Origin of the sequence: Paractinoplanes maris (genome assembly GCF_023544465.1) — a bacterium.
GTDB classification, from domain to species: domain Bacteria; phylum Actinomycetota; class Actinomycetes; order Mycobacteriales; family Micromonosporaceae; genus Actinoplanes; species Actinoplanes maris.
Window position 1 is genome coordinate 113,387 of record NZ_JALPVL010000018.1, and the last position, 57,074, is coordinate 170,460.

Below are 57,074 nucleotides of genomic sequence, written 5' to 3' on the forward strand. Positions count from 1 at the left end.
CCCAGCCACCCAAGGTGACTGAGGCGTTTGTGTATGTAACGTACGGTCAGGCGATCCGAGCCTCGGCGTCCACTCGGGACAACGCGCCGGTGAGAATGGACAGTCCCTCCCGGGCTTCCGCCTCAGTCAGGGTCAGCGGCGGGCCCATCCGCAGCACGTTGCCGTAGAGGCCGCCCTTGCCGACCAGCAGGCCACCGGCCCGGCACTCGTCGAAGACGCGCACCGTGGCCGCCGGGTCGGGCTCGGTCGTGCCGGGCCGCACCATCTCGACGCCGATCATCAGGCCCTTGCCGCGCACCTCCCCCACGCTGGGCAGGTCGAGCCCGCGCAGCCCGTCCAGCAGGATCGCGCCGACGCGGGCCGCGTTGCCCTGCAGGTCGTGATCGAGCACGTAGTCGAGCACGGCGGAGCCGGCCGCCATCGAGAGCGGGTTGCCGCCGAACGTCGAGAAGCTGATCGCCGGGACCGCGTTCATCACCTCGGCCCGGCCCACCACGCCGCCGAGCGCGAAGCCGTTGCCGATGCCCTTGGCGAAGGTGATCAGATCGGGCGTGACGCCGTGCGCCTGATAACCCCAGAAGTGCTCGCCGGTGCGTCCCCAGCCGGTCTGCACCTCGTCGGCGATCAGCAGGATCCCGCTCTCGGTCAGGACCTTCTGGTACGCCCCCAGGACTCCGTCGGGGCCGGCCACGAACCCGCCGACGCCCTGGATCGGTTCGGCGATCAGCGCGGCCACGTCGCCCGCGGTGACCGTGGCCAGCACCTCGCGCAGGTCGTCGACCGCCGCGTCGAGGATGTCGCCGTCGGCCAGGCCGGCCATCCGCCCGCGCAGCCGGTCGCCCGAGGCCAGCCACTGCACCTGCAGCGGGCTGAGCGAACTGGACGACCAGCTGCGGTGGCCGGTGACCGCCATGGTGGCGAAAGTCCGGCCGTGATAGCTGTTCTTGACGGCCAGGATCTGGTTGGAGCGGCGCACGTTCGCCGCCATCAGCAGCGCGGCCTCGTTGGCCTCGCTGCCCGAGTTGGTGAAGAAGACCCGGGCGTCCGGGATTCCGGAGATCCGGGCGATCTTCTCGGCCAGCTCGACCTGCTGCCGGATGAGATAGAGCGTCGAGGTGTGCACGACGCCGGTGGCCAGCTGGCGCCGCACCGCCTCGTTGATCTCGGCGATGTCGTAACCGATCATGTTGGTCAGCACGCCGCCGAAGAAGTCCAGATAGGACCGTCCGTCGGAGCCGGTGACCCGGCGCCCCGACCCGGCGACGATCTCCAGGGCGTCGTCGCCGTAGTAGATCGGCATCCAGCCCGGCATCACGGCACGATGGCGGGCGAGCAGGTCGTCGTCGTTCATGGTCGATCCTTTCCTAGCGCCAGCCGCGCGGGTGCGGGCGGGCTCGGGGGCCGCTGCCGCGGCTGTCCAGCAGGGCCGCCGCGGCGAGCGCGTCGGCCAGGTCGTCGAACTCGCCGGCGACCAGGCCGGCCGTGACACGGACGTGGTCGCCGTCGAGCGGGGTGACACAGAACGGGGCGCCCGGTGAGACGGCGATGCCGTGGGCGGCCAGTGTGACCATGGCGATCTGCTGGTCGTCGACGGCCATCCAGAGGTTGATGCCGTCGGCGGCGGTGGCGGTCACGCCCCGGTCGTGCAGCGCGCCGAGCAGGGCGGTGCGCCTGGTGGCGTACGCGTCCCGGGCCTGGGCGATCTGCGCGGCCGCGACCGGGTCGGTGAGCAGGTCGAGGAGTACGCCCTGCAACAGGCGGCTGGACCAGCCCGGACCGAGGAGCCGCCGATCGGCCACCGGACCGATCACCCCGGCCGGGCCGCCGATCGCCGCCAGCCGCAGATCGGGACCGTGCGACTTGGAGAAGCTGGCCACGTGGACCGTCCGCTCGCTCAGGTGGGTGCCGAGGCTGACCGGGGCCGCGGTGGCGATGTCGCCGGCGTGGTCGTCCTCGACCACCCAGACCCCCGGGAAGTCACCGAGCACCGCCGCCAGCTCGCCCGCCCGGGACGCCGGCATGCTGACGCCGGTCGGGTTGTGGGCCCGGGGCTGCAGGAAGACGGCCACCGCGGGATAGTCGGCGAGCGCCTGGCGCAACCGGTCGGGCCGCAGGCCGCCGGCATCCATCGGCACGCCGACCACGGTGGCGCCGACCGTCTGGAGCAGGTCGAGCAGCGGCGGGAAGGCCGGGTTCTCGACCACCACGTGGTCACCGAAACGCACCACCTCGCCGATCACCCGGTCGAGCGCGTCCAGCGCCCCGTCCACCACGGTCAGCCGCTCGGGCCGGAACGGCCACCGCCCGCGCAGCGCCGCCTCCAGCCCGGGCAGCACCGGTTCGTCGAGGTAACTGCTGGTCAGGCGCCCGTCGCCGATCCGCCGGAGCGCATCGGTCAGGTCCGGCAACAGGTCATGATCGGGTACGCCGGTCGACAGGTCCCGGGTCACCGCGGCGGCCCGGCCCCCGAGTTGCGAATAGCGCAGCCGCCGCCGGGGCAGGACGGGCGCGGCCACGTACGTCCCCGATCGCCCCCGGGTCTGGATCGCGCCGGCCCGGGTCAGGCTGCGCCACGCCTCACTGACCGTGGTCGGGCTGACCCCGAGCTCGCGCGCGACATCGCGGACGGTCGGCAACCGGGTGCCCGCCGGAAGCTGCCCGGCGGTCACCAGACGGCTCACGGCCGCGGCTATCCCCCGGGCGCTGCGCTCGTCGACAGCCCCCGTGATCAGCGCCAGCAAATTACCTCTCCGAAACAGTCCGTTACGTTCAGGCAATTGTTCGCCTGAATGTGTGTCGTTAGTGTCCTACGGCATCTGAAGCCGACATTCAAGCCCTAGCGCAGCTGGTATGACGGGGAGTAGACACACGATCACGGGCGCTTCCACCGCGCCGGAGCATCAATGAGAGGGGCACTCATGAGCGACATCGTTCGCGCCGCCCTCGTCCAGACGACCTGGACGGGCGATAAAGAATCGATGATCAAGGCGCACGAGGACTACGCCCGGGACGCCGCCGCCCAGGGGGCGAAGGTGATCTGCTTCCAGGAACTTTTCTACGGCCCGTATTTCTGCCAGGTGCAGGAGGCCGAATATTACGAGTACGCCGAGTCGATCCCCGGCCCGACCACCGAGCGCTTCCAGGCCCTGGCCGCCGAGCTGGGCCTGGTCATGGTCCTGCCGATGTACGAGAAGGAGCAGGAGGGCGTCCTCTACAACACCGCGGCCGTCGTCGACGCCGACGGCTCCTATCTCGGCAAATATCGCAAACACCACATCCCGCAGGTCAAGGGTTTCTGGGAGAAGTTCTACTTCCGGCCCGGCAACCTCGGCTACCCGGTCTTCGACACCGCGGTCGGCAAGGTCGGCGTCTACATCTGCTACGACCGGCACTTCCCCGAGGGCTGGCGCGAGCTCGGCCTGGGCGGCGCGCAGATCGTCTTCAACCCGTCGGCCACCAGCCGCGGTCTGTCGAGCTATCTGTGGCAGCTCGAGCAGCCGGCCAGCGCGGTCGCCAACGAGTACTACATCGGCGCCATCAACCGGGTCGGCACCGAGGCGCTGGGCGACAACGACTTCTACGGCCAGTCCTACTTCGTCGACCCCGAGGGCAAGTTCGTCGGCGAGGTCGGCGACACCCACCAGCCCGAGTTGATCGTCCGCGACCTCGACCTGGGTCTGATCAAGACGGTCCGCGAGCGCTGGCAGTTCTACCGCGACCGCCGTCCCGAGTCCTACACCCGGACGGTGGAACTGTGACCATCCTGATCAAGGGCGGGACGGTCGTCGGACCGACCGGACCTTACCCGGCCGACGTGCTGGTCGACGGCGAGACGATCGCGGCGATCTTCGCGCCCGGACGCGGGCCGGAGGGACCCGAGGTCATCGACGCAGGCGGGAAGTACGTGATTCCCGGGGCGATCGACGGCCACACCCACATGCAGATGCCGTTCGGCGGCACCGAGGCCAGCGACACCTTCGACACCGGGACGCGAGCGGCGGCGATCGGCGGCACCACCACGATCATCGACTTCGCGATCCAGCGGTACGGCGAGGTCGTGCAGGACGGGCTGGCCGCCTGGCACGCCAAGACGGCCGATCAGTGCCACATCGACTACGGCTTCCACATGATCGTCGGGGGCGTGGACGACGACTCACTCAAGGCCATGGACCAGCTCGTGGCCAGTGAGGGCATCACCAGCTTCAAGCTCTTCATGGCGTACCCGGGGGTCTTCTACTCCGACGACGGCCAGATCCTGCGCGCCATGCAGAAGGCGCGTGACAACGGCGCCCTGATCATGATGCACGCCGAGAACGGGCCGGCCATCGACGTGCTGGTCAAGCAGGCCCTCGAACGCGGCGAGACCGACCCGGTCTTCCACGGCCTCACCCGTCCGCAGGAGCTCGAGGCCGAGGCCACCAGCCGGGCCATCTGGCTGGCCTCGGTGGCCGCCGACTGCCCGCTCTACATCGTGCACCTGAGCGCCTCCAAGGCCCTGGAGCAGGTGAAGGCCGCCCGCGACCTGGGCCGCAACGTCTTCGCCGAGACCTGCCCGCAGTACCTCTATCTGACCCTGGAGGACCAGCTCGGCGCGCCCGGCTTCGAGGGCGCCAAGTGGGTCTGCTCGACGCCGCTGCGCAGCAAGCACGAGAACCACCGGGCCGACCTCTGGCAGGGCCTGCGCACCAACGACCTCTCGGTGGTCTCGACCGACCACTGTCCTTTCTGCATGAAGGATCAGAAGGAGATGGGCCTCGGCGACTTCTCCAAGATCCCGAACGGCATCGGCAGCGTCGAGCACCGGGTCGACCTGCTCTATCAGGGTGTGGTCGACGGCAAGCTGTCGCTCGCGCGCTGGGTCGAGACGATCGCGACCACGCCGGCCCGCATGTTCGGCATGTATCCGAAGAAGGGCATCATCGCGCCCGGATCGGACGCCGACATCGTGCTCTACGACCCGGCCGGGCGCACCCGGATCAGCGTCGAGACGCACCACATGAACATGGACTACTCGGCCTGGGAGGGCTGGGAGATCGACGGCAAGGTCGACACGGTCCTGTCCCGGGGCGAGGTCATCGCGTCCGGCGGCACCTACACCGGGCGCGCCGGCCGGGGCAAGTACGTCCCCCGCGGCCTCTCCGACTACCTGATCTGAGGAGCAGCGTGTGGACATAGGTGTGGTGCTGCAGAACAACCCGCCCGCGCTGGCGGTGGTGGAGCTGGCCAAGCAGGCCGAAGCGGCCGGTTTCAGCCACGTCTGGACGTTCGACTCGCACGTGCTCTGGCAGGAGCCGTTCGTCATCTACTCCAAGATCCTCGACGAGACCGACCGGGTGGTCGTCGGCCCGATGGTCACCAACCCGGGCACCCGCGACTGGACCGTGCTCGCCTCCATGTTCGCCACCCTCAACGAGATGTACGGCAACCGGACGATCTGCGGCATCGGCCGGGGCGACTCGGCACTGCGCGTGCTCGGCGCGCAGCCGCAGACGCTGGCCCAGCTGCGGGAGTCGATCGGGGTCATCCGCGGGCTGGCCAACGGCGAGAAGGTCGAGCTGCGGGGCACCGAGCAGCAGTTCGCGTGGGCCACCGGCAGCCGGCTGGAGGTGTGGGTCGCCGCGTACGGCCCGAAGGCCCTGGCCCTGACCGGTGAGGTCGGCGACGGCTACATCCTGCAGCTGGCCGACCCGGACATCGCGGCCTGGATGATCAAGGCGGTCCGGCGGGCGGCCGAGCAGGCGGGCCGCGACCCGATGGCCATCAAGTTCTGCGTGGCCGCACCGGCCTATGTGGGCGACGACCTGGCCCACCAGCGCGAGCAGACCCGCTGGTTCGGCGGCATGGTGGGCAACCACGTGGCCGACATCGTGGCCCGTTACGGCGGCGACGGCACGGTGCCGCAGGTGCTGACCGACTACATCAAGGGCCGCGAGGGTTACGACTACGCCGAGCACGGGCGGGCCGGCAACACCCACACGACGTTCGTGCCGGACGAGGTGGTCGACCGGTTCTGCATCCTCGGGCCGGTCGAGGACCACTTGAAGCGCCTCGACGAGCTCCGGGCGCTCGGGGTCGACCAGTTCGCGGTCTATCTGCAGCACGACGCCAAGGAGGAAACCCTCAAGGCGTACGGCGATCACATCATCCCGGTCGTGTCGTGAGGAGAGTCCTGTACGTCCTCCTGGGGCTCGCGGTCGTCGCGGCGCTCTGGGAGGGCTACAAAGTCGTCGGCAACCCGGAGGGCACAGTGCTCTTCGGGGTGCGGATCCTGCCCCGCGCCGACGACCTCTCCATGCCGCACCTGTGGACGGTGCTGGAACGGCTGGGCCGCCCGGAGCTGACCGGTGGCCGGCCGGTCTGGATCGTGGTGCTCAGCGCGTGCCTGTTCACGCTGGGCATCACGGCCGCCGGGTTCGTCATCGGTGCCTTCGTCGGACTGCTGCTGGCGATCGTGATGGAGCGGTTCGGGATCGTCGAGCGCGGCCTGCTGCCGTACGTGATCCTGAGCCAGACCGTGCCGCTGGTCGCGCTGGCGCCGCTGGTGGCCGGATGGGGTGGCACGCTCATGCCGCCCTGGGCGACGGTCTCGGTGATCGCCGCCTACCTCGCGTTCTTCCCGGTGGCGGTGGGCATGCTGCGAGGTCTGCAGTCGCCCTCGGCGAGCGGGGTCGAGCTGATGCGCAGCTACGCCGCCGGGTGGTGGCGCACGCTGGTCAAGCTGCGCTTCCCGGCGTCGCTGCCCTATCTGTTCCCGGCGCTGCGGCTGGCCGGGGCGGCCGCGGTGGTCGGCGCGGTGGTGGGCGAGATCTCCACCGGCACCCGGGGCGGCATCGGCCGGCTCATCATCGAATACTCGCGGGAGGCCACCTCGGACCCCGCCAAGGTCTACACCGCGATGCTCGGGGCCGCCCTGCTCGGCCTGGTCGTCGCCGGTCTGGTCAGCCTGTTGGAGGTGCCGCTGATGCGGCACCGGCGGCACGTGGAGGTGGTGACACTGTGAGCTCGGTCGACATCAACGGCGTCACCAAGACGTTCAACCAGGGACGGGCGGACGAGGTCGTCGCGTTGTCCGAGGTCGACCTGACGGTCGGGGACGGCGAGTTCGTCTCGCTGATCGGGCCGTCGGGCTGCGGCAAGAGCACCCTGCTCCGCCTGATCGCCGACCTGATCGCGCCGAGCACCGGCACGATCACCGTCGCCGGCAAGTCGGCCGGCGCGGCGCGCAAGGAACAGGCGTACGGGATCGCCTTTCAGCAGTCGGGGTTGTTCGAGTGGCGGACCGTGCTCAAGAACGTCGAGCTGCCACTGGAACTGCGCGGGCTGTCGCGGCCCGAGCGCAAGGCCAAAGCCGAGCAGATGCTGGCGCTGGTCGGGCTCGAGGACTTCGCCGGTCACTACCCGGCCCAGCTCTCCGGCGGCATGCAGCAGCGGGTGGCGATCGCCCGGGCCCTCGCCGTGCAGCCGCCGCTGCTGCTGATGGACGAGCCGTTCGGAGCGCTCGACGAGATGACCCGGGAACGGTTGCAGTCGGAGCTGCTCGGCATCTGCGCCCAGACCGGCACGAGCACGGTCTTCGTCACCCACTCCATCTCGGAGGCGGTGTTCCTGTCGAACCGGGTGGTCGTCATGTCGGCCCGGCCGGGGCGCATCACCGCGTCGATCACGGTCGACCTGCCGAGCCGCGACGACGCGGGCCGGCTGTCCCCGGCCTTCTTCGACAAGATCACCGAGGTCCGCCAGGCATTGCGGGGCGATGCGGCGCCGGCGCGTCCCGCCGAGAACGCCGTGGCCGGAACGGACCCGCGATGAGGTGGGTGCGGTCCGTCCTGCCCCCGGTGATCGTCGGCGTTCTGGCCGTCGTGGCCTGGGAGCTCACCGTCTCGCTGGGCCGGATCGCGCCGTTCATCCTGCCCGCGCCGTCGGCGATCTGGAAGGAGCTGGTCGCCCAGCGGCAGAACGTGTGGGAGGCGGCGCTGGCCAGCGGCGAGAACGCGCTGATCGGCCTGATCGGCGGGGCCGCGCTGGGCATCCTCCTGGCGATGGCGGCGAGCCGCTTCAAGCCGCTCACCGAGGTCTCCATCCCGTTCGCGGCCGTCCTCAACGCGCTGCCGATCATCGCGCTCGCGCCGATTCTCAACAACATGTTCGAGTCGACCAGCAGCATCCCCCGGCGGCTGGTCACCGCCATCATCGTGTTCTTCCCGGTCTTCGTGAACACCCTGCGCGGCCTGCGCGAGGTCGACCCGCTCCATCAAGAGCTCATGCACACGTACGCGGCGAGCGGCTGGACCTTCGCGCGAAAGGTCCGCCTCCCCGGCGCTCTTCCCTACGTCTTCACCGGTCTGCGGCAGGCGTCGTCGCTGGCCGTGATCGCCGCGGTCGTCGCCGAGTACTTCGGCGGACTGCAGACCGGGCTCGGCTCGCGGATCACCTCCGCCGCCGCGTTCACCGCCTATCCCCGGGCCTGGGCCTTCGTGGCCGGCGCGTGCCTGCTGGGACTCGTCTTCTATCTGACCACGCTCCTGCTCGAGCGCCTCGCCATGCCCTGGCGGACGCGTCTGATCGCCTGAGCACCGCTCGCACCTCCGTCTTCTCACCGCAAGATCATCAACCGACCCCTCGGAGGACCCTCATGCGACGCATCCGGATATTTACTTCTATCGCCGCCGCTTCCGTGCTGCTCCTGGCCGGCTGCGGCACGGCCGACCAGGACTCGGCCACCCCGGCCCCGGGCGGCAGCGGCAGGGCGCTGACCCCCATCAAGCTGCAGCTCCAGTGGTTCTACCAGGCCCAGTTCGCCGGTTACATCGCCGCCGTCGACCAGGGCTTCTACAAGGAGCAGGGCCTCGACGTGCAACTGCTCGAGGGCGGCGTCGACATCGTGCCGCAGACCGTGCTGGCCCAGGGCAAGGCCGACTACGCGGTCGCCTGGGTGCCCAAGGCCCTGGCCTCGCGCGAGCAGGGCGCCGGCATCACCGACGTCGGCCAGATCTTCGGCCGCTCCGGCACCTATCAGGTCGCCTGGAAGGACAGCGGCATCACCAAGGCAGCCGACCTCAAGGGCAAGAAGGTCGGCAACTGGGGCTTCGGCAACGAGTTCGAGCTGTTCGCCGGCATGACCAAGGCCGGTCTCGACCCGGGTAAGGACGTCACCCTGGTGCAGCAGCAGTTCGACATGCAGGCGCTGCTCAAGAAGGAGATCGACGCCGCCCAGGCGATGAGCTACAACGAGTACGCCCAGCTGCTCGAGGCCAAGAACCCGGCCACCGGCAAGCTCTACACCCCCGACGACTTCGCCATCATCGACTGGAAGGCCGAGGGCTCCTCGATGCTCCAGGACGCGGTGTGGGCGAACACCGAGAAGCTCAGCGACCCGGCCTACCAGCAGCAGACGGTGAAGTTCCTGACCGGCACGATCAAGGGCTGGGCGTTCTGCCGCGACAACGCCGAGAAGTGCCGCGACCTGGTCGTGGCCAAGGGCTCCAAGCTGGGCAAGAGCCACCAGCTGTGGCAGGTCAACGAGGTCAACAAGCTGATCTGGCCGGCCACCGGCGGCATCGGCGTGATCGACGACGCGGCCTGGAAGCAGACCGTGGACATCTCGATGACGACCAAGAACCAGACCGGCGACACGGTGCTGACCAAGGCGCCCGAGGGTCTGGCCTTCACCAACGACTACATCAACCAGGCGATCACCGCGGCCAAGGGGGCCGGAGTCGACGTCAACGGCACGTCGTTCCAGGCCGCCACCGTGACCCTCACCGAGGGCGGCGCCTGACCCCCGGCGCCTGAACCGCGGGCGCTGACCCGGGCGGCGCCTGACCGCGGGCGCCTGACCCGGGCGGCGCCGGACCGCCGGCCGCGCGGGTGGTTCCGTCAGATCGGGACCATCCGCGCGGCCAGGGCGACCGCCATCAGGTCGCCGCCGCGCAGCTTGCCGGCCGCGCCCACCGCGCCCAGGCTCTCGAGCCGCTGCGCCGTCGCCTCGACCAGCTCCTCGTCGCGGCCCAGCAACCGGCGGGCGATCTTGGCCTGCCAGGGGCTGAGGTCGGCGTAGGCGCACTGGTCGAGCGCTTTGATCGTGGCGGCGTCGAGGGTGCCCGCCAGGGCCCGCTCGGTGACCACGCCGAGCAGCCAGTCGGGCCACCAGCCGTACTTGCCGACGATCAGACCCGAGCGCACGGCCGCGGCCGGCGTCTGACCGGCCCCGATCAGACGCATCGCGAGGCCCATGTCGAACCGTTCGAGCCGCATGCCCTCGACGAAGATCTTGAGCAGCGGCATGGTGCCGATGAACTTCTCGGCGTCGGCGGCGGCGTCGGCGTAGCGGCCCCGCAGGACATCGAGCAGGGCGTACGCCTCGTGCAGGCCGTCCTCGTCGGCCGCCCGCTCCTTGAGCCGATGCACCGTCGCCTCGAGCCGGTCGACCGCTTGCCCGGCGCGTTCGCTGAGCTCGCTGCTGGCCGGGCGGTGCAGGTGCCGCACCATCACGTCGGCGGCCAGCTCGGCCTCGCGCCGCAGCAGCCGGGACGTGATCTTGGGCATGATGGCGTCGCTGAGCCCCTCGGTCACCGAGGCCACGTCGAACCGCTCGGTCGCGGTCAGAAACTGCGCCCACCACGACGCGGGGTGTCCGGCGGTCATGATCGCTCCTTTCGCTCCGGCAACCGGGGATTCAGCATTCCGGCCTTGACCAGGGTGCGGCTGAGCGGCCGGGTGAGCTCAGCCAGGCGTACGCAGTTGTCGGCACCGATCGCGTCGTAGGCCGGCCCGGCCAGCCGGTCGGTGGTCTCCTCGAGGTCGGCCCGCAGCGTCCGGCCGGCCTCGGTCAGACCCCCGTCGGCGTCGAGCAGGCCCCGGACCCGCAGCCCGTCGGCCGCCGCGGCCCACGCCTCGCGCGTCCAGCCCCGGCTGACCCGCAGGAACCGCTCGTCCGCCTCGCCCGACGCGACGTGCAACAGCAGCGCCTCGATCCCGCCGACGCCGGCGGTCACCAGAGCCGCGATGTGCCCGTCGCCGCGGAACTCGCGCAACAGCGTCTGCGCGTGCCAGAGCACCAGGTGCGGCTGGTCCGGCCAGGGCAGCTCGGCGTGCGCGGCGAACAGCGGCCGGCCCTGCGGCCAGGCGGTGGCCGCCTCGGCCGCCCGGCGGGCCAGCGCGGCCGCCTCGGCCACCTCGGGAGACGCGAGCGTGCCGGCGCCGAGCCCCCGGGTCAGGGCGGCGTCCACCGCGGACAGTCGCGCCTCGCTCATCGCCTCCGGCGTCGTGCTCTCCCACACCGCGGGCAGCGTGCGGGTGACCAGGGCGGGGTTGAAGTTGTAGAAGGTGGCGGTGACGACACCCGGACCGCACTCTCCGAACACGGCTCCGCGCGAGGCGAAATAGCCGTCCTGGGGCCCGACGCCGAGTTCGGCGTAGCGCTCGGTGGCCTCCGGGGCGAAATAGATCATGGCGTGCAGCGGCTCGGTCACGCGCCATGCCCGTCTCTGCGGTGACTCGCTCACTGAACTCTCCTCATCCGTTCCCGCCCCAAGGCAGTTCCTCGGCTACGGCAGTCTCGATCGGCGCGGCCGAGTGCGCCGGCGGCGGCCGGTCGGCCACGGTGTGCCAGGCGCCGGCCGTCCGGGCCGCGGCCCGGGTGACCATGTGCACCGGCAGCGGCGGCGGCGTGAACGGCCCCGCGCCCCAGCGCACCCAGATCGCCACCCGCCCGGCCGCCGCCTCGGCGAGCAACTTGTCGACCGTACGCGGCCGGTCGAGCCGGTCGACCTCGATCGCGATCGGCGGCCCGTCGGGACGCGCGCAGGCGACATCCAGCACCGAGTTGCCGCGCAACGGCGGCGGCAGCGGAACGACGCTGGGCGCCCGGCGGTAGACCCGCCAGCCCAAGCTCTCCCCCCACTCCACGATGGTGTCGATGACGCGGCCGGTGGCCTGGTCGTTGGTCAGGTCGGCGAAGTGCAGCGCCGCCAGCCGGTCGGCCAGGGACCGTGCCGTCCGGGTGCCGTCGTCCGCTGTGTCCATCGTCAAACCCTAAGCCCCGACCGCGGCCGGCTCGGCGCGCCGGGCCAGCATCTCGGTCATGCGCTCCGGGACCATCGGCCGGGCCAGGTGGAAGCCCTGGCCGAGCTGGTAGCCCAGCGCCCGCAGCCGGTCGGCCTGCTCCTGGCACTCGATGCCCTCGGCGACCACGTCCAGGCCGAGCGCCCCGGCCAGCTGGATCACCGCCCGCGCCACCGCCTGCCGCGTCTCGGCGGCCGGGGAGCCGGGCTCGTCCCACTCGATGCCGTCCACGAAGGACTTGTCGAGCTTGACGATCGACGCCGGGAAGGACCGCAACAGGCTGAGCGAGGACTCCCCCGTGCCGAAGTCGTCGAGAGCCAGGCGTACGCCCATCTCGTGCAGCTCGTGCAGGGTGCGCGAGACCTGCTTGCCGCGCAGCACGGCCGACTCGGTCAGCTCGAGCACCAGGCGGTCGGCCGGCAGGCCGGTCTCGGCCAGCACGGTCCGCACGTCGTGGGTGAAGTCCGGGTCGTGGAGCTGGCGCACCGAGACGTTGGGAGCGATCTTCTGCAGGGCGCCCGGGCCGAACTCGTCGAGCCAGGCGGCGGCCTGCCGGCACGCCTCGCGCAGCACGAAGCGGCCGAGCGGCACGATGAGCCCGGTGGCCTCGGCGGCCGGGATGAACTCGCCCGGTGGGAGCAGGCCGCGGGTCGGGTGCTGCCAGCGGACAAGCGCCTCGACCCCGACCACCCGACCGCTGCCGAGCGCGATGATCGGCTGGTAGTGGACGCGAAACTCGCCGGCGTCGAGGGCCCGGCGCAGGTCACCACCGATCCGGGCGTGGGCCAGGACGGGTTCCTCCATGTCGTCGTGGTAGCGCACCCGGTTGCCCTTGCCACGCTGCTTGGCCGAATACATGGCCAGGTCGGCCTGCCGGAGCAGCGTGTCCAGGTCGACGCCGGGGGTGGCGACGGCGATGCCGATGCTGGCGTGGGTGAGCAGGTGGTGGAGGCCGATCGGCTCGTCCAGGGCGCCGAGCAGGCGGTCGGCGACGGTTTCGCCCAGCGGGTCCGGGCCGGTCAGCAGGACGGCGAACTCGTCACCGCCGAGCCGGGCGGGCAGGCCGTGCGGGCCGGCCACGGTCCGCAGCATCGCGGCCACGGCCACCAGCAGCTCGTCGCCCACGTCGTGGCCGAGCGAGTCGTTGACCGTCTTGAAGTCGTCGAGGTCGACCAGCAGCACGGTCGCCTGGCCGGCCGCGACGGCCTCGGCGACCCGCTCGCGGAACAGCCCGCGGTTGGCCAGCCCGGTCAGGCCGTCGTGGGCACCGTCGTGCCGCAGCTGCTCCTCGGTGGCGTGCTTCTCCTCGAGCAGCCGGCGGTTCTCCCGGCTCGAGGCGAGCTGACGAATCGCGATCAGAGCGGTCAGCACGACGACGGCGACGACGACCACGCGGTCCTGCCAGGAGAGCTCGCCCCGCAGCACGCCGAGCATCGACAGGTCGATCGCCCCCATGGACAGGTAGGGCAGCCACACGTTGGCCCGGCCGGTCTTCGATCCGGCCGAGCTTCCCTGCTGGTGCACGGCCCCCGCGATGAGCAGGAAGGCGACCGGCATGACGACCGACTGCGCCAGCAGCGCGCCCTCGTCGCCGTAGAGCGACAGCACCGCGATGCCCGCCGAGACCAGCGCCGCCGCCGCGACCAGCCGCAGCGCCCGCCGGTCGACCGGACCGCCGCCGACGTACGAGACCTTGACGACCGCACCCAGGCCGACCAGCGAGGCCAGGCCGACCAGCACGAGCGACTGGGTGGTCCAGCGGTCGGCCGTGGTGGCCATCGGGACCAGGCCGAAGGTCCACATCACGCTGCCGCCGCCGACGAAGGCGATAGCCCGGTCGACGAGCTGCTTGCGGCGGGCCACCGAGCCCGAGACCCCCAGCGGCACCCGGACGACCGCCCACATCGCGAGCAGCAGGCCGATCCCGGCGGGCACCGCGGTGCCGTAGGACAGGTAGGGGAGCGCGGGCGAGGTCTGGAACGCGGCGACCGCGAACCAGGCGTAACCCAGGCTGATTCCCGAGGTTCCGGCCAGCAGGAGCCGCCAGAACCGGCGGGCGTCCGGCTCGAGCCGGGTGCCCCGCAGGAGGGCGGCGATCGACCACACCGCGGCCACCCCGGCGAGCGGGTTGAAGGCGTACGCGAGGGCGTCCGGGCCGATCCGGGTCAGGAACCAGAGGCCGCCGGTCAGCGTGACCACGACGGCAGCCAGAACGTACCGGAGGGGTGCGCGCTGGTCGTTGGTCACCTCGAGGGAATCGGCAGCGCCGCCCGCCATCGTAGGAATGCGCACTGCGACCTCCTTCACGGGCTCGACGGGCTTGGCGGCCTTCACCGGAAACGCTCCCGGCCGCGGGTGCGGGGAAGCAGGATGGACTGCATGGAACGCAGCCGGGAGGACGAGGTCCGCGGCCGTCTGGCCGACATCGCCGGCCCCGAGCCGGATCCGGCCGAGCGGGCGCTGATCGGCCGGTTGATCCGGTCGTTCCTCGGCAAGACGCCGGCCGGTGTCGACCGGCTGGCCGAGTTGCTGCGGGGCGGGGACGCCGCCGCGCTGCGCGAGCACGCCCACGCGCTGAAGGGGTCGGCTTCGAACATCGGCGCCGGCAGCCTGTCGGCCGTCTTCGCCGAGATCGAGCACGCGGCCCGGGACGGCCTGGTGCCCGACCCCGACGTGATGCTCGGCCGGGTCGCGGCCGAGCAGGCGCTGGTCCTGCCCGTGCTGGAGAGGATCGCGGCCGAGGGCGAGTGACTAGAAGCGGCGGGCCCCGGGGACAGCCAGGATCGGCTCGATGATCTCGATCATCCGGGCGAAGTTGTTGAGCCGGTCGAGCAGCAGCTCGGTGACCACCATGCCGCGGCCGATCAGCACCAGGCCGTTGGTGGCCACGATGTCCTCGGCGACGCGCATCCCCACCTCAAGGTCGACCACGCGCAGACCGCGGACCTTGTCCTTGACCTGGACGCAGCCCTTGACCTTGCGCAGCGCGGCCAGCACACGCAGGGCGCTGTGGTCCCGGCACTCGAGCACGGTGATCGCGCTCTCCTGCTCGAGTCCGCGGCTCTCCAGGGTCTCGAAGTCCATCGCGGTGCGCACCACGTCGACCGCGGTCTCGACCAGCGCGCTGGGGTGCGGCGGCGCGTTCAGGCTGAGCCCGCGGACGATCTCGATGACGTCGGACAGCATCGGGATGTTCTTGAGCAGCTGGACCGCGACGCCTGGCAGGGCGTCGACCATGGCCTGCTCGTCCTCGGTGCACGGCATGCCCTTGTCGAGCTTGGCCAGCACGGCCGGCGGCAGCGTGACCGCGCCCAGCTGGGAGGCCATGGCGGCCACCTCGATCTCCCACAGCGCGTCGAGCTGCAGCTCGTGGCAGAGCTCGGAGACCAGCGTGCGGATGCGGCCGGCCCGGGCGAACGCCGGCGGACTGGCCAGCTCGAGACAGCCGAACAGCGCCTGGAGGCTGGCCTTGAGCGTCTTGTCGAGCATCTCGCGGTCGGCGGTCGAGCGCCCGTGCCGGTCGACCGCGTCCCGTACGGTGGTGCGCAGCTCGTCGGTGGCCACCGGCTTGGCCAGGTAGCGGTAGATGCCGCCGTCGTTGATGGCGGCGATGGCCGAGTTCAGGTCGCTCTGCGCGGTGTGCAGCACGCGGGTCGTGTCCGGGTATTCGAGCTGGACGCGGCGCAGCAGTTCGACGCCGTCCATCTCGGGCATCCGCAGGTCACTGATCACCGCCGCCACCGGGCCGGCCTCGGCCAGCAGGCGCAGCGCCTCGGCGCCGCTCTCCGCCACGAGGACCTTGTGGTCGCGCCGCAGCTGCAGCGAGAGTGTCTCGAGGATGGCGCTCTCATCATCCACGAGCAGCACGGTCGGCCGTCCGGTCATTCTGTGTCCCCCGCGAACCGTCAAAGTGTCGTCCCTGTGCCCGGTTGATCGGACGATTGACGACGGCGACTAAGCGTTTTGAGCGCCGGCACCGATCGGCAACCGGATGAGCACCGTCGTGCCATGCGGCGGGTGACCGCTGAGGCGGATGGTGCCTCCGTGCAGCTGGACGATCGTGCGGGCCAGGCTCAGCCCGAGCCCCTTGCCGGTGATGCCCTGGTGGCGCACGTTGCTGGCGCGGTAGAAGCGGTCGAAGACCCGATCCCGCTCCTCGGCCGGGGTGCCGATCCCGTGGTCGGTGACGGTCATCTCGGCCAGGCCGGCCCGGTCGACCAGCAGCACCTCGACGTCGCCGCCGCGCGGGCTGTATTTGATCGCGTTGGCCAGCAGGTCGTCGACCACCTGACGCAACCGGCGGGCGTCGCCCTCCAGCCGCAGCGGCTTTCCGCGCTCGTGCACCAGGCGGACGCCGTTGGCCGCCGCGTCCGGGCGGGCCGCGGCCAGCGCGGCGGCGACGATCTCGGACAGGTCGACCGGCTCCGTCCGCATCGCCAGATGACCGGAGTCCAGGCCGGCCAGGTCGAGGAGGGTGTCGACCACCGCGCGCAGACTCGACGCGTTGCGGTGCACGGCGTCCACCATCGCCCGGCTCTCCTCGTCGAGCGCGGAGCCTTCGTCGCCGAGCATCGCCGCACTGGCCACGATCGAGGTGAGCGGCGTCCGCATCTCGTGGCTGACCAGCGCGATGAAGTCGTCCTTGGCCCGGGCCAGCTGCCGGGCCAGCGCCTCGGCCCGGCGCAGGGCGACGTAGAGCCCGATCCGGGCGGCGACGCCGTCGAGCAGCAGGGCGAGCAGGTCCTCGTACTGCTCGGGAGTGCTGCCGTAACAGGTGAGCACGCCGAGCACGGTGTCCGCGTCACGCACCGGGACGGCCAGCACCGTACGGATGCCGGCCCGCAGGCAAGCCGCGGCCCGCCGGCGTTCGAGCGGGCTGCGGAGCGTGGCCGAGTCGGCGATGTCCGGCACCCAGAGCGGTCGCCCGGTCGCCCAGACCCGCCCGGTGATGCCGATGCCCTTGATCGGCGCGAACGTGAGGGCGTCCTCCACGCCGCAGCCGGCCGCCGCGATCCACCGGCCGCCCAGGGCGAGCTCGTCGGAGTCCTCGTCGGTCAGCCACAGCTCGGTGGCCGACCAGCCCAGCGTGGTGCCCACCGCGGCCAGCACACCCGGGGCGGCCTCGACGGCACCGCCGGCCGACCGCAGCGCGCGCTCGACCGCGCGGTGGCACTCCTGGAAGCGCCCGGCCCGGCGCAGCCCGGTGAGCACGGCGCCGGCCGACGGGCGGGCCAGCTCGGCGAGCTCGGTCAGAATGCGGACCTGCTCCGCCGACCAGCAGCGGGCGCCCGGCTCGAGGACGGCGAGGGCGCCGACCGATCGCCCGGCGTCGTCGCACACCGGCACGGCCAGGAAGGAGGGGGCCTCGTCCCGCCGCACCGGCCGGCCCGACGAGACCGCCCAGCGGGCGACCTCGGCCTGGGGCGGTCCGTCACCCCCGGCCAGCAGCACGTTCTCGCGGTCGACCAGGGTGAGCTGCGCCTCGGGCGCCTGCAGCAGGCGTCCGGCCAGCTGCGCCAGCGCGCCCGGGGCAAGTGGGAGGGCCGGCGAGGAGTGTCTCGCCGCGAGGACCGCGTCGAGGCGGTGGTTCAGGCTGATACCGGCCACACGGCCGGGCAGCCGGAGTCGGCCCCGGAGTGCCCGTGTGCGCCGAGCTCGGTCAGCTCGTTGACAACCTCGCGCAGCTTGTCGTTGGGGCACGGCTTGAGCAGGACCACGCACACCCCGGCCTGGGTGGGCGCGCCGTCGCCCGGGTGCAGGTGACCGCTGAGCATGACGATCGGGGTGTCCCGCAGCTCGGCGTGCTCGCGGATCGCCCGGGTCAGCTCGAGGCCGTCCATCCGGGGCATCCCGAGGTCGGTCAGCACCACATCGGGGCGGTTGGCCACCGCCAGCTCGAACGCCCGCTGACCGTCGGGGGCATGCAGCACCGAGTAACCGGACCGCTTCAGCAGCCGGCTCAGGATCAGGGCGATGTCTTCGTCGTCCTCGGCGATCAGTACTACGGGCATGTTCGCTCCGCTGTTCGGGGCCACTGCTCCTACAGGTTCTCAATCCAGCATGAGCCCGGGAAGTCCGGGATGTGCCGGTTTCGCTTTATGGCTTGACAGCAACACCAACGAGGAAGGCCTTCCCCGCAGTGTCACTCTCGCACTGCCGGCCGGGCGCCGAGCACCACTCCCCGAACGACTGCACACCCGGCTCCGCCAGGTTCCAGTCGCCGAACAGCGCCGTCGTCTCGGCGACGTCGCGCGCGATCAAGGGGGCGGTGGCGTTGTTGTAGAGGCGTCGCACCTGCTCCACGCGGGGCGAGGGCCCCTTGCGGCAGGCGTGGGTCAGGGCCAGCAGGCTGCCGGCGGGCACGGCGGAGCGATAGGTGCCGAGAGCCTCGGTGAGCAGTGCGGTGTCGGGGATGAAATGGGCGACCGCCACCAGCAGCAGGCACAGCGGGCGGTCGAGATCGATCAGGTCCCGTACGGGACGGGCGGCCAGCACCTCCCCGGCGTCCAGCAGATCGGCGTAGAGCACGTCGGCCGCCGGGTCACCGGCGAGCTGCCGCCGGCCGTGCACGAAGGCCACCGGCTCGAGATCGACCCCGACCACCCGGCTGGCCGGGTTCAGCCGGCGCGCGACCTCGTAGGTGTTGCCGGTGGCCGGGATGCCGCAGCCCAGGTCGAGGAACTGGTCGACGCCGGCCTCGGTGGCCAGGCGCACCGCCTCGCTCAGGAACTGCCGGTTGAGCCGGACGATCGCCGGCAGGTCAGGCATCGCGCCCCGGGCGGCCGCCGCGGCCTGCCGGTCGGCCGCGAAGTTGTGCTTGCCACCCAGCAGGAAGTTGTAGATGCGGGCCTCGCTGGGCCGCTGCGGATCGACCTCGGGCAGCGTCGCCGCCTGCTCGCCCAGCACATTCATGGCCCGAGCGTAGGCAAAGCGCTCCGCGAGGCTCACTCGAATGGCTAACATGGTCCGGTTATGGGCGATACGTACGGATCGACCAGGACCGAGCCGGCCACGCTGGTCGACGCCATGGTGCGCTCTGCCCATGACGCGATCTGGACAGTCGGCCCGGACTTCAGCGTGCGCTCGTGGAACCCGGCCGCGGAAAAGCTGCTGGGATGGGCCGCCGAGGAGATCGTCGGGCGCGAGGCCGACCTGCTCGTGCCGCCCGACCGGCGGGGCGACCAGCGCGAGATGCTCACCCTGCTCGCCGCGGGGGCCCGGCTGGAGCGCTTCCGCACCCAGCGCCGCCACCGCGACGGCCACTGGGTGCTGGTCACCCTCTCGATGTCGCCGCTGCTCGACGGGGACGACCTGCTCGGGTTCACCGTCATCGCCCGCGCCGTCGGCCACCGCGAGCGGCTCGAGTCGAGCCTGCAGGCCCTGCTCGAGGCGGCGCCCGACGCCTTCGTCGGGGTCGGCGACGACGGCCGCATCGTGCTGGCCAACGTCCAGGCCGAGCAGCTCTTCGGCGAAACCCGCAACGGCCTGCTCGGCCGCCCGATCGACGAACTGCTGGACACCCCGCTGAGCGAGTCGCCCGACCCGGCCGCCGAGCCGGCCACGGCGCACCGGCTGGACGGCAGCACCGTGCCGGTCGAGGTGTCGATGAGCCCGCTGCCGACCGAGGAGGGGCGGCTGCGCTGCGCGGTGATCAGGGACATCACCGAGCGCGTCCGCGCCCAGGCCCGCGTGCGGCAGCTGCAGGCCGAGGCCGAGCGGGCCCGGGTCGAGGCCCAGCTCCAGCGAACCCAGCGGCTGGAGGGTCTGGGACAGCTGGCCGGCGGGGTGGCGCACGACTTCAACAACCTCATCGCGGTGATCGCCAACTACGCCACCTTCATCGAGGAGTCGGCCGCCGACGCCGGGCTGGCCGAGATCGCCGGCGACGCGGCCCAGATCACCAAGGCCGCCCAGCGCGGCGCCGACCTCACGCACCAGCTGCTCGCCTTCGCCCGGCGCGAGGTGGTCCGCCCGCGCCCGCTCAACCTCAACGACGTCGTCACCGACATCGAGCAGATGCTGCGCCGCTCGATCGGCGAGCACATCACCCTCTCGGTACGCCTGGCCGACGGTCTGCCGTCGGTCACCGCCGATCCCGGCCAGCTCGATCAGGTGCTGGTCAACCTGGCCGTCAACGCGCGCGACGCGATGCCCCGGGGCGGCCAGCTGAGCATCGAGAGCGAGCTCGTCGACGTCGACGGCGAATACGCCTCGGGTCGCCCGCACCTGCGCACCGGCCGATACGTCCGGCTGCGGGTGAGCGACACCGGCACCGGGATGCCGCCCGAGGTGATCGAGCGGGCGTTCGAGCCGTTCTACACGACCAAACCCGCCGGGCAGGGCACCGGGCTGGGTCTGGCCACCGTCTACGGCATCGTCACCGCGGCCGGCGGTGACCTGCACATCTATTCCGAGCAGGGCATGGGCACCACCTTCACGATCCTGCTGCCGACCACTGACGCCGCGCCGGCCCAGGTCGAGGAGCAGCCCGAGCCGGTGCCGCACGACGTCCGCACCGGCACGATCCTCGCTGTCGAGGACGAGCCGGCGCTGCGCGGTGTGCTGAACCGGATCCTGCGCGGCGCCGGCCACCAGGTGCTGGTGGCGGCGGACGGCCCGGCCGCGCTCGACCTGGCCGGCGCGCACGAGGGCACCATCGACGTGCTGCTGACCGACGTGGTGATGCCGCACATGCTCGGCCGCGAGCTGGCCGAGCGGTTCGCCGAGCTGCGGCCCGGCACCAAGGTGCTCTTCATGTCCGGATACGCCCGGCCGGTGCTGGCCTCGCAGGGCACCCTGGCCCCCGGCGTCACCCTGGTCGAGAAGCCGTTCAGCAAGAACCAGCTGCTGACCGCCCTGCAGCAGGTCATGGAAGGCTAGTTCAGCCGGCTCCCGGTGGCCGTGACGAAGTTGTCCAGCATGCGGGCCAGACCGTTCAGGGACTCCGCGGGCAGCACCTCGGCCGCCGCCCGCCGGAACGCCGCCTCCCCCAGCGCCGCCCGCAACCGGCTCAGGTCGGCCAGTTCCAGCGGGGCCTCCGGCATGCTCAGCGCCAGCTCGGTGGCCAGCGCCCGGCAGTGCAGCGTGACCGCGGCCGGAAGCCGGCCGGTGAGCGCGCAGACCAGCCCCAGGCGGTGCAGGCCGGATGCCATGGCGGCCCGGTTGCCCCGCTCGGCGTCGACGGCCAGGGCCTGCCGCAGGTGGCGCTCGATCGCCGCGGGGTCGTCCTCGCCGGCCAGCAGGCCGAGCCGTTCCCAACCGGCCAGGCCGGCCCGCTCCCCCAGCCGCTGGTCGACGGCCGGGCCGGACGGGTCGCCGGCGCGGTAGGCGTCCTGGCGCACCTCGAGCAGGTCGTGCACCAGCACGTCGTCGGCGATGGTGGCGACCGCCTCGGCCAGCGCCCGGCCGGCCGCCGCCTCCTCACCGCCGGCTTCGAGACCCGACACCCAGCGGGCCGGGTCGACCACACCGTTCTCGGCCAGGACGCGCTCGAGCCGATCGGCCAGACCGGCGAAGGTCGTGCCACCGTGGCCGATCAGCGTGTCGAGGTATTGCAGGGCCCGGGGGTTGCCGCCGCAGAACGCCCAGGCCCGGATCTGCTCGCCGGCCTCCAGGTCGGCCAGGCCGGGCAGCGACTTCATCAGCAGGCGGGCGTCACTGCCGGTCAGCGGGCCGAGATGCAGCTCGGCCAGGCGACGGTGGGCGTCGCCGGGCAGCGCGAACGGATAGCGGCTGGTCATCACCAGGCGCCGCGGCCCGGCCTCCCGGACCCAGGCGGTCAGGAACCCGGTCAGCCCGGCGTCGACCGGCTCGGCCCGGCCACCCCTGCCCGGCCGGGGCACGACCGCGAAATCGTCGACAACCAGGATGATCGGTTCCGTGATCGGACCGGCCTCACCGAGAGCGAGCACCAGCTCGGCAACGGTGGCCGCGCCCGGCACCCGGACCGTGCGGCTGCCCGGCCTCTCCCGCTCGAGCAGCGGCAACAGCTCCGCGACCAGGCGGCTCTTGCCGATGCCGGACATGCCGTGCACCACAAGTCCGGGAAGGCGCGCGGAGCCGAGCAGCTCACGCAGCTCGGCGTGGCGTCCCACGAACTCGCCCATCGACGACTCCCGTCGGAGCGCGGCCCGGGCGGGCCACGCATCACCGACGGTAAAACCCCGGCGCACGTCCGTCCATAACCGAACGTGCCTGGATCACTTCTCGGCGGGCTTCTCCTTGGCCTCGACCTTGTCCTCCGCGCTGTGCCGCTGGGCCGGGACGGCGTCGTCCTTGTCGTCGGCACCGTGCCGCGGGGCCGCGCCGTCCACGCCGAGGCCACCGTCGATGTCGCCGTTCACCTGGGGCTGGTCGACCCACAGGGCGCGCAGCTGGCCCTGCATGAACGTGGTCAGGCGGGAGCGGTACTCGCGGTCGAACTGCTCGAGCGCCTCGATCTGCTGCTGCAGCGACTCGCGCTTGGCGCCGAGGCTGCCCACCACGTCGTCGTAGCGCTGACGGGCCTGCAGGTTGAGGTGGTCGGCGTTGGCCTGGGCGTCGTCGCCGATCGAGCCGGCCTGCGCGCGGGCGTCGTTCACGATCTTCTCGGCGTTGCGCCGCGCCTCCTCGGTGCGGGCGTGCGAGTCGCGGGCGATCTGCTCGGCGGCGGCGCGGGCGTCGGACAGGATCTTTTCGGCCTCGCGGCGAACGTTGTGGGCGTGCACCTGCGCGTCCCGGGCCACCTGCTCGGCGGCCGCGAGAGCATCCGTACGGATCTTGTCAGCCTGGTGGTGGGCCCGGGCGACGTGCTCCTCGGCGGTGCGCTGCGCGAGCGTCAGCACCTGGAGGGCCTGGTTGCCGGGCTGGGCACCGGCCGGGCCGGCCTGCGGGGCGGTCGGCTGCTGGGCAGCCTGCTGAGCGGCCTGCGCCTGACCCTGCTGCGGGGCGACGAGGGCGTGTTCCGAGGTCTGGCTGTCCGGTGACGTCCCATTGAGCAGCACTTTGACACGATCCTTCATGCGGTTGTCGGACACTGGATAGACCTCCGTTGCTGCGAGCCCGGCTCGCGCCCATCTCGCACGGGGCTGGCGTGATCCGCGGGATGCTACCAAGCTGAACAGCGGATAAGCGAGAGCCGGCGACGCACTGTCGCGGCGGCCGGCCCGGGTCCCACTAGGCTGAGCGTATGGCCGACGACGACGTGGCCCACGTCGTACGCGAGATGCTGTCCGTCATTCCGGTCGGCTGCTCCTGGCTGCTGCCCGTGACCAGCGACGACGGGATGATCCGGGATTTCCGGGTGGCCGCGACCAGCGGGCGCGGCCAGGACATCTATCGCCGCGGCACGAGCCGGGTCGACGGGCTCCTCAGCGAGCTCTACCCGAGCATCGTCGGCGGCCCTCTCTGGCAGCTCTACCTGGGCGTTGTCACCAGCGGTGAGCCGGCCGAGCTACGCGATCTCCGGTACGACGAGAAAATGGCCGGCGTCGTCGCGCATTCACTCTTCGACGTGACCGTCCATCGGGTGCTCGGCGGGTTGCTGGTGTGGTGGCAGCGGCTCGACGAGGATCGCCGCCGGATGCGGAACACCGAGCTGCTGGGCAGCCTCGGCTGGTCCGAGTACGACCTGATCACCGGCGACGTCGTGTGGTCGCCCGGCATGTACCGGATCTGGGAGCGCGACCGCGAGGCCGGCCCGATGAGTCGCGGCGAGCAGGCCGCGGCGATGCTGGCCGAGGACCGCCGGCTCACTGAGGCGGCCTGGCAGACCCTCGACAGCGGAGCCCCCTCCGACGTGACCGTCCGGTTCCGGGTCGGCCCGGGGGTGAAACACCTGCGCGTGCTGTCGGACGTCGTCGGCGACGCCGGCGGCGTCCCCTTGAAGATCAACGCGGTGGTCCAGGACGTCACCGCGCGCGAGGATTCCCGTACGGTCATCGACCGCCTCCGCGACCAGCTGCACACCCGCGAGATGACCGCCCTGGCCGAGCACCGCCTGGCCGCCCAGCTCCAGCACCTGATCCAGCCGGTGCCGCGCGACCCGCTCCCCCTGCCCGGGTTGCGGGTGCTGGTCAACTACCGGCCGGCCGAGACCACGGTGCAGGTCGGCGGCGACTGGTATCACGCCGAGCGGCTGACCGACGGACGCGTGATGCTGGCCGTCGGCGACATGGCCGGGCACGGGCTGACCGCGGCCAACGGGATGGCCCACCTGCGGTTCGCGCTGATCGCGTGGCTGTCGATCGGTGTGCACGACCCGGCGCTGCTGCTGCGCCACCTCAACCGGCTGTGCGGGCAGCTGCGACTGACCGGGACGGCGGTGCTGAGCGTCTACGACCCGGCGACCCGCGAACTGTGCTGGGGCCGGGCCGGCCACGCGGCGCCGCTGCTGGCCCGCGACGGCGCGGCGGCCGCGTTCGCCCTGCCGGAGGGGCGCCTGCTGGGCGCGGACGACGAGACGGCGTACGAGATCTGCCGCCCCCGTCTGCGGCCGGGTGACCTGCTGCTGCTCTACACCGACGGCCTGGTCGAGCGGCGCGGTGGACCGACGCTGCTGCCCGAGGTGCTCGGCCGGCTGGCCGCCGCGTCGGCCCGGCCGGCGGCGATGGCCGAGCTGGTCGACGGCATCAACCGCCCCAGTCCCCACGACGACACCTGCACGCTGCTGGTCGAGGTGACGTCCTAGTCCGACCCGGCTCAGTTCGGCTCAGTTCGGATCAGTTCGGGGAATCCAGATCCAGGGCCAGGCGTACGCGGGTGCCGTCCCCGGCCGTGTCGACGCCCACTTCGTCGCAGATGCGCTCGACGATGGCCAGGCCGCGGCCGCGCAGGGCGTCGGCGGCGGGCATCGTGCGGCCCAGCGCGCGGATCGGGCCGCCGTCGATCACGTCGCACAGGATGCGGCCGCCCGAGGCATGCAGGCGGACGACCCCGCCGCCCGCGGTGTGCTGCAACGTATTGGTGGCCAGCTCGCTGACGGCCAGGGTGAGCAGCTCGGCGCGGTGCTCGGGCAGGCCGAGCTCGGCGGTGCGGCTGCGGACGAACTCACGGACCTTGGCGAGATCACCCGGTTCCTCGTACGCGATCTCCGCGTACGCCGGGTGGCTGTGCTCGCCGCTCATCCGCCCGCCGCTTCGCCGCTGACCGTGCCCAGCAGGGCCCCGACGCCGGTGATGTCGAGAACGTCGGCGACGGCGCCGCCCGCGTTGACCAGCGCGACCCGGCCGCCCCGGGCCTGGGCCTCGATGTGCGCCACGACCAGCCCGTGCACGCCGCTGGAGTCGAGGAAGTCGAGCTCGGTGAGGTCGACCACGACCAGGGGCGAGGCCTGAACGGCGGCGTCGAGCGCGGCGTGCAGCTCGTCGCGCACCGCGAGGTCGCACTCGCCGACGAGCGTCACCCGCAGATGACCGGCGCCCTCGTGGGTTCTCGCCTCGAAATTCGGCATTCACTCCCCTTGCGTGACGGGTCACATCATGACATCCACGGTCCCGGTTCCCAACGATGTCCGGCAGGAGGGCGAATCCGATCCCCGCCGCTGTGCGGTTCCACCCGTTTTGCGTAGTATCAAAACGTCAAATACGGCAATATCGGGCTAACGGGGATGAACCTTGAGGAATAGCCGTTTGTGGATGGTAACCGTCGCCGCAGCGGGTTTGCTGGCCTCCACCGGAGGCGCGGCCGACGCCTCGCCGGACTACGAACTGGCGTACTGGTCCATGAACGAGGAGCCCGGCGCGCGCACCATGCGCGACGTGAGCGGACACGGTTTCGACGGGCGGATCGGCCGGGAGGTCGCAGTCGGGCTCCGCTCGGGCGACCGCACCGCGTACGGCTTCGAACGCCTCGAACCGGACACCCCGCCGGCCCGGCCCGGCCACCTGGTCCTAGTCGACCACGACTCCCGGCTCGACCCCGGCGAGCGTGACTACGCGATCGAGATGCGGCTGCGCACCCGCGACCACTTCGGCAACATCGTGCAGAAGGGCCAGGCCACGGTGCGGGGCGGCAGCTTCAAGCTGCAGATCCCGAACGGGCGGGTGCAGTGCTGGTTCCGGGGCTCGCGGACCTCGCTGCTCGTCACCGCGCCCCGGCCCATCAACGACGGCCAGTGGCATCTCGTACGGTGTGAAAGAACCGGCGACGGGGTGAGCCTGGCCGTCGACGGGCGCGTCGTGGCCGAACGCTCCGGCTGGACCGGCCCGATCGAGAACTCGTGGCCGATCGCCATCGGCGGCAAAACGGACTGCGATCAAGTGGACGTGGGCTGCGACTACTTCGCCGGCGACATCGACTACATCGCCATCGACGTGGACAATCCCGGCTGGTGACGAGTTGACACCCGTCCCGATCCGGGCGAATGTTCCCTGGTGAGTGACGAGTGGCCGATTGCGGGAATCCTGCTGGCGGCGCGATACCGGCTGGTCACGCTCCTCGAGACGGGTGGCATGGCCCAGATCTGGCGGGCCGACGACGAGTTGCTGGCCCGCCCGGTCGCGGTCAAACTGCCCAACGGCATGCAGGTGGTGTGGCGCGAGGCCCGGATGGCGGCCAAGCTGCAACACCCCAACATCGCCGCGGTGCACGACTATCGCGAGGCGGTGCGGCCGGACGGGACGGTGGCGCCGTTCGTGGTGATGGAGCTGCTGGCCGGTGAGAGCGTGGCCGCGCGTCTCGACCGGGAACCGATCGAGCTGCCCGAGGCGGCCCGGATCGGCGCCGCGGTGGCCGACGCGCTGGCCGCGGCCCACGCCAACGGGGTCGTGCACCGCGACATCAAACCGGGCAACGTCATGCTCACCCCGACCGGCGTCAAGATCCTCGACTTCGGCATCAGCGCGACGGCGGGCGAGCCGGACGACGACGACACCGGCTCCACGTTCGGGACGCCGGCCTATGCGGCGCCCGAGCGGCTGGACGGCATGCCGGCCGAGCCGGCCACCGACGTGTACGGGCTGGGCGTGCTGCTCTTCGAGATGGTGACCGGCGACCCGCCCTATCCGGTCGACACCTGGGAGGAACTGGCGGCGGCCCGCGCGAAGGGCCCCGACGTGCTGCCGGAGGAGCTGCCGGAGGCGTTCCGCTCGCTGGTCGGCCGCTGCCTGGCCGAGGACCCGGCCGAGCGCCCCGGCGCCGACGAGATCCGCTTCGACCTCACCGCGCTGTGGCTCAAGCCCGACGTTTCCGCCACCGCCGCCGTCGCCTCCTCCGCCGCAGCCTTCCCCGCCACCGGCGCTGCCTCCCCCGACGCCGCTTCCCCCGCTGCCTTTCCCGCCACTGGCGCTGCCGCCTCCGCTGCTTCTCCCGCCACCGGCGCTGCCGCGTCCGCTGCCTTTCCCGCCACCGGCGCTGCGACCTCCCCCGCCACCGGATACGCCGGGGCCCGCGGGCCGGGCGGCGCCGGTTTCCCGCGCCGCGGCGACGCCGGTTTCCCGCGCCCCGGCGACGCCGGTTTCCCGCGCCGCGGCGACGCCGGGCAGCGACCCTCCGACGGGCGCCCGGGCTCGCACCCGGACAGCCGGCCCGTCCCCGGCCGCGATCGACCGCGGACCGGCACGACGGCGCCCCGGCCGCGCGACGGTGAGCGCCCCTACGCCACTGGGCGGGCACCGGCCGCGACCCTTGCCCTGACGCCCGCGCCGACGCGGCGGTGGGTGCTGGGCGTGGCCGTGGTGGCGCTGCTGGCCGCCATCGGCGGGGCGGTGCTGGCCATCAATTGGCCCCGGCAGGAGAACGAGGCCGCCCCCGAATTGCCACCGCCGGTGGCCGTCTCGAAGTCCCCGGTTCCGCTGCGCACCCTCGAGAGCAGCCCACCGACCACCCGGCCGACCTCACCGGCCCCGAAACCGACTCCGACCCTGGGCTTCGACGACGCCGTGGGCCGCTTCCGCAGCGCGGTCGAGGACGGCGACTTCCGCTCCGACATAGCCCTCGACCTGCTCAATCTGCTGCGACCTCTGACCAACGGCAACGGCGACAACGCCGGCGACCAGGTCGACGCGCTACGCCGCAAAATCAACGACCGAGCCGGCGAAGGCAGCGTGACCCCCGCCCAGGCGTCCCTCCTGCGCTCCCGCCTGGCCGACGTGGACCGCGCCGCCGGCACTTAGAAGTCCTGACCTGGCCGCCGGCGCCCACCCGCGTCGAACTCCTCGCCGGGTGGGCGCCCGCTCCGGCAAGGCGTCAGGAGCCGGCGAAGGTGTCAGCACCCAGGACGGCGAGCAGCGCGAGTTTGTCGTGGCTCTCGGTGCCGGGGGTGGCGGTGAAGATGAGCAACGATTGCCCCTGATCGGGGTCGAGCAGGGTCTGGCAGTACAGGTCGATGCGCCCGACCTCGGGGTGGACGAAACGTTTGGCGCTGCTCCACCGCAGTCCCACCTCCTGGTGGTTCCACAGCTCAGCGAACTCCTTGCTCCGGTGCTGCAGCTCGGCCACGAGCGAGGCAGCCGGCGACCCAGGACCCTGCGCGGCCGCTCCGGCGCGCAGAATCGCGACGTAGACACGGCTGTGCAAGTCGTGGTCGTCGCTCAGATACCGCTCGCGGGCGGTGGGGTCGGTGAACCACCTGTAGAGGGCACTGCGAGCCAGGCCGGTGTGCCGCGTCTCGTCGCCGAGCAGTGCCACCGCCGGCGGCGTCTGCCGCAGCGTCTCGCCGATCGGACCCACGATCTCGGCCGGGGTGTCCTGGAGCCGGTCCATGACGCGCAGCAGACCGGGACTGATGTGCGCATCGCGCAGGTGCCGTGGCTGCGACCGGTGTCCGCACAGCAGGAAAAGGTGGTCCCTCTCGTCCGGGGTCAGGCGCAGACCCCGGGCGATCGCAGCAGCCATCTGCTGGGACGGCTGAGAGCCACTGCCGCGTTCCAGCCGGGCCAGATAGTCGGCCGACATGTCGCACAGCTCGGCGACTTCCTCGCGGCGCAGCCCGGCAGTGCGCCGCCGAGCACCGCGGCGCAGCCCGACGTCCTCGGGCTGCAACGACTCCCGGCGGACACGCAGGAAGGCGGCCAGACCGTCACGGTCCAGTGTCATGTCCACCATCGGGCTCCCACCTTGAACGTCGTCGTGCCTGGACCTCATCGTCCGACAGCCGGAGACCGTTAGCCACGCCCTGCCGTTCAGCGGCTGAGCAGGTCCTTCATCCATCGCCACGGAGCCGCTTCTACTGGAGGCCGACAGACCGAGCACGTTTGCACCTGAGGAGTTCTCATGGCCACATGGACCGCGGACCAGTTGCCGGACATGGCCGGCACCACGGTGATGATCACCGGCGCCGGCGGCGGAATCGGGCTGGTCACGACCCGCGAATTGGCCCGCAGCGGCGCCCGGGTGGTGCTGGCCGTGCGCGACGTCGACAAGGCCCGCCGGGCCGTCGCCGGCATGCCGGGTGATCTCGATGTTCGGCGTCTCGACGTATCCGACCTCGACTCGGTGCGCGCGTTCGCGCAGTCGTACACCGGCGACATCGACGTCCTGATCAACAACGCCGGGGTGATGGACATCCCCGCGGCGCGTACCCCGCAGGGTTTGGACCTGCAGACCACGACCAACTACTTCGGGCCCTTCCTGCTCACCAACCTGCTGCTACCCCGGCTGACCGATCGCGTCGTGACGGTGTCCAGCCAGCTGCACCGCTTCGGCAAGCTGCACCTCGACGACCTCGACTGGCGCACCCGCAAGTACAACGGGCTGGCCGTCTACGAGTCGTCCAAGCTCGCCGTCGTTCTGTTCTCGCTGGAACTGCAACGCCGCCTGACCGCCGCGGGCAGCCCGATCCGCTCGATCGTCGCCCACCCCGGCGTAGCCCGGACCGGGCTGGTCAACCACTCGAAGCTGAACATCGTCAACCGGTTGCCGTTCCTGGTCCAGGACGTCGAGCACGGGGCGTTGCCACTGCTGTACGCGGCCACCCAGGACGTCCCCGGCAACGCCTACGTCGGCCCGGACGGTCTCTTCAGCTTCACGGGATACCCGGCCGTCCGCAAACCCAGCCGCGCCGGACAGGACTCGACCGTCGCCACGAAGTTGTGGCAGGCCACTGCGGCTCTCACCGGATCGGGCGGGTGAGGACGATCAGCTCCGGCCGGGGCCGTCAGGCCGGCCGGACAAGCGCTACGGGTCGAGGCAGCGCCCGTCCGGCAGGAGTCCTGCGTACCACTCGTGCCACTTCTCCACCGGCGGCGGCGTCACGTCGCCGAGCACGCAGACGTCGCCGACCCGCACGGCGTAGATCAACGCTCCCGCCACCGTGGGATCGGTTTCGCGCCCGAGCCGTACGACAGCATCGGAGTAGCCACCCGCGGCCAGGGACCGCCGCACAGCCGCGGCGTCCTGTTCCGTGGCCGCGAGCTCGCTCGTACCCGAGCAATGCCCGTCGGTGACCGGCTCGGCGCACCCGGCATCGCGGGCGTAACGGTGAATGGCCACCGCGGCTTCGTCGAGCTTCTCGTCCTGACCGATGGCCGGCGCACCCGCACGGCGATGACTGTCCTTCACCTCGACAGCGCAGTGCCCGTCGTCATTGAGCGGATCGGCGCACACCGCGGCCGACACCCGGCCGCGCGGCTGATCGTCATCGTCCCGCTCCGGACCACCACCGACGCCGCAGGAAGCCACGAGCGAAAGGACGGCCACCGACAGCGCCCGCATCGTCACCGGAATCACCCGGCGAAGCTACCTGATCTTGATCAGTTGGCCCTTACTACTCCTGGCCTGCCCACCCGCCCGGGGGTGTCGAAAACCGTATCGCTTTGTCAAGCAAACGGGCCCGGTTGTCCACAGGCAGATGCGCAACACCGACTCCAGCGGCAATCAGCCGTCGCGAGTTGTTGGAGCAGGACGAGCCGGTCGGACGTGAGGGCCGGACGGACTGCGGGGGCATGGACTCACGGGGCCGAACAGACCTGCGGGGTGGGATGGGCCTGCGGGGCGGACGGACAGCGGTGTCGATCTCACGTACGGGGCCGGGACCGACGCGCGGGCCGGACCGACGCGCGGGCCGGACCGACGCGCGGGCCGGACCGACGCGCGGGCCGTCAGGCGGAGTTGCGGATCACCAGGCTGGTCGGGAGGACGATCTCGACGTCGCCCATCTCGCTGCCGTCGATCTTGGCCAGGAGGAGGCGGACCATCTCGCGGCCCATCTCCGCTATGGGCTGGTCGACGCTGGTCAGCGGGGGATTCGTGTGGGTCGCGATCACCGAGTCGTCGAAGCCGACCACGGCCACGTCGTCGGGGACGCGGCGGCCGTACTGGTGCAGGACCCGCAGGGCGCCGGCCGCCATCATGTCGGAGGCGGCGAACACCGCGTCCAGGTCGGGATACTGCTCCAGCAGGCGGTGCATGGCCGCCGCGCCGCTCTCCTCGCTGAAGTCGCCGAAGGCCACCGGGCCGTCGCCGACCACGTCGCGGTATCCCTCCAGGCGGGCGATGCCCGCGGCCATGTCGAGCGGGCCGGTGATCGCGGCGATCCGGCGGCGGCCCCGGGACCAGAGGTACGAGACGGCTTCGCGCGCGCCGGCCCGGTTGTCGGCGTCGACGTAGGTGCCGCGTTCGGCGTACGTCGGCCGGCCGGCCCGGACCGTGGCCACTCCCCGCTCCTCGAGCACCGCCGGCAGCGGGTCGTCGCCGTGCAGTGACAGCAGCAGGGCGCCGTCGACGTGCTGGCGGGTCAGGTAGCCCTCGAGCCGGCGGCGCTCCTCGGGGGCCTGCGCGATCATGAGGACCATCTGGAGGTTGCGGGCCACCAGGACGGACGAGATCGACTGCACTATGCGGCCGAAGAACGGCTCGGCGAAGAACCGCTCCCCCGACTCGAAGATGACCAGGGCGATCGAGTCGGTGCGCTGGGTGACCAGCGTGCGGGCGGCCCGGTTGGGCACGTAGCCGAGCTCCTGGATCGCGTCCTCGACGGCCTGCTTGGCGCGCGGGCTGACCTGCGCCGAGCCGTTCACCACCCGGGAGACGGTGCCGCGGCCGACGCCGGCGCGCACCGCGACCTCTTCCAGGGTCGGCCGGCCGCTGGCCCGGTTCCGCTCCGTCGTCATCGCCTGAACCTCCCCGGCGCGCACGGTGCTCGTGCGCGCTCGAAACAGGCGCGACTCGATCGTCGCGCCGGATGCCGGCACGCTTGATCGCGGTGCCGGCGGGGGCGCGACCGGTGGTCGCGCCCGACACAAGGTACCTGCCCGGCGCTTGCGACAACATGATCGCTCCGGTCAATCCCTGGTCGGAGTGTTGCCGGACACGGCACCACCGACCCGAAAGGTCAGCTCGGCGTGGTGCGGTAGCGCCGCAACTGGGGTGTGGAGACGGCGATCGCGGCGGTGGCGGCGACGGCGGTCAGGCCGCCCAGGGCGAGGGCCGAGCCGCCCGAGCCGGCCGCGGCGACCAGGCCCGCCCGCACAGTCCCGAGCTGGGGGCCGGCCGCACCGGCGATGTGCTCCAGGGCCGAGATGCGCCCCCGGAGGCCGGGTGGCGTCACGGACTGCACCACGGTGCCGCGGGACACCACCGCCCACGTGTCGGCCGCGCCCGCGACGGCGAGCAGGGCCAGGAAGACCAGCAGGCTGCCGGTCAGCCCGGCCAGACCGAGCGCGACCGCCCACACCGCGCCGCAGATCAGCAGCAGGCGGCCGGGCCGGGACTGCCGGGTCGCCAGGCCGGACAGGATCATCGCCAGTACGCCGCCGACCGCCAGTGCCGTCGTGAACAGGCCCAGCACTTCGGGGCGGCCACCGAACTTCTCGGCGTTCACGACCGGGAAGAGGGCCACCGGCATGGCGAGGAAGGTGGCCGCCAGATCGGCCAGCAGAGCTCCGCGTACGGCGGGGGTCCGGACCGCGTACACCAGGCCGGCCCGGACCGACCGCCAGCCGGGCGATCCCTCGGACGCGGGGACGCCGGACGGCAGTCCGGCCAGTCCGATCAGCGCGGCCGTGAACGTCAGCGTGTCGAACGCCAGGCACCACCCGACCCCGGCGACCGCGGTGAGCGCGCCCGCGGCGGCCGGCCCGAGCAACATCGCCACCTGGAACGACAGGTGGTTGAGGGCCAGGCCGGCGGCCAGCCGGTCGCCGGTGAGCAGTGCCGGTACGAACGTCTGCCGGGCCGGTCCGATCAGCCCGGCCAGCGACGACTGCAGCGCCACCAGCACGAGCATGGCCGGGACGCCGCCGAGGTCGGTGAACGCCACGACGGTCATCGCCGCGCTCAGCACGATCTCGGCGGCGGTGCAGCGCAGGGCGAGCAGCCGACGGTCGACGTGGTCGGTGAAGGCGCTGCCGGCCAGGGCGACGAGGATCAGGGGTACGCCGGTGGCCAGCCCGACCAGGCCGACGGCGGCCGCGCTGCGGGTGGCGTCCCAGACGTAGAACACGACGGCGAACACGCCGAACTGCCCGCCGAACCCGGAAGCGGTGGTGCCCAGCCAGAGCCGGCGGAATGTGCGGTTCTCGCGCAGCGGCCGCAGGTCGGTCAGCACCCTCACGAGCGGAGGCGCTCGGTGAACGACCGGGCCGCGAGCAGGCCGCGCAGGTCCTCGGTGACCTGGGTCAGCGAGTAGGGCAGCTCGGCGTCGAGCTGCCGCACCGCCGCCTCGGTGGCCCGCCACTCGGCCACCAGGAACGGCATGATCTCGCGGGCCCGGGCGGTGAGATCGATCGGACGCGTACGGGCATCGCCGCCCACCGTGCCCTCGACGAACCCGGCCCGGGCCATCGCCGCCGCGGTCTGGCTCATCGCCGAGTGTGACACCCCGCGCCGCCCGGCCAGCTCGCGGATCGTCATCGGCCCGAACCGGTGCAGGGCGATGAGCGGCCCCACGAATCGGGTGCGCATGCCCTCGATGCCGGCCTCGGTGTAGAGCGCGGCGATGTCCCGGTCGAGCTCCGCGAGCAGCGCGTGCAGGTCACTCCAGTGATTGCTGTCGAGCAGGTCCACCGGAGAAATCTAACAGCACTTATACATTTCCTGGAACTCGCGGCAACGTGACGACGACCGCGGCGCCCCGGCCGGGCTCGCTCTCGATGCGCAGCGAGCCGCCGTGGCCGTCGACGATCGCCTTGGCGATGCCCAGGCCCAGCCCGGCGCCCTGCACCTCGGCCCGCTCGGCGGCCGACGAGCGGCGGAACGGGGCCAGCACACGTTCCCGGTCGGCCTCGCTCAGGCCGATGCCCGTGTCCCGGACGACGAGCTCGGCGTGGTCGCCGCGAGCCGACGCGCTGACCGTGATGAGCCCGCGCGGGGTGAACTTGACCGCGTTCAGCACCAGCCGCTCAATCACCTGGATCAGCCGGGCCTCGTCGGCCTCGATGAACACCGGCTCCGGCGCCTCGGCCCGGATCTCCAGGCCCCGGCTCTCGGCCAGGACCCCGTTGCGCACGACGGCCGCGCGCGCCAGCTCGGCCAGGTCGAGCGACCGCTTGGTCAGCCGGAGCTGATCCTGACCGGCCTGTGCGGCCAGCAGCATGTCGTCGACGAGCGCCATCAGCCGGTCGGAGTTGCGCCGGATGCGGGTCAGGAACTCGATGCCCGCGGCCGGCTCCACGTCGTCGTCGGCCAGCATCTCGAGATAGCCGTTGATCGAGGTCAGCGGGGTCCGCAGCTCGTGGGTGACCCGCGAGACGAACTCGTCCTTGACCCGGTCGGCGTCCCGCAGCCGCTCATTGGCCGCGTCCAGCCCGCGGGCGTACTGCCGCAGCTCGAGCTGGGCGATGACGTGCCGGGCGAGCGTCCTGAGGCCCTGGCACTCGGCCGGGGTGAGCAGCCGGGGCTCGGTGTCGATGACGCACAGGCTGCCCAGCGTCTCACCGGTCGCGGTGATCAGCGGGGCGCCGGCATAGAAAACGATGCCGGGCTCGCCGGTGACCAGCGGGTTGTCGCGGAAGCGGGGGTCCAGGCGCGCGTCGGTCACCTGCAGGACCTGGTCACCGATCATGGCGTACGCGCAGAACGAGTGATCGCGGGTGGTCTCGCACATGCCGAGGCCGACCCGGGCCTTGAACCACTGGCGCTCGCCGTCGACCAAGGCGATCGCGGCGATCGGGGTACGGCACAGCTGGGCGGCCAGGACGGCGATGTCGTCGAAGTCGTTCTCGGGATCGGTGTCGAGCACGCCGTAGTCGCGCAGGGTGGCGAGCCGCTGCTCCTCGGCAGCTCCCGCCTGAACCAGTGAATGCGACATGTCCCGCGTCCTTCGCCTGTGGATGGGCTTGATCCGTCACCGGTGAATGTCGGTCGGCGGTCCCACCGGATGAGCGAAGGCCGGGGTGCAGGGCGGTGCCTACGAGTTGCCCCTGCGGTGCTCGAAGATCAGGTAGGTCTCGGTCCCCGCGATCAGGCGGGTGCCGCTGAGGCGCTCGGTGATCACCTCGCGCAGATCCTCGACGTCGGCCGTCGCCACGTGCAGAAGGAAATCGTACGAGCCGGAGACGAAGTACACGTCGCGAACGGCGGGGAGGCCGGCCAGCGACTCGGCGAACTTGCCGATCGCGTCGCGCGACTCCGACCGGATCCGCACGGCGATCATCGCCTGGATGGGCCGGCCGATCCAAGCCGGGTCGACGTCGGCGTGGAAGCCCCGGATGGCACCGAGCTCGCGCAGCCGCCGGATCCGGGTCAGGCAGGTCGACGGGGCGATTCCCACCCGCTCGGCCAGGGCGTTGTTGGCCATCCGGCCGTCGACCTCCAGCAGCGCCAGCAGGTCACGGTCGATCTGGTCCAGAGATCGAAGATCCTTCGGTACGTCGGCCATTTGCCCGCCGCCTATCGCATGTTGTTCGACCGGTAGCCACCGATCAGAATCTTATGCGCTTCCATTGCGTGCAAACAGCACATCGTTCCACGCTACACAAAACAGCGAAGGGGTCTGAGATGCACATCGGTGTGCCGGCAGAGATCAAGAACCACGAGTACCGGGTCGCGATCACCCCGGCGGGGGTCGCCGAGTTCGTCCGCCGCGGGCACCAGGTGCTCATCGAGGCGGGCGCCGGCACCGGTTCGGCCATCACCGACCAGGACTTCGTGGCCGCGGGAGCCGAGATCGCTCCCGACGCCGACACCGTGTGGCAGCGCGCCGACCTCCTGCTCAAGGTCAAGGAGCCGATCGCCGCCGAGTACCACCGGCTGCGCGCCGGCCAGGTCCTCTTCACCTACCTGCACCTGGCGGCCGACGCCGACGGCACCAAGGCCCTGCTGGCCAGCGGGACGACCGCCATCGCGTACGAGACGGTGCAGCTCACCGACGGCTCGCTGCCGCTGCTGGCCCCGATGAGCGAGGTCGCCGGCCGGCTCGCCCCGCAGGTCGGCGCGTACAGCCTGATGCGCAACTCGGGCGGTCGCGGCGTCCTCCCCGGCGGCGTACCGGGCGTCAGCCCGGCCAAGATCACCGTCATCGGCGGCGGCGTGTCGGGCGTGAACGCGGCGACGATCGCGCTGGGCCTGGGCGCCGACGTGACCGTGCTCGACCTCAACATCGCCCGGCTGCGCCAGATCGACGCCCAGTTCGGCGGCCGGGTCAAGACGCTGGTCTCCTCGGCGTACGCCATCGAGCAGTCGGCGATCGAGGCCGACATGGTGATCGGCGCGGTGCTCGTGCCCGGAGCCAAGGCCCCGACGCTGGTCTCCAACGAGCTGGTGAAGCGGATGAAGCCCGGCTCGGTGCTGGTCGACATCGCGATCGACCAGGGCGGCTGTTTCGAGGACTCGCGGCCGACCACCCACGAGGAGCCGGTCTACAAGGTGCACGAGTCGGTGTTCTACTGCGTGGCCAACATGCCCGGCGCGGTGCCCAACACCTCGACCTACGCCCTGACCAACGCCACCCTCCCGTACGCGCTCAAGCTGGCCGACCTGGGCTGGCAGGCCGCCTTGACGGCCGACCCGGCGCTCGCCCTCGGGCTCAGCGTGCACGACGGCAAGCTCACGAACGAGTCCGTCGGGACCGCGCTGGGCCTGCCGTCGGTGGAGATCGCGTCGGTCCTCAGCTGAGGGGGTGAGGGGGCGGTCGCCCGCCCCCTCACCGGCATCACAGGTAGTTCGAGATGTGCGACAGGTCGGCCGCGCTGAGGCGGTCGGTGCTGGTGTTGCGCTGGTGCCAGTACGGGTAGCGCAGGTTGTCACCGCTGGCGTCGTCGAGCGCCTTGACTTCGTCGGCCGTCAGCTCCAGCTCGGCCGCGGCCAGGTTGTCGCTGAGCTGCTCGGTCGTGCGGGCGCCGACGATCAGCGACGTGATGCCCGGCTTCTGCGCGATGTAGGCCAGCGACACCTGCGCCGCCGACACCCCGTGCGACTCCCCGATCTTCACGGCGACCTCGATCGAGTCGTACAGCTTGTCCTCGTCGTAGATCGGCGGCTCGCTCCACTCGGACAGGTGCCGGCTGCCCTCGGGCGCCTCGACCCCGCGCCGGTACTTGCCCGACACCAGGCCGCCGGCCAGCGGGCTCCACACCAGGATGCCGACGCCCTGGTCGAGCGCGGCCGGCACGATCTCGGCCTCGATGTCCCGGTTGGCCAGCGAATAGAACACCTGGGTGCTGGCGAAACGCTCGAGCTGCCGGGCGTCGGAGATGCCGAGCGCCTTGACCATGTGCCAGGCCGAGTAGTTGGAGCACCCGATGTAGCGGACCTTGCCGCTGCGCACCAGGTCGTCCAGCGCGGTCAGGGTCTCCTCGAGCGGGGTCTGCCCGTCCCACTCGTGCACCTGGTAGAGATCGATGTAGTCGGTGCCGAGCCGGCGCAGGCTGGCCTCGGCCCCGCGGATGATGTGGTGCCGGGAGAGGCCCGCGTCGTTCGGCCCCTCACCCATCGGCATCCGCACCTTGGTCGCGATGAGCACGTCGTCACGCTTGTCACCGAGGGCCTCGCCGAGGATCTCCTCGCTGAGCCCGTCCGAATACACGTCGGCCGTGTCGATCAGGTTGACGCCCGCGTCCCGCGCGATCGCGATCTGCTCCCGCGCCCCGGTCACGTCGATCTTGCCAACCGGCGACGCCCACCCGGTGCCGCCGAAGCCCATCGTGCCCAGGGTGAACGTCGAGACCCTGAGACCCGTACGGCCTAGCTGCCGATACTGCATGCTGATTCCTTCTTCCTCACCGTTGCGGTAGCGCCTCACTCACCCTTACCCGGCCGCGCACGACTATCCACCGGAACGCTGCCGAACCCGTGTGATCTCCGGCGACCGCGACACTCCGCCACTCCAGGGCGAATCAGTCCCTCGACCAGCCTGATCGATTAGAGTCTTATACCGGATATCACCCCATCCGAGATGTCGCCACCGGGTTGCCCATCTTGCGCACCGCCCGCCGAACCCACTAGGAATTACAGCCGTGTCATCTACGCCGCCGGCCGTTGGCGCCCTCCCCGCATCCCGCATCGACCGCCGCGTCGGACCGCCGCCGGACTGTTCGACGAATGTCACGTGCCCCGCGATCTTCCGGCTGGTGGACGGCAACTTCGCGATCGTGGGGACCCACCACACCGACACGCTGCGCCCCCATCTCCCGGCCGATGCGGGGGTGGCCGACTACGAACGCATCGTCGTGGTCCCGAAGAAGGTCATGCTGGGGGCGACGAAGGTTCTGCTGCTGGCTCTGGCGGGAACGCTGGTGGGATCGGTCGTGACGGCGTTGCTGATGGCTCTGACGCATGCGAGCCAGGCATCGCTCTCCAATTGGAGCCATTTAGGTCTTCGACCGTCCGACCGCGCTTAGACCGCGTGCTTTCGGGCACGGTGGAGCAGGCCAGAACCGCCTCGCACTGACGCCAGATCTCGTGCGTGACGGCGATCAGCTCCGACTGCTCGGTGTTCTCCGCATAGATGCTGCGCCGGTTGTTCTCGGTATCGCGCCAGAACGCTCGCATAGCCGGGCTCGCCATCAGATATCGCACGTTGTTGACCATTTGGTCGTGGCTGGACTGGCCGCTGGAATATTCGAGCCAGACGTGCTGCAGGATGAGATTCGCATACATATGCTGCGATTCGACCAGGGCGTCGGCCCCGGCAATTCTCGGCCACACCTCGGCCAGGTGCGGGCGTTCGAGCGCCATGCGCATCAGATCGACATGCATCTTGCGGAGCTCCAGATCCGCTCGGCGCTCCTCCATCAGGCGTTGCTCGGCCACCTCGGCGCGTTGCTCGCGCAGAAGCCTGTACTGGGACGTCCAGGTCACCACGACCGCGGCCACAGCCAGCACGGAGATCAGCGAGTTGACAGCTCCGAACGCCTCGCCGACGCTGCTCCACCGGCTCCACGTGACGTCGTCGCCGTTTCGCGCCAGCACCGCGACCAGGCCGATGCCGGCCAGGACCGCTCCCGCGCTCACCAGCAGCACGAGGCCCACTATCCAGAGGGTGGCCTTCGTGTACGCGAGGGATCTACCACCGGGAGAATCATCGCTCATCTCCGGAACCCCTCTCCAGGCAGAGCCGGGAAATACCGATACCGCCCGCCTTGCGATCAAGGACAGGGCGGTATCGAATTTTGTGGTGCGACATTATTGTGCCGTCACGACGCAATATCTCGTCAAGCTTCACGGCATGAGTGAGCAACCGCCGCCGGTGATAGGTGGCATTCGGCCACCTGGCAACAAGACAAATGGCAAACGGCGATTTGCCGGTCCCGGAATATTCCAGAGTATTCACAGTGGTCTCTGTGCGTCGGTGCGGATGCGATCAAGGGCGCACCGGAGTAGACCCGAGGGGTGAGCCTTCGGTCCGATCTTGGTGGCGGTGAGTCGATTGAACGGGACACTGTTCGTGCCGGTTGTGCTGGTGGCTGCTCTGGGAGTGGCGCCCGCTTCGGTGGGCACAGCCGCGCCGGGATCGCCGGGAATCGATCAGCAGTACTTGCCGGCGTCGAAGTCGGGGCTGCTGACCTCGCGGACGACCGAGAGCAAGGTGTGGGCCACCGTGCAGCGGCAGGGTGGGCTGGGCGAGATCTTCTATCCGACCATCGGGGGGCCCAGTGCCCGGGCGCTCACGTTCGTGGTGACGACCCGGGGTGGGGTGCAGCGCTCGCGGGTGCGGACGGAGCAGCTTGACGGGCTGCGGTTCCGGCAGACGTTCGACGGGGCGGGGTGGCGGCTCACCGCGAACTACACGACCGACCCGGGCCGATCGTCGGTGCTGGTCGACCTCCACTTCGCCGGGGGCCGTGCTTTCGGTCTGTATGCCGTCTACGACCCGGCGCTGGGCAACTCGCGCGGGGGCGACGAGGGGCGGACCGACGGCGGGGCGCTGGTGGCGAGCGACGGTGGGGTGTCGAGTGCGCTGGTGGGGGACTTCGCGGCCACCTCCAGCGGGTTCGCCGGGGTCAGCGACGGGCACACCGACCTGCGGGACGGCCGGATGGACTGGCACTACCGGTCGGCCGGGGCCGGAAACCTGGTGCAGACGGCGCAGCTCCGTGGGGGTCATTCGGTACTGGCCCTGTCGTTCGCCGGGTCCCCCACCGCGGCACTGGGCACCGCCCGGCAGTCGCTGCGGGCGGGCTTCCCCCGGGTCGCGCGTGATTACGCGTACGGATGGAAGCGCTATCTGGCCGGGCTGAGTGACCCGCCGCGGGTCCTGCGGGATGCCGCCCAGCGGCAGCTCTATCGCACGTCGGCGCTGGTCCTGGCGGCGGCCGAGGACAAGACTCACCGCGGGGCGTACGTGGCGGCGCCGGCCTCGCCGTGGGCCTTCGGCACGGATGACCCCTCGGGGCCCTACCACCTGGTGTGGTCGCGTGACCTCTACCAGATCGCGACCGGGCTGCTGGCCGCCGGCGACCGGGCCGGCGCGCGGCGGGCGCTGGACTTCCTCTTCGACGTGCAGCAGAAGCCGGACGGCTCCTTCCCGCAGAACTCGCAGCTCGACGGCACGCCGGTGTGGGGCGGCCTGCAGCTCGACGAGGTGGCGTTGCCGATCGTGCTGGCTTATCAGGCCGGCTCGCCGCACTGGAGCGGGGTGAAGAAGGCGGCCGACTTCCTCGTGTCGTATCCGGGGGCACCGTTCACGCCGCAGGAGCGCTGGGAGAACCAGTCGGGTTACTCCCCCAACACCATCGCCACCGCGATCGCCGGGCTGGTGTGCGCGGCCTCGATCGCGTCGTCGCACGGCGACCGGGCGTCGGCCGACCGGTACCTGAGGACGGCGGACTCGTGGCGGGCCGCCTTGAAGTCGTGGACGGTCACGACCAATGGCCCGTACTCGTCGAAGCCCTACTTCCTGCGGCTGACCAAGGACGGCAAGCCGAACGCCGGCACGACCTACAACATCGGCGACAGCGGGCCGATCGGCGTGGATCAGCGGAAGGTGGTCGATCCGGGCTTCCTCGACCTCGTACGGCTGGGGGTCCTGCCGCCCTCGGACACCGACATCGTGAACTCGCTGACGGTGGTGGACAAACAGCTCGGCGTGGCGACCCCGCGCGGCTTCTTCTGGCACCGGGCGTCGTTCGACGGCTTCGGCGAGCAGCTCGACGGCAGCCAGTGGGAGTACAACGAGCCCGACGGCTCCCTGGTCAGCCGGGGCCGGGCGTGGCCGTTGCTGACCGGCGAGCGCGGCGAATACGAGATCGCCGCGGGTGACCTGCGGGCCGCGCGCGAGCGGCTGGCCACGATGGCCCGGGCCACCGGTCCCGGCGGCATGCTCCCCGAGCAGGTCTGGGACCGGACGGCGCCGGCCGGACGGCCCGGCTTCGAGCCCGGCACGCCGACGTTCTCGGCGACGCCGCTGACGTGGACGCACGCCCAGTACCTGCGACTGGCCCGCAACCTGCAGGAGGGCCGGATAACTGAGCAGCCGGACGTGGTCGCCGACCGCTACCTTGGCTGAGTGATTCTGCGTGCGGCCGACGGGACCCAGCTGACTGCCCGCCGCACCGGCCGAGGCGCGCCCGTGGTGCTGATCCACGGCTCCGCGGGCGGCCTCGACTCCTGGGACCCGGTCGTCCCGCGGCTGAGCGACCGCTTCGAGCTGTGGACTTATGCGCGCCGCGGCTACGCCCCGAGCGACGGCTGCACCCGTCCGAAGACGTTCGCCGACGACGTGGCCGACGTCCGGGCGGTGCTGACCGCCGCCGGTGGCCGGGCCCACGTGGTCGGCGCGTCCTACGGCGCCACGGTCGCTCTGCACGCTGCCCTGGCCGCCGCCGGGCTCCGGTCCCTCGTGGTGTTCGAGCCGCCGCTGTTCTCGGCGGGCCCGTCGCTGGCCGATGCGCTGAACCGCTACCGCGCCCTGCTCGAAGCCGGCGACCTGCTCGGCGCGGCCCGCGTGCTGGCGGCCGAGGTGGCCCGCGTCCCGGCGCCGGTGCTGCCGGCCATCACCGCACCGCCGGAATCCGAGGCCGCCGGCTGCCTGCACGACCTCGAAGCGATGACCGCCGACACCCCGGATCTCGGGCGCTGGGCCGGCATCGGCGTGCCCACCCTGCTCCTGCGGGGCAGCGAGACGTGGACACCGATGCCGGAGACGATGGGCGCCCTCGCCGCCGCGATGCCGTCGGCCGTTCGCACCGTGCTGCCCGGCCAGTCCCACTTCGCGACGCACGCCGCGCCCGACCTGTTCGCCGAGGCGCTGGGCGGGTTCCTGCTCGAGCACTCGTGATCAGCAGTCAGCGCCCACCCGGACAGCGGCGCTTTCCGTGCGGCCGCCCACCCGCACGATCAGCGGCACGCAGGTGAGCGCGGTGACCGTGTAGCCGCCGGCGAACGCCACCCAGCCGGCGGCGCTCGGGCAAGCCGGCACCCGGATCGTGGTGCCCTCCGGACCCGGGCTCCCCCAGCCGATCGTCACCCCGGGCGGCGCCGAGGGAGCGACCGTCAGCTCGACCGCCGTCCCGGCCCGCACGAGCAGCCCGGTCTTGGCGAACAGGCGGCCGGGTTCGCCCGACGCCTGCGGCTCCAGGCGGTCGTTGGGCAGGGCCACGGCGTTGAGCACGACTTGGTAGCCGGCATCGGGCGGCCGGCCACCGATGTCGTGCCCGCAGTCGACAACCCCGGCTCCCGCGTTCCCGGGACCGGCACTCCCGCTATCCGCGGTCCCAGGATCAGTGCTCCCAGGACCGGCGCCCCCGCCATCTGTGCCACCAGGATCTGTGCCACCAGGATCTGTGCCACCAGGACCTGTGCCACCAGGACCTGTGCCACCAGGATCAGTGCTCCCAGGATCTGCGGTCGTGGGAGCTGTGCTCGGAATGCCGCCGCCGTCGGGTGAAGCGCCGGCGGCGGCTGATGTGGGCGCGGCGGCCGGAGGACGAGTCGTCTCTCCGGAGCATGCGGTCACCAGGCCCATGAGCAGTGCGACGCACCAGGCGAACAAGCGTTTGCGGATCACGCTTGGGAGACGCTTGTGCCAGTCGGCGGGTTCCCGGGCGCGGGCACCTCGGCCGGGAGACGCCTGTGCCGGTCCGCGAGTCGCCGGGCGCGGCCACCTCGACCAGGGGACGCCCGTGCCGGTCCGGGTTCCCGGGCGCGGGCACCTCGGCCGGGCGACGCCTGTGCCGGTCCGCGAGTTTCTGAGCGGGTCACCCCTCCAGGATGGCTTTGAGCCGCGCCAAGTCGTCGGTCACCTTGCCGGCGTCACGAGTGAAAGCCTCGTCGGACGTGCCCGGCGCGCGGCGGACCGAGAAGACCAGTTCCGAGCCGTTGCCGTACGGGACGACGCGTACGGGATTGAGGAACTGCTCCCCGGACTCGAGCGTCACGACGTGGTCGAGCACGCCGAAGCCGTTCGGCGGGGCGAACTCGACCCGCACCCGGCCCAGTGCCTCGGACTGCACGAACCAGGTGCCGTCGATCCGCTCGACCGACGAGCCCAGGCCGGGCGCCCAGGCCGTCAGGTTCGCGGGGTTCGAGACGTACGCGTAGACGTCGTTGACCGGGCGGTCGATGCGCTCGGCGACGTGTGCCGTATCAGTCGTCATGCCCCGATCATGCTCTTTTCAGGAGGCGAGCCGGAACACCTCGGCGTGCCGTTGCGGGGCGGGGACCCCCAGCTCCCGCAGGCTGCGCAGCACGGCGTCGGTCATGGCGGCCGGACCGCAGACGTACACGTCCCGCTCGGCGATGTCGGGGACCAGGCCGCGCAGGTTCTCGGGGCTGAACGGCTGGTTGGCCCCGGCGGTGCGGCCGGTCAGCAGGTGCAGCCGGGCCTGCCGCAGCTGGGCCAGGTTGCGCAGCTCGCCGAGCAGCACCGCGTCACCCGGCGTGCGGACGCGATAGAGCACCACGATGTCGCCGTCCAGCGTCTCGTCCTCGAGCAGCGCCCGGATCGGGGTCACGCCGATGCCACCGGCGATCAGGACGGTGTCGGCCCGGGTGCGGCCGGTCGCGGTGAAAGCACCGTACGGTCCCTCGGCGAACACCCTCGTGCCGACCGGCAGATCGCGGAGGCCGGCACTGGTCGTACCGATGGCCTTGGCCGTCAATCGCAGCGAGTGACCGTCCGGCGCAGCCGAGAGTGACCACGGGTTGACCTGCCACCACCGGTTGTGCCCGGGGAAGCGCCACAGGAAGAACTGGCCCGCCCGCGCCTGCAATTTGTGCAGGTCACGGCCGGTGACATGGACGGACACGACGTCGTGCGACTCGGCCACCACCGCGGCCACCCGCATGCGGTGCCGCACGTTGCGGACGACTGGCAGGATCAGACGGCCGGTCAGCAGCGCTCCGATCGCGAAGGCCCACAGACCCCACCAGTACGCCTGGGTGAAGTTGTTGGTCTTGAAGGCGCTGCCCTCGTAGACCTGATGGATCACCCCGAGCACGATCACCGCATAGACCAGCAGGTGGATCGCATGCCAGACCTCGTACGGAAGCCGCTTGCGCGCCGCCCGGACCGAGGTCACCGCGATGACGCCGACCAGGATCGCCGCGATCATGCCGAGCAGCACCGGCATCTGCCGGGCCAGGTTGGGGATCTGGGCGAGGAACGAGACCTTGTCGAGCTGCGCATAGCCGAGCAGCACAAAGGTCGGATGCAGCAGGACGAGCCAGAAGATGGCGAAACCGGTCCACCGGTGCCAGCTGGTCAGCTTGTCCAGGCCGAGGCGGCGGTCGAGGAACGGCAGGCGGGCGATCAGCAGCAACTGCAGGGCGAGCGCGAAACCGAGGTGCAGGCCGAGGGCGCGCCCGATCGTGGTCAGCGTGTTGTGGGCGGGCGTGTTCGGCTGGGTCAGCATCAGCTCGACGATGGCCAGGTTGAGCAGGAGAAAGAGCCAGAGCATGAGGTACGCGGTCCGGGCCTGACCGGTGCGCCGCAGCTGCGGCCGGGTTGCGGTGAGCATCCGAACCTCCCGAGGTGTGCATTGTCTGTAGCGGGTGAGGGCTGGGCGGCGCAATCACCCACACGACACGGGGACGTCCGGGGTTCAGCACGGTGACCGAATGGGGCGGGGTGGCGGGCTCCGGCGATACTTGCCCGGGCGCCCGGGTTGCCGGGCGGATAGGAGCGAGTAGTGACGCAACCGGCGAAGCCGACGGACGAGACCCAGCCGAACCCCGCCGACGCGGATGACCCCACCGAGGCCATCCCCGCGGCGAGTTCGGCGACCCCGGCGTCCGCCGACCCCGACGAGCCGTCCACGCCGCCCGCGGATCCTCAACAGCCGGCCGCGTCGCCCGCGGATCCTCAGCGGCCGGCCGCGCCAACCACCGGCCTCGAGCAGCAGACCGCGCCGCCCGCCGGCCCCGAGCAGCAGACCGCACCGCCCGCCGGCCCCGAGCAGCAGGCCGCACCGCCCGCCGGCCCCGAGCAGCAGGCCGCACCGCCCGTCGGCCCCGAGCAGCAGGCCGCACCGCCCGCCGGCCCCGAGCAGCCGCCTGCTGATCCACAGCAGTCGTTCGCTCCGCCCACCGATTCCCAGCAGCCGGCCCCAGCTCCGGCCGACACTCCTGAGCCGACGATCGCGCACACAGTCGTCGACCCGCCCACTGTGGGAGGGGGAGGTGGTGGCCGATTTTACGCCGATCAGCACGAATCAAAACCGTTGTCCACAGGCGCTGCCAGCTCCGCGGGGACTGCAGCCGAGTCCCATCCACAGGCAACGCCGGAGCCCGACGCACCACCCGCGCCGCGGCCGGATACCTCGCACACCCCGGCAGCCACGCAGTCCGCGGCCTCCGCACCTCAGCCGGGCGCCACGGCGCCCGAGACCCGCCCAACGCCGACTGATATCGCGGGCTCAGATCCCGACGCCACGGCCCCACTGAGGGCAGTGCCATCTTCACCGCGATCCGATCTGACCGCGCCAATTCCCCGGACCCCGCCCACGCAGCCGCCCGGCAGGCCCACCTCACTCGCCCAAGCCGGCCGGCCTGCCCCACCGGCACAAACCAGTCAGCCCGCCCCGCCCGCGCGAACCACTCAGCCCGCAGCGCCCGCGCAGACCACCCAGCCCGTGAGGACTGTCCCGCCCGCCCCGCAGAATCCGGACCTCACCGCGCCGATCACTCCCGTTTCCCGCCAACCCGCGGCCCATCCGGCCCCCACCCAGCGCGACCTAGACCTCACTACCGCGCTGACTCCGACCCGGCCCAGTGGCACTCCGACCAAGCCATCATGGCCCACCCCAACGGACAGCACGCCCGCCCGTGATCGCCCGGTGGCAGGCAACGCCGGTTCGGTGGCTGTCCCCGCGACCCGCCCCGAGCGCAACCCCGCCCCCACGGTCGTCCCGATCCCCGCTCCAGGACCCGCGCCATCCCCGGCTCCCGGCAAGGTCTACGGCGGATCTCCGCAGTCCGGTCCCGTTGGACCCACCGCTCCCCCAGCTCAGCGAGCCCGCACGACCACCCCACCTACCGAATACGGTCGTCCGGCCACTCAGCCAGGGGAATACGGCCGCCCCGCCGACACCACGCCCACCGAATACGGCCGACCCGCTGACACCAGGCCCACCGAGTACGGCCGACCCCGCAGCGCCCCCCAAGCTCCGCAGCCGGCCGAGTACGGCAGCGCACCGCCCCGCCGCCGCAAGCGCCCGATCGCCATCCTGGTCGCGCTTCTGGTGCTGCTCGCCCTGCTGGGCGCCGGCGCCACAGTGCAGCTGACCCGTTCCCTGCCCGACGCCACCCTGGCCACCACCGTCGCGTCGACCATGCGCATCCCCGGTGACGCCCCCAAGCTCCCCTGGCCCGACCAGGGCTCGGCCGAACTCCTCATCGAGGGCCTGGGCCGCCTCGGTGGCTCCGGCACCGACAACGCCGCGCCCATCGGCAGCGTCGCCAAGGTCATGACCGCGTACGTCATCCTGCGCGACCACCCCCTCACCGGCGACGAGGAGGGCCCTTCACTCACCGTGACCGCCGCCGATGTCGCCGACTATCAGGCCCGCATCGCCAGCAACCAGTCACTCGTGCCCGTCCGGGTCGGGGAGAAGCTGACCGAGCGGGACGCCATCGAGGCCCTCATGCTGCCGTCGGCCAACAACATCGCGCACCAGCTGGCGATCTGGGACGCCGGCTCGGAGAGCGCCTTCGTCGGCAAGATGAACGACGCCGCTGCCGACCTGGGCATGACCGCCACCCGCTACACCGACCCCAGCGGTTACCTGCCGACGACCGTCAGCACCGCCCCCGACCAGGTCAAACTGGCCCGGGCCGCGCTCAAGTCGAAGGTTTTCGCCGAGATCGTCGCCCTGCCCAGCGCCACCATCCCGGTGGCCGGCAAGATCCGGAACTACAACGACCTGCTCGGCGTGCAGGGGGTCTTCGGCATCAAGACCGGGTCGACCGACGAGGCCGGCGGCTGCCTGCTCTTCTCGGCCCGTCTCACCGTCGGCGGCCGCAAGCTCACCGTCGTCGGGGCCGTCTTCAACCAGCCCGGCCTGAACACCCCGGAGCAGCTGGCCAACGTCAACCAGGAGGTCCGCGCGCTGCTGCGCGCGGTGCGCCGGACCGTGAAGCAGTACACGCTGCTCCCAGCCGATCAGGTGGGTGAGATCCGGACGGCCTGGGGCGCCACCAGCCCCGTACGCCCGGCCACCCCGCTCAAGGTGGTCGGCTGGCCCGGCATGAGCGTCCCGCTGGAGGTCACCACCTCGGCGCCCGGCGCCTCGGTGACCGCGGGCCAGCCGGTCGGATCGGTTCAGGCTGCCGGCGTACGGGTCGACCTGCGCGCCGACACCACCACGCCCGACCCGACCCTGTGGTGGCGTCTGACCCGCACCGGCTAACGGTAGAGCGAGCGGAGGACGGCGTCGGTCACGGCGCCGTAGAGCAGGTGGGGCAGGGCGTCGGTCAGCCAGTCGCCGGCCGACCAGGTGCGGGGGTCGGTCACGTCCAGGGCGGCCATCGACAGGTTGGTCGAGGCCATCGCGGTGGCGCCGATCAGGGCGGCGCCCAGCGGGGCCGGTGGCCGCACGCCGGCCCGGCGGAGCACACCGAAGGCGACGCCGATGCCGACCCCGGTCACGATGCCGGTCAGGCTGGCCAGGCCGGCCACCCGGTGTTCGCGGGTCTCGCCCTCGCCGGGCACCGAGACCGGCAGGTGCTCCTCGATGGCCTCGACGGTCTGCTCGGGTGTGCTGCTGCTCGCGCGGCCGCGGACGGCCATGTCGAGATAGGTGACGGCGTTGAGGGCCGCGGTCCCGGCGGCTCCCGCCGCCGCGCCCGCCAGGATTCCGGTTCGCATGGGATCAGCCGTGCCCGGCGAGCCCGGCCGCGAAACAACGCGGAACAAGCGGGCTCAGGCGCGGTTCACCAATACGCGGCCGAATATCACCGTGATCACGCCGGCCAGGACGACCGACAGCAGGCCCACGCGCAGGCTGGTCTGGTCGGCGATGAGACCGACCAGCGGCGGTGACAGCAGGAAGCCGCCGCGCAGCAGCCAGCTCACGATGGTCAGGCCGGTGCCGGGCGCGAGCCCGGGCAGCTCGTCGGCGGTGTGCATGGCCGCGGGCACCAGGGTGGCCACGCCCAGCCCGGCCAGCGCGAACCCGGCCAGCGCGCTCGGCACCGACGGCACCGCCAGCGCCGCCCCCATGCCGATCGCGGCGAGCGCGCTGCCGGCCCGGACGACCGTACGCTGGCCGAAACGGTCGACCACCCGGTCGCCGGCCAGACGGCCGACGGTCATCGCGACCTGCATGGCCACGACGGCGAGGCCCGCGGTGGCCGCGCCCGCCTTCAGGTCATCGCTCAGATAGAGCGCACCCCAGGAGGCCCCCGCGTCCTCGACCAGCGCCCCGGCCGCCGCGAGCACGCCGAGGGCGGCCAGCATGCCCACCGCGGCCCGGGTGAACGAGCGGGACACCGGCGTGGCGTCCTGATCGGCGACGCGCTCGGCGTCCTCGGCCCCCGGCAGCAGGAAGCGGAAGGCGACCAGGGCGATCGCGCTGAACAGCACGGCCGAGACGGTCAGGTGTACGCCGATCGGCACCGACAGGCCGGCCGCGGCCGAGCCCATCAGGCCGCCGAGCACCGCGCCGATGCTCCAGACGCCGTGCAGCGAGTTGAGGATGGAGCGGCCGTAGAGCCGCTGGACCCGCAGGCCGTGCGCGTTCTGGGCGACGTCGATGATGGAGTCGAGGGCGCCGACGACGAACAGCGCGCCCGCGAACGCCGTCCAGTGCGGGGCGAACGGGATGATCAGTGTGGCCAGGGTCAGCAGGACGATGCCGAAGGAGGCCGTACGGGCCGACCCGAGCCGGCGGATGACGGCCCCGGCCAGCAGACCGGCCAGCAGGGCGCCGACCGGCATCGCGGCGATGGCCGTGCCGAAGAGCGCGTTGGAGACGCCGAGGTCGGCTTTGATCTGCGGATAGCGCGGCACCACGTTGAAGAACACCGCGCCGTTGGTGAGGAACAGCGCGGCGACGGCGGCCCGCGCCCTGCGAGCCTGCCGCGTGGGGGCGGCAGCCAGAGTCGTCATGCGGACGAGCGTACACACGCTATGTACGCTCGTACACAGCGAACGTCAGGTGTGAGCGAAGCCATGCAACGCCTGCTCGACGTCGGCGTCGGTGAGCTGACCGAAGGCCTCGTAGAACTGCCCGACGGCGCGGAAGCCGGCCGGCTCGCTCAAGCAGATGGTGGTGTCGGCGTCCAGCGGGATGCCGGGCGCGCAGACCGGCGCCGCGAAGACCACGCGCGCGGGATGCCGTCCCCGGAGCCACGCGATCGCCGCCCGGGCCGTCACCCCGGTGGCCAGCCCGTCGTCGACCACCACGACCTCGCGGCCGGTCGGGTCCGGCGCGGGCCGGTCACCGCGGTACGCCCGTGTGCGCCGGCCCACCTCGGCCCGCGCGGCGGCCACCGCCTCCGCGAAATCCTCCGGCCCGAAGCCGCGGTCGAAGACCGGTGGCCCGTCCTCGGCGATCGCCCCGGCCCCGACCTCGGGCCGGCCCGGCTCACCGATCTTCCGGACGATCACGACGTCGAGCTCGGCCCCGATCCGGGCCGCGACCCGGACGGCGACCGGCACGCCCCCGCGCGGCAGAGCGAGCACGAGGGGCACCGGACCGGGATGTTTCGGCACCTGGGCCGCGACCGCCTCAGCGAGCTGGCGACCGGCATCGTCCCGATTGGCGAAGATCGTCATGGTCAGGGGGTACCCCCGCGGCGTCGGCCCTATACGTCCGACCTGCGGGCCGCGAATGCCCGCGGTACTTTCCGGCCGGGTAGCTTCGGGGCGTCGGATCGCGGGCATGCGAAGGGTCCAGGAGGCGACGATGAGCGAGGCCCAGGTGGACCCCCGGCGGCGGGTACCGCGTACCGACGCGGTGCTGGCCGATCCCCGGCTGGCCGCGGCGACCGGCAGCGAGGGCCGGGCGGCGGTGAAGGCGGCCGTCGTGGGCACGCTTCAACGCGTACGGGAAGGAAAGCTCGACCCGGCTGAGGTCGTCGACGCCGTGCTCGCCGCCCTGCCCGGCGGGTTGCGGCCCGTGCTCAACGCGACCGGGGTCGTCCTGCACACCAACCTCGGCCGGGCCGCCCTCTCGCCCGCGGCCCGCGACGCCGTGGCCGCCGCGGCCGGGCACACCGACGTCGAGCTCGACCTGGCCACCGGCCGGCGCGCCAAGCGGGGCCGCACCGCCCTGGCCGCCCTGCACCGGGCCGTCCCCGCCGCGGGCGACGTGCACGTGGTCAACAACGGCGCCGCCGCCCTCGTGCTGACCGCCACCGCCCTGGCCGCCGAGGGCCGCGAGATCATCGTCAGCCGCGGCGAGATGGTCGAGATCGGCGACGGATTCCGCCTGCCCGATCTGCTGGAATCCACCGGCGCCCGGCTGCGCGAGGTGGGCACGACCAACCGCACCTCGCCGGCCGACTACGAACGGGCGATCGGCCCGGCCACCGGGTTCATCCTCAAGGTCCACCCGTCGAACTTCGTCGTGCGCGGCTTCACCAGCTCGGTGCCGATCACCGAGCTGGCCGCGCTGCCGGTCCCCGTCGTGGCCGACATCGGCTCCGGCCTGCTGGCCCCCGACCCGCTGCTCCCCGACGAGCCCGACGCCGCGACCACGCTGGCCGAGGGGGCCGACCTCGTCATCGCCAGCGGCGACAAGCTTCTGGGCGGACCCCAGGCGGGCCTGCTGCTGGGCGCGGCGCCGCTGATCGAACGCCTGCGCCGGCACCCGCTGGCCCGGGCCCTGCGCGTCGACAAGCTGACCCTGGCCGCCCTGCAGGCCACGCTGACCGGCCCGGCCACGCCGACCTGGGAGGCGCTGCGCGTCTCGCCCGAGGCTCTCCTGGCGCGCACCCGGCACGCTCAGGCCCTGCTGGCCGAGGCCGGCGTCGAGGCCGACGTCGTCGCGTCGGAGGCGGTCGTCGGTGGCGGCGGGGCGCCCGAGCTGACGCTTCCGTCGTGGTCACTCTCCCTGCCTTTCCCGTACGCGTCACCGCTGCGCGCCGGGGCGACCCCCGTGGTGGGCCGGGTGGAACGCGACCGCCTCCTGCTCGACCTGCGCTGCGTGCCGCCCTCGGCCGACCACACTCTGGTCGACATGGTCGTCGCCGTGGCCGGACCGGCGGGCTGACGTGCACGTCCTGGCCACCGCCGGTCACGTCGACCACGGCAAGTCGACGCTGGTGCGCGCGCTCACCGGCATGGAACCCGACCGGTGGGCCGAGGAACGCCGCCGCGGCATGACGATCGACCTGGGCTTCGCCTGGACCACGCTGGGCTCGGGCCGGACGGTCGCGTTCGTCGACGTGCCCGGCCACGAGCGTTTCGTGCCCAACATGCTGGCCGGCATCGGCCCCGTCCCGGCCGCGCTGCTGGTGGTGGCGGCGGACGAGGGCTGGATGCCCCAGTCGGCCGAGCACCTGGCCGCGCTGGCCGCTTTGGACGTACGGCATGGTCTGCTCGTGGTGACCCGGAGCGACCTGGCCGATCCCGGCCCGGCCACGGCGCAGGCGCTGGCCGAGATCGCCGCGACCTCGCTGGGCCAGGTGCCCGCGGTCGCCGTCAGCGGTCTCACCGGCGCCGGCCTCGACAACTTGCGGGCCGCGATCGACGACCTGGTCGACGCCTTGCCACCGCCCTCCCTCGACGAGCCCGTGCGTCTCTGGATCGACCGCGCGTTCACCGTCAAGGGCGCCGGCACCGTCGTCACCGGCACGCTGGGCGCGGGCGTCCTGCGGGTGGGTGACGAACTGGCCCTGGGCGACTCGGTGGTGCGGATCCGCGGCCTGCAGTCGCTGGGCCGGTCGGCCGACTCGGTCGAGGCTGTCGCGCGGGTGGCCGTCAACCTGCGCGGCACCCCCCGGGACGACGTGAGCCGGGGCGACGCCCTGCTGACTCCCGGCCGCTTCCGCCCGACCGAGCTGATCGACGTACGGGTCCACGGCGACCCCACCGCGGCCCTGCCGTCCACGATGACGCTGCACGCCGGCTCGGCCGCCGTCCCGGTGCGGGTGCGCCCGCTGGGCGACGACACCGCGCGTCTGCGCCTGGCCCGCCCGCTCCCGCTGCGGATCGGCGACCGGGCCCTGCTGCGCGACCCCGGCCTGCATCACGTGGCCGGCGGAGTCACCGTCCTCGACGTGGTGCCACCTGGCCTGCAGCGCCGGGGCGCCGCCGCCGCCCGAGCGGCCACCCTGTCCAAACTCGACGGCCACCCCGACCTGGCCGGCGAGCTCGCCCGACGCCACCTGATCCGGGCGGCTGACCTCGCCGCCATGGGCGTCCCGTTACCGGACGAGGCCGGGCCGGCATTCCGTTCCCCCACGCCCGCCTCGCCGAAGCCCGTGGCGGGGCCGGGCGGCGCGCCTGGCCATGACGCCCGATCCCCGTCCGTCGTCACGCCGGTGGTCAACGACTGGTATGCCGACCCGTCATTCTGGGCTTCGCTGCTCGACCGGCTCCCCACCGAGGTCGCGGCCTACCTGAAGGAGCACCCGCTCGAGCCCGGCATGCCGCTGGACGCCCTCCGCCACCGCCTCGCCCTGCCCGACCGTGCCCTCGTCACGGCGCTCCTGCGCCCACCCCTGTCCACCCGCAACGGCCGAGTGGCGACCGCCGTCGCCGGCCCACCCGCCGAGCTGGTCGCTCTGGTCGAGCGCGCCTTCGACGGCCTGAGCCCCTTCGCCGCCCCCGAGGCCCACGCCCTGACCGAGCTGGGCCTGGGCCCCCGCCAGCTGGCCGCCGCCGCCCGCACCGGCCTGGTCCTCCAGCTGGCCCCCCAGGTGGTGCTGGCCGCCGGCGCCGTCGAGCAAGCAGCTCAGGTCCTGGCCACCCTCCCGCAGCCGTTCACGCTGAGCGAGGCCCGCCGAGCCCTGGACACCACCCGCCGGGTGGCCGTCCCGTTCCTGGAGCTCCTGGACCGCCGCGGCATCACCCAGAGGCTCCCGGACGACCGTCGCCAACTGCGGCCGTGACCTCCACCTCCAGCACCGCCCCCGGCAGGAACAGCCGGCTCACCTCGACGGTCGTGCTGGCCGGCGGTTTCCGGCCCGGTGCCGGGAAGAGCCGCCGCCGCACCGCGCCGTAAGCCGGCAGGTCATCGAGGTCGGTCATGAACGTCCGGAGGAACAGCACATCCCCGAGCCCCGCGCCATGGGCAGCCAGCAGCGCGCCGACGATCTCGAAGATCCGCTCGGCCTGCGCCCCCGCGTCCCCCGGCGCCACCACCGCCCCGGCGTCGTCCACCGCGACCTGCCCCGCCAGCTGAAGCAGAGCCCCACCGGGCAGATCGATCCGAGCGACATGAGCGAACCGGTCCCCGAACGGTGCCCGCCACCGAGGCCGGATTGTCGAGCGTCATCTTCACCATGCCGGCGACGCTAGGCGTGGTGATGCCATGCCACCAGCGAATGTCGAGCATGCCTGCCATGCTGTGCAGTCATGGACACGGTTCTGCTCGATGTCTTCCGCACCGTCGCCCACCTCGGCTCGATCACCGCGGCCGCCCGCCGCCTGCAGTTCACCCAGTCAGCCGTGTCCCGCCAGATAGCCACCCTCGAGGCAGAACTGGGCACCCGGATCTTCGACCGTCTCCCTCGAGGCGTGGCCCTGACCGAGGAGGGCCGCACCCTGCTCCCGCACGCCGACGCCATCCTCGACCGCCTGGCCGCAGCCCGCCGCGCCGTCGACGACCTGCACACGCTGAGGGCCGGCCGCCTGCGGGTGGCCGCCTTTCCGACCGCCGTGGCCGCGCTGGTCCCCCGCGCTCTCGCCGCCTTTCGCGCGGCCCACCCCGAGGTGGCGGTCAGCCTCATCGAGGGCCTGACCCCCACCCTGCTGGAACGCCTGGCCACCGGCGAAGCCGACGTGGCCGTGGTGAGCGAGTCCCCCGCCGGCCCGATCGACACGACGCGCTTCGACCTGCACCACATCCTCGACGAGCGCCTGCTGGTGGCCGTCTCCCGCACCCACCGCCTGGCCCGCCGCCGCACAGTCCGCCTGTCCGAACTGGAAGCCGACTCCTTCGTCGCGGGTTCCGCCCACGCCGAGGAGACACTGCTGCGAGCCAGCCTGCCCACCGGCTTCCGCCCCCGCATCGACATAGTCGCCGCCGACTGGACCGGCAAGCTGGGCTGCGTGGCCGCCGGCCTCGGCATAGCCCTGATCCCAGCCTTGGCCATGCGCTCCAAACCCGCCGACGTGGCCCTGCTACGCCTGCACCCCGACGACGAACCCACCCGCCGCATCCACGCAGCCGCCCGCGCCGGCCACACTCCCCCACCCGCCGTGACGTCGTTCCTGCCCCTGCTGAAGGAGTCCCTCGACCCACTGTGGTCCCGCTGAGAAGGCCGGCTTTCAGGCGCTGTCGGCGATGGTGAACAGCCTCTGCCGCGAACGCTCGATCAGCGTCGTGAGCAGGTGGATGTGCGTGTCACCGAACGCCTCTTCGAGCAGCACATCCTCGTCACCCACGAGGTTGGGGTACGCCTCGTTCTCGGCGCGCTCGTCCAGGATGGCGTTCCGCTCGGCACAGAGCGTGCGCAGGTTGTCGAACTCCGTCATCCCCTCGACCCGGTCACTGCCGGGACGGGACGAGCCGGAAACCAGCGCGGCGTAACGCGCGTTCAACAAGCGCTGCGCCTCTTCCTCCGAAGTCCAGGGCGTGCCATAAAAAACCTCGGTGGTGTCCTGGTCGGGTCCGATCAGGAGAAGACCCTGGCTTCGGCCGAGAAAGTCGTTCTCCATCTCCGAGAAGACGCGCAGTTCAGTCAATTCGATCATCGTGTGCTCCTTGGTTCAGGGCGCCCGCTGTGGGCTGGGAACCACGCTCGCACAGGCCTCTTGAACCTGTTTGCGCTAGAAGGCGAAGACTCGGGCGCGCGGAGACCGGCAGAACAAATGGGACGGAGAAATGCGGTCGTCCCATCACGTCTGGGCGAGCCGGAGCCGACTGTCCGATAATCCATGACGAATTCATAACGGTCCGCGGAATCGCCCGCAGACCCGATGCCGTAATCCCCGATAAAGCGCGACAGCGATAAAGCGGAGGCGGACGGGAATCGAACCCGCCTGACCCGGGTGCCGGGTCACACCGGTTTTGAAGACCGGGAGGGGCACCAGCCACCTGAACGCCTCCGGGGTCGACGATAGCTGTTGCTTGCGGGGACGTGGGTGGCGGCCAGGGCGTGATCCTGAGCGCCCCGAGGGGCGGGGTGATCACGGGCGTGCCAGAGTGGTCGGTGTGACTGCTGTTGATGCGACTCGGCTGACCCAGTACGCGCACGGCGGTGGCTGTGCCTGCAAGATTCCGCCCGGTGAGCTCGAGTCCGTCGTGGCCGGGCTGGTCGGGACGGGGTTGCCCAAGGGGCCGGGTGAGCTGCTCGTCGGGCTGGATGACGGGGATGACGCGGCCGTGGTGAGTCTGGCCAACGGCACGGCGGTGGTGGCTACGGCTGACTTCTTCACGCCGGTGGTCGACGACGCGTACGACTGGGGGCGGATCGCGGCGGCGAACGCGCTGTCCGACGTCTATGCGATGGGTGGGACGCCGGTTGTCGCGGTCAACCTGCTGGCCTGGCCGCGGGATCTGCTTCCCATGGAGCTCGCGGGTGAGGTGCTGGCCGGGGGGCTGGCCATCGCGCGGGACGCCGGCTGTCACCTGGCCGGAGGGCACAGCGTGGATGACCCGGAGCCCAAGTACGGTATGGCGGTCACCGGCATCGCCGACCCGCACCGGCTCTTGCGCAATGACGCGGGTGTGGCCGGGGTGCCGCTCACGCTCACCAAACCGCTGGGCATCGGGATGCTCAACAGCCGGCACAAGGCGACCGGCGAGGTCTTTCAGAACGCGATCGACACCATGGCCACGCTCAACCTGGCGGCGTCGGTCGAAGCCCTGCGGATCGGGGCGGTCTGCGCCACCGATGTGACCGGCTTCGGGCTGTTCGGTCACCTGCACAAGCTGGCCCGGGCCAGCGGGGTCACGGCTCGCCTCCACGCAAGCGCGGTTCCCTACCTGGATGGTGCCCGCGAGGCCCTGCGGGACGGGTACGTCAGTGGGGGCACCCGCCGCAACCTGGACTGGGTCCGGCCGCACCTCGACAGCGACGTCAGCGAGGACGAGTTGCTCCTGCTGGCCGACGCGCAGACCTCGGGCGGACTGCTCGTGGCCGGTGAGGTGCCGGGCTACCCGGTC

General features: G+C 71.9%; 52 protein-coding genes and 1 tRNA gene (1 of these 53 cut by a window edge). 21 read left to right on the forward strand and 32 right to left on the reverse strand.

The annotated features are described in order from the left end of the window. Positions 1-46: 46 nt before the first annotated feature. Positions 47-1,351, reverse strand: a complete 1,305-nt coding sequence (locus NAG42_RS41245; protein WP_250037976.1) for an aspartate aminotransferase family protein — start codon at positions 1,349-1,351, stop codon at positions 47-49. A 13-nt stretch (positions 1,352-1,364) separates the two neighbouring features. Beyond that, on the reverse strand, positions 1,365-2,741 hold the full coding sequence (locus NAG42_RS41250) for an aminotransferase-like domain-containing protein (RefSeq protein ID WP_250037977.1): 1,377 nt from the start codon (positions 2,739-2,741) through the stop codon (positions 1,365-1,367). Positions 2,742-2,918: 177 nt separating this feature from the next. Here NAG42_RS41250 and NAG42_RS41255 point away from each other — a divergent pair, with 177 nt between their 5' ends. The 7 genes from NAG42_RS41255 (at position 2,919) to NAG42_RS41285 (ending at position 9,778) form a co-directional block, all read left to right on the forward strand. Then, the gene (locus NAG42_RS41255) at positions 2,919-3,758 is read left to right on the forward strand and encodes a nitrilase-related carbon-nitrogen hydrolase (RefSeq protein WP_250037978.1); all 840 of its coding nucleotides are present in this window, start codon (positions 2,919-2,921) and stop codon (positions 3,756-3,758) included. Next, positions 3,755-5,155: a dihydropyrimidinase gene (hydA, locus tag NAG42_RS41260; protein ID WP_250037979.1), complete on the forward strand. Its 1,401-nt coding sequence runs from the start codon at positions 3,755-3,757 to the stop codon at positions 5,153-5,155. Before NAG42_RS41255 ends, hydA begins: the two co-directional genes overlap by 4 nt. Positions 5,156-5,165: 10 nt before the next feature. Beyond that, positions 5,166-6,161 carry a TIGR03842 family LLM class F420-dependent oxidoreductase gene (locus tag NAG42_RS41265; protein WP_250037980.1) on the forward strand — a complete coding sequence of 332 codons (996 nt, stop codon included), beginning with the start codon at positions 5,166-5,168 and terminating at the stop codon, positions 6,159-6,161. Then, positions 6,158-7,000 carry an ABC transporter permease gene (locus NAG42_RS41270; RefSeq protein WP_250037981.1) on the forward strand — a complete coding sequence of 281 codons (843 nt, stop codon included), beginning with the start codon at positions 6,158-6,160 and terminating at the stop codon, positions 6,998-7,000. Before NAG42_RS41265 ends, NAG42_RS41270 begins: the two co-directional genes overlap by 4 nt. Further along, the gene (locus NAG42_RS41275; RefSeq protein ID WP_250037982.1) at positions 6,997-7,809 is read left to right on the forward strand and encodes an ABC transporter ATP-binding protein; all 813 of its coding nucleotides are present in this window, start codon (positions 6,997-6,999) and stop codon (positions 7,807-7,809) included. Before NAG42_RS41270 ends, NAG42_RS41275 begins: the two co-directional genes overlap by 4 nt. Then, entirely contained in the window at positions 7,806-8,570 is a 765-nt protein-coding gene (locus tag NAG42_RS41280; RefSeq protein WP_250037983.1) for an ABC transporter permease, read from the forward strand. The genes NAG42_RS41275 and NAG42_RS41280 overlap by 4 nt, the downstream gene beginning before the upstream one ends. A 62-nt stretch (positions 8,571-8,632) precedes the next feature. Then, on the forward strand, positions 8,633-9,778 hold the full coding sequence (locus NAG42_RS41285) for an ABC transporter substrate-binding protein (protein WP_250037984.1): 1,146 nt from the start codon (positions 8,633-8,635) through the stop codon (positions 9,776-9,778). Between the two features lie 98 nt (positions 9,779-9,876). Here the strand turns inward: NAG42_RS41285 and NAG42_RS41290 are convergent, their stop codons facing one another. Genes NAG42_RS41290 through NAG42_RS41305 form a run of 4 tightly spaced genes read right to left on the reverse strand, consistent with a single transcriptional unit; the run spans position 9,877 to position 14,355 of the window. Then, positions 9,877-10,644, reverse strand: coding sequence for a hypothetical protein (locus NAG42_RS41290; protein WP_250037985.1), 768 nt, complete (start codon positions 10,642-10,644; stop codon positions 9,877-9,879). Then, a complete protein-coding gene (locus NAG42_RS41295; RefSeq protein ID WP_438872520.1) occupies positions 10,641-11,504 on the reverse strand; it encodes an SCO6745 family protein in 864 nt (287 codons plus the stop codon). The genes NAG42_RS41290 and NAG42_RS41295 overlap by 4 nt, the downstream gene beginning before the upstream one ends. A 10-nt stretch (positions 11,505-11,514) precedes the next feature. Beyond that, entirely contained in the window at positions 11,515-12,024 is a 510-nt protein-coding gene (locus NAG42_RS41300) for a hypothetical protein (protein ID WP_250037987.1), read from the reverse strand. 9 nt (positions 12,025-12,033) lie between these two features. Further along, entirely contained in the window at positions 12,034-14,355 is a 2,322-nt protein-coding gene (locus tag NAG42_RS41305; RefSeq protein WP_250037988.1) for a putative bifunctional diguanylate cyclase/phosphodiesterase, read from the reverse strand. An 87-nt stretch (positions 14,356-14,442) separates the two neighbouring features. Here NAG42_RS41305 and NAG42_RS41310 point away from each other — a divergent pair, with 87 nt between their 5' ends. After that, positions 14,443-14,814, forward strand: a complete 372-nt coding sequence (locus NAG42_RS41310; RefSeq protein ID WP_250037989.1) for an Hpt domain-containing protein — start codon at positions 14,443-14,445, stop codon at positions 14,812-14,814. Here NAG42_RS41310 and NAG42_RS41315 read toward each other — a convergent pair whose 3' ends face one another. From NAG42_RS41315 to NAG42_RS41335, 4 genes are all read right to left on the reverse strand, one after another. After that, positions 14,815-15,948: a response regulator gene (locus NAG42_RS41315; protein WP_250037990.1), complete on the reverse strand. Its 1,134-nt coding sequence runs from the start codon at positions 15,946-15,948 to the stop codon at positions 14,815-14,817. It lies immediately after the preceding gene. 69 nt (positions 15,949-16,017) lie between these two features. After that, a complete protein-coding gene (locus NAG42_RS44705) occupies positions 16,018-17,670 on the reverse strand; it encodes a sensor histidine kinase (protein ID WP_308201252.1) in 1,653 nt (550 codons plus the stop codon). Next, positions 17,652-18,074, reverse strand: coding sequence for a response regulator (locus NAG42_RS41330; protein WP_250037991.1), 423 nt, complete (start codon positions 18,072-18,074; stop codon positions 17,652-17,654). Before NAG42_RS41330 ends, NAG42_RS44705 begins: the two co-directional genes overlap by 19 nt. Before the next feature lie 85 nt (positions 18,075-18,159). Next, a complete protein-coding gene (locus NAG42_RS41335) occupies positions 18,160-18,975 on the reverse strand; it encodes an SAM-dependent methyltransferase (protein WP_250037992.1) in 816 nt (271 codons plus the stop codon). A 60-nt stretch (positions 18,976-19,035) separates the two neighbouring features. Here NAG42_RS41335 and NAG42_RS41340 point away from each other — a divergent pair, with 60 nt between their 5' ends. Next, the gene (locus NAG42_RS41340) at positions 19,036-20,943 is read left to right on the forward strand and encodes a hybrid sensor histidine kinase/response regulator (RefSeq protein ID WP_250037993.1); all 1,908 of its coding nucleotides are present in this window, start codon (positions 19,036-19,038) and stop codon (positions 20,941-20,943) included. Here NAG42_RS41340 and NAG42_RS41345 read toward each other — a convergent pair. Together NAG42_RS41345 and NAG42_RS41350 are read right to left on the reverse strand one after the other, a co-directional pair. Further along, positions 20,940-22,169 carry an ATP-binding protein gene (locus NAG42_RS41345; protein WP_250037994.1) on the reverse strand — a complete coding sequence of 410 codons (1,230 nt, stop codon included), beginning with the start codon at positions 22,167-22,169 and terminating at the stop codon, positions 20,940-20,942. The genes NAG42_RS41340 and NAG42_RS41345 overlap by 4 nt on opposite strands. Positions 22,170-22,262: 93 nt before the next feature. Beyond that, positions 22,263-23,045: a hypothetical protein gene (locus NAG42_RS41350; protein WP_250037995.1), complete on the reverse strand. Its 783-nt coding sequence runs from the start codon at positions 23,043-23,045 to the stop codon at positions 22,263-22,265. A gap of 185 nt (positions 23,046-23,230) precedes the next feature. Here NAG42_RS41350 and NAG42_RS41355 point away from each other — a divergent pair, with 185 nt between their 5' ends. Beyond that, positions 23,231-24,730: a PP2C family protein-serine/threonine phosphatase gene (locus NAG42_RS41355; RefSeq protein WP_250037996.1), complete on the forward strand. Its 1,500-nt coding sequence runs from the start codon at positions 23,231-23,233 to the stop codon at positions 24,728-24,730. A 31-nt stretch (positions 24,731-24,761) separates the two neighbouring features. Here NAG42_RS41355 and NAG42_RS41360 read toward each other — a convergent pair whose 3' ends face one another. After that, positions 24,762-25,166: an ATP-binding protein gene (locus NAG42_RS41360; protein ID WP_250037997.1), complete on the reverse strand. Its 405-nt coding sequence runs from the start codon at positions 25,164-25,166 to the stop codon at positions 24,762-24,764. Next, entirely contained in the window at positions 25,163-25,492 is a 330-nt protein-coding gene (locus tag NAG42_RS41365) for an STAS domain-containing protein (protein ID WP_250037998.1), read from the reverse strand. Before NAG42_RS41365 ends, NAG42_RS41360 begins: the two co-directional genes overlap by 4 nt. A 184-nt stretch (positions 25,493-25,676) precedes the next feature. Here NAG42_RS41365 and NAG42_RS41370 point away from each other — a divergent pair, with 184 nt between their 5' ends. Both NAG42_RS41370 and NAG42_RS44710 read left to right on the forward strand, forming a co-directional pair. Continuing rightward, a complete protein-coding gene (locus tag NAG42_RS41370) occupies positions 25,677-26,375 on the forward strand; it encodes a laminin G domain-containing protein (RefSeq protein ID WP_250037999.1) in 699 nt (232 codons plus the stop codon). A gap of 39 nt (positions 26,376-26,414) precedes the next feature. After that, positions 26,415-28,154, forward strand: a complete 1,740-nt coding sequence (locus tag NAG42_RS44710) for a serine/threonine-protein kinase (RefSeq protein WP_308201253.1) — start codon at positions 26,415-26,417, stop codon at positions 28,152-28,154. A gap of 73 nt (positions 28,155-28,227) precedes the next feature. Here the strand turns inward: NAG42_RS44710 and NAG42_RS41380 are convergent, their stop codons facing one another. Then, on the reverse strand, positions 28,228-29,085 hold the full coding sequence (locus NAG42_RS41380) for a helix-turn-helix transcriptional regulator (protein WP_308201254.1): 858 nt from the start codon (positions 29,083-29,085) through the stop codon (positions 28,228-28,230). Positions 29,086-29,253: 168 nt separating this feature from the next. Between NAG42_RS41380 and NAG42_RS41385 the strand changes: the two genes are divergently transcribed. Next, complete coding sequence (locus NAG42_RS41385) at positions 29,254-30,111, forward strand: SDR family NAD(P)-dependent oxidoreductase (RefSeq protein ID WP_250038000.1); 858 nt, start codon at positions 29,254-29,256, stop codon at positions 30,109-30,111. A 45-nt stretch (positions 30,112-30,156) separates the two neighbouring features. Here NAG42_RS41385 and NAG42_RS41390 read toward each other — a convergent pair whose 3' ends face one another. The 6 genes from NAG42_RS41390 to NAG42_RS41415 form a co-directional block, all read right to left on the reverse strand. Further along, positions 30,157-30,708 carry a hypothetical protein gene (locus NAG42_RS41390; protein WP_250038001.1) on the reverse strand — a complete coding sequence of 184 codons (552 nt, stop codon included), beginning with the start codon at positions 30,706-30,708 and terminating at the stop codon, positions 30,157-30,159. Positions 30,709-31,079: 371 nt separating this feature from the next. Next, the gene (locus NAG42_RS41395) at positions 31,080-32,090 is read right to left on the reverse strand and encodes a LacI family DNA-binding transcriptional regulator (protein WP_250038002.1); all 1,011 of its coding nucleotides are present in this window, start codon (positions 32,088-32,090) and stop codon (positions 31,080-31,082) included. A 221-nt stretch (positions 32,091-32,311) separates the two neighbouring features. Continuing rightward, on the reverse strand, positions 32,312-33,532 hold the full coding sequence (locus tag NAG42_RS41400; RefSeq protein ID WP_250038003.1) for an MFS transporter: 1,221 nt from the start codon (positions 33,530-33,532) through the stop codon (positions 32,312-32,314). Further along, positions 33,529-33,984: a MarR family transcriptional regulator gene (locus tag NAG42_RS41405; protein WP_250038004.1), complete on the reverse strand. Its 456-nt coding sequence runs from the start codon at positions 33,982-33,984 to the stop codon at positions 33,529-33,531. The genes NAG42_RS41400 and NAG42_RS41405 overlap by 4 nt, the downstream gene beginning before the upstream one ends. 19 nt (positions 33,985-34,003) lie before the next feature. After that, positions 34,004-35,227 (reverse strand): GAF domain-containing sensor histidine kinase, encoded by a 1,224-nt coding sequence (locus tag NAG42_RS41410; protein WP_250038005.1) that lies wholly within the window; start codon positions 35,225-35,227, stop codon positions 34,004-34,006. A gap of 99 nt (positions 35,228-35,326) precedes the next feature. Then, complete coding sequence (locus NAG42_RS41415; protein ID WP_250038006.1) at positions 35,327-35,797, reverse strand: Lrp/AsnC family transcriptional regulator; 471 nt, start codon at positions 35,795-35,797, stop codon at positions 35,327-35,329. A gap of 119 nt (positions 35,798-35,916) precedes the next feature. On the opposite strand from NAG42_RS41415, the gene ald reads away from it, so the two are divergent. Further along, positions 35,917-37,032: an alanine dehydrogenase gene (gene ald, locus NAG42_RS41420; RefSeq protein WP_250038007.1), complete on the forward strand. Its 1,116-nt coding sequence runs from the start codon at positions 35,917-35,919 to the stop codon at positions 37,030-37,032. 37 nt (positions 37,033-37,069) lie between these two features. Here the strand turns inward: ald and NAG42_RS41425 are convergent, their stop codons facing one another. Together NAG42_RS41425 and NAG42_RS41430 are read right to left on the reverse strand one after the other, a co-directional pair. Continuing rightward, positions 37,070-38,119, reverse strand: coding sequence for an aldo/keto reductase (locus NAG42_RS41425; protein WP_250038008.1), 1,050 nt, complete (start codon positions 38,117-38,119; stop codon positions 37,070-37,072). A 482-nt stretch (positions 38,120-38,601) separates the two neighbouring features. Further along, positions 38,602-39,447 (reverse strand): DUF6082 family protein, encoded by an 846-nt coding sequence (locus NAG42_RS41430; protein ID WP_250038009.1) that lies wholly within the window; start codon positions 39,445-39,447, stop codon positions 38,602-38,604. A gap of 328 nt (positions 39,448-39,775) precedes the next feature. Here NAG42_RS41430 and NAG42_RS41435 point away from each other — a divergent pair, with 328 nt between their 5' ends. Both NAG42_RS41435 and NAG42_RS41440 read left to right on the forward strand, forming a co-directional pair. Beyond that, complete coding sequence (locus NAG42_RS41435; protein ID WP_250038010.1) at positions 39,776-41,863, forward strand: glycoside hydrolase family 15 protein; 2,088 nt, start codon at positions 39,776-39,778, stop codon at positions 41,861-41,863. Beyond that, positions 41,864-42,634: an alpha/beta fold hydrolase gene (locus NAG42_RS41440; protein ID WP_250038011.1), complete on the forward strand. Its 771-nt coding sequence runs from the start codon at positions 41,864-41,866 to the stop codon at positions 42,632-42,634. Here the strand turns inward: NAG42_RS41440 and NAG42_RS41445 are convergent, their stop codons facing one another. The 3 genes from NAG42_RS41445 to NAG42_RS41455 all read right to left on the reverse strand — a co-directional run bounded on the left by NAG42_RS41445 (position 42,635) and on the right by NAG42_RS41455 (position 45,314). Next, entirely contained in the window at positions 42,635-42,967 is a 333-nt protein-coding gene (locus NAG42_RS41445) for a hypothetical protein (protein WP_250038012.1), read from the reverse strand. Between the two features lie 586 nt (positions 42,968-43,553). Next, positions 43,554-43,952, reverse strand: coding sequence for an SRPBCC family protein (locus NAG42_RS41450; RefSeq protein ID WP_250038013.1), 399 nt, complete (start codon positions 43,950-43,952; stop codon positions 43,554-43,556). Positions 43,953-43,970: 18 nt separating this feature from the next. Continuing rightward, entirely contained in the window at positions 43,971-45,314 is a 1,344-nt protein-coding gene (locus NAG42_RS41455) for a ferredoxin reductase family protein (RefSeq protein ID WP_250038014.1), read from the reverse strand. A gap of 1,317 nt (positions 45,315-46,631) precedes the next feature. Here NAG42_RS41455 and NAG42_RS41460 point away from each other — a divergent pair. Then, a complete protein-coding gene (locus NAG42_RS41460; RefSeq protein WP_250038015.1) occupies positions 46,632-48,203 on the forward strand; it encodes a D-alanyl-D-alanine carboxypeptidase family protein in 1,572 nt (523 codons plus the stop codon). Here NAG42_RS41460 and NAG42_RS41465 read toward each other — a convergent pair. From NAG42_RS41465 to NAG42_RS41475, 3 genes are read right to left on the reverse strand one after another with little or no spacing between them, the layout of a single operon-like run. Continuing rightward, positions 48,200-48,661 (reverse strand): hypothetical protein, encoded by a 462-nt coding sequence (locus NAG42_RS41465; protein ID WP_250038016.1) that lies wholly within the window; start codon positions 48,659-48,661, stop codon positions 48,200-48,202. The two genes, NAG42_RS41460 and NAG42_RS41465, sit on opposite strands and share 4 nt — an antisense overlap. Positions 48,662-48,715: 54 nt before the next feature. Next, positions 48,716-49,903 carry an MFS transporter gene (locus NAG42_RS41470; RefSeq protein WP_250038017.1) on the reverse strand — a complete coding sequence of 396 codons (1,188 nt, stop codon included), beginning with the start codon at positions 49,901-49,903 and terminating at the stop codon, positions 48,716-48,718. A gap of 45 nt (positions 49,904-49,948) precedes the next feature. Next, on the reverse strand, positions 49,949-50,572 hold the full coding sequence (locus tag NAG42_RS41475; protein WP_250038018.1) for a phosphoribosyltransferase: 624 nt from the start codon (positions 50,570-50,572) through the stop codon (positions 49,949-49,951). A gap of 106 nt (positions 50,573-50,678) precedes the next feature. On the opposite strand from NAG42_RS41475, the gene selA reads away from it, so the two are divergent. Continuing rightward, positions 50,679-52,010 carry an L-seryl-tRNA(Sec) selenium transferase gene (selA, locus tag NAG42_RS41480; protein ID WP_250038019.1) on the forward strand — a complete coding sequence of 444 codons (1,332 nt, stop codon included), beginning with the start codon at positions 50,679-50,681 and terminating at the stop codon, positions 52,008-52,010. 1 nt (position 52,011) lies between these two features. Next, the gene (gene selB / locus NAG42_RS41485) at positions 52,012-53,853 is read left to right on the forward strand and encodes a selenocysteine-specific translation elongation factor (RefSeq protein ID WP_250038020.1); all 1,842 of its coding nucleotides are present in this window, start codon (positions 52,012-52,014) and stop codon (positions 53,851-53,853) included. On the opposite strand, the gene NAG42_RS41490 is transcribed toward selB, so the two are convergent. Next, on the reverse strand, positions 53,810-54,124 hold the full coding sequence (locus NAG42_RS41490) for a RidA family protein (protein WP_250038021.1): 315 nt from the start codon (positions 54,122-54,124) through the stop codon (positions 53,810-53,812). The genes selB and NAG42_RS41490 overlap by 44 nt on opposite strands. Positions 54,125-54,319: 195 nt before the next feature. Here NAG42_RS41490 and NAG42_RS41495 point away from each other — a divergent pair, with 195 nt between their 5' ends. Further along, positions 54,320-55,222 (forward strand): LysR family transcriptional regulator, encoded by a 903-nt coding sequence (locus NAG42_RS41495; RefSeq protein ID WP_250038022.1) that lies wholly within the window; start codon positions 54,320-54,322, stop codon positions 55,220-55,222. A gap of 12 nt (positions 55,223-55,234) precedes the next feature. On the opposite strand, the gene NAG42_RS41500 is transcribed toward NAG42_RS41495, so the two are convergent. Continuing rightward, positions 55,235-55,660, reverse strand: a complete 426-nt coding sequence (locus NAG42_RS41500) for a hypothetical protein (protein WP_250038023.1) — start codon at positions 55,658-55,660, stop codon at positions 55,235-55,237. A 261-nt stretch (positions 55,661-55,921) separates the two neighbouring features. After that, positions 55,922-56,015: transfer RNA gene (locus tag NAG42_RS41505), tRNA-Sec, on the reverse strand. A 105-nt stretch (positions 56,016-56,120) separates the two neighbouring features. Between NAG42_RS41505 and selD the strand changes: the two genes are divergently transcribed. Continuing rightward, positions 56,121-57,074, forward strand: partial view of a selenide, water dikinase SelD gene (gene selD / locus NAG42_RS41510; RefSeq protein ID WP_438872521.1) — the 5' portion only. Its footprint extends 57 nt past the window's final position; only the first 954 of its 1,011 coding nucleotides appear in the window; its start codon is at positions 56,121-56,123; its stop codon lies beyond the right edge, outside the window.

Coding starts and splice junctions, on each gene's coding strand:
- NAG42_RS41245 (WP_250037976.1), bottom strand. CDS start 1,351: ATGAACGACGACGACCTGCTCGCCCGCCATCGTGCCGTGATGCCGGGC.
- NAG42_RS41255 (WP_250037978.1), top strand. CDS start 2,919: ATGAGCGACATCGTTCGCGCCGCCCTCGTCCAGACGACCTGGACGGGC.
- NAG42_RS41280 (WP_250037983.1), top strand. CDS start 7,806: ATGAGGTGGGTGCGGTCCGTCCTGCCCCCGGTGATCGTCGGCGTTCTG.
- NAG42_RS41285 (WP_250037984.1), top strand. CDS start 8,633: ATGCGACGCATCCGGATATTTACTTCTATCGCCGCCGCTTCCGTGCTG.
- NAG42_RS41290 (WP_250037985.1), bottom strand. CDS start 10,644: ATGACCGCCGGACACCCCGCGTCGTGGTGGGCGCAGTTTCTGACCGCG.
- NAG42_RS41300 (WP_250037987.1), bottom strand. CDS start 12,024: ATGGACACAGCGGACGACGGCACCCGGACGGCACGGTCCCTGGCCGAC.
- NAG42_RS41310 (WP_250037989.1), top strand. CDS start 14,443: ATGGAACGCAGCCGGGAGGACGAGGTCCGCGGCCGTCTGGCCGACATC.
- NAG42_RS41315 (WP_250037990.1), bottom strand. CDS start 15,948: ATGACCGGACGGCCGACCGTGCTGCTCGTGGATGATGAGAGCGCCATC.
- NAG42_RS41330 (WP_250037991.1), bottom strand. CDS start 18,074: ATGCCCGTAGTACTGATCGCCGAGGACGACGAAGACATCGCCCTGATC.
- NAG42_RS41335 (WP_250037992.1), bottom strand. CDS start 18,975: ATGAATGTGCTGGGCGAGCAGGCGGCGACGCTGCCCGAGGTCGATCCG.
- NAG42_RS41340 (WP_250037993.1), top strand. CDS start 19,036: ATGGGCGATACGTACGGATCGACCAGGACCGAGCCGGCCACGCTGGTC.
- NAG42_RS41345 (WP_250037994.1), bottom strand. CDS start 22,169: ATGGGCGAGTTCGTGGGACGCCACGCCGAGCTGCGTGAGCTGCTCGGC.
- NAG42_RS41355 (WP_250037996.1), top strand. CDS start 23,231: ATGGCCGACGACGACGTGGCCCACGTCGTACGCGAGATGCTGTCCGTC.
- NAG42_RS41360 (WP_250037997.1), bottom strand. CDS start 25,166: ATGAGCGGCGAGCACAGCCACCCGGCGTACGCGGAGATCGCGTACGAG.
- NAG42_RS41365 (WP_250037998.1), bottom strand. CDS start 25,492: ATGCCGAATTTCGAGGCGAGAACCCACGAGGGCGCCGGTCATCTGCGG.
- NAG42_RS41370 (WP_250037999.1), top strand. CDS start 25,677: ATGGTAACCGTCGCCGCAGCGGGTTTGCTGGCCTCCACCGGAGGCGCG.
- NAG42_RS41380 (WP_308201254.1), bottom strand. CDS start 29,085: ATGGTGGACATGACACTGGACCGTGACGGTCTGGCCGCCTTCCTGCGT.
- NAG42_RS41385 (WP_250038000.1), top strand. CDS start 29,254: ATGGCCACATGGACCGCGGACCAGTTGCCGGACATGGCCGGCACCACG.
- NAG42_RS41395 (WP_250038002.1), bottom strand. CDS start 32,090: ATGACGACGGAGCGGAACCGGGCCAGCGGCCGGCCGACCCTGGAAGAG.
- NAG42_RS41410 (WP_250038005.1), bottom strand. CDS start 35,227: ATGTCGCATTCACTGGTTCAGGCGGGAGCTGCCGAGGAGCAGCGGCTC.
- NAG42_RS41415 (WP_250038006.1), bottom strand. CDS start 35,797: ATGGCCGACGTACCGAAGGATCTTCGATCTCTGGACCAGATCGACCGT.
- ald (WP_250038007.1), top strand. CDS start 35,917: ATGCACATCGGTGTGCCGGCAGAGATCAAGAACCACGAGTACCGGGTC.
- NAG42_RS41425 (WP_250038008.1), bottom strand. CDS start 38,119: ATGCAGTATCGGCAGCTAGGCCGTACGGGTCTCAGGGTCTCGACGTTC.
- NAG42_RS41430 (WP_250038009.1), bottom strand. CDS start 39,447: ATGAGCGATGATTCTCCCGGTGGTAGATCCCTCGCGTACACGAAGGCC.
- NAG42_RS41450 (WP_250038013.1), bottom strand. CDS start 43,952: ATGACGACTGATACGGCACACGTCGCCGAGCGCATCGACCGCCCGGTC.
- NAG42_RS41455 (WP_250038014.1), bottom strand. CDS start 45,314: ATGCTCACCGCAACCCGGCCGCAGCTGCGGCGCACCGGTCAGGCCCGG.
- NAG42_RS41465 (WP_250038016.1), bottom strand. CDS start 48,661: ATGCGAACCGGAATCCTGGCGGGCGCGGCGGCGGGAGCCGCCGGGACC.
- NAG42_RS41470 (WP_250038017.1), bottom strand. CDS start 49,903: ATGACGACTCTGGCTGCCGCCCCCACGCGGCAGGCTCGCAGGGCGCGG.
- NAG42_RS41475 (WP_250038018.1), bottom strand. CDS start 50,572: ATGACGATCTTCGCCAATCGGGACGATGCCGGTCGCCAGCTCGCTGAG.
- selA (WP_250038019.1), top strand. CDS start 50,679: ATGCGAAGGGTCCAGGAGGCGACGATGAGCGAGGCCCAGGTGGACCCC.
- NAG42_RS41495 (WP_250038022.1), top strand. CDS start 54,320: ATGGACACGGTTCTGCTCGATGTCTTCCGCACCGTCGCCCACCTCGGC.
- NAG42_RS41500 (WP_250038023.1), bottom strand. CDS start 55,660: ATGATCGAATTGACTGAACTGCGCGTCTTCTCGGAGATGGAGAACGAC.